At 70.8% G+C, this 55,190-nt stretch carries 55 protein-coding genes and 2 tRNA genes (2 of these 57 cut by a window edge); 28 read left to right on the top strand and 29 right to left on the bottom strand.

The features are described 5' to 3' along the window. The 3 genes in view from OHA72_RS00320 to OHA72_RS00330 are tightly spaced (at most 16 nt apart) and all read right to left on the bottom strand, a layout consistent with a single transcriptional unit that may run on beyond the window. Window positions 1-248, bottom strand: the 5' portion of a protein-coding gene (locus OHA72_RS00320) for a cystathionine gamma-lyase (RefSeq protein WP_327005850.1). Its footprint begins 862 nt before the window's first position; only the first 248 of its 1,110 coding nucleotides appear in the window; its start codon is at window positions 246-248; the stop codon falls past the left edge of the window. Between the two features lie 9 nt (window positions 249-257). Then, window positions 258-1,295, bottom strand: a complete 1,038-nt coding sequence (locus tag OHA72_RS00325) for an NAD(P)H-dependent glycerol-3-phosphate dehydrogenase (protein ID WP_327005851.1) — start codon at window positions 1,293-1,295, stop codon at window positions 258-260. Window positions 1,296-1,311: 16 nt separating this feature from the next. After that, complete coding sequence (locus OHA72_RS00330; protein WP_327005852.1) at window positions 1,312-2,019, bottom strand: lysophospholipid acyltransferase family protein; 708 nt, start codon at window positions 2,017-2,019, stop codon at window positions 1,312-1,314. 73 nt (window positions 2,020-2,092) lie between these two features. On the opposite strand from OHA72_RS00330, the gene cofC reads away from it, so the two are divergent. From cofC to OHA72_RS00355, 5 genes are all read left to right on the top strand, one after another. Beyond that, window positions 2,093-2,713: a 2-phospho-L-lactate guanylyltransferase gene (gene cofC / locus OHA72_RS00335; RefSeq protein ID WP_327005853.1), complete on the top strand. Its 621-nt coding sequence runs from the start codon at window positions 2,093-2,095 to the stop codon at window positions 2,711-2,713. 67 nt (window positions 2,714-2,780) lie between these two features. Continuing rightward, on the top strand, window positions 2,781-2,978 hold the full coding sequence (locus tag OHA72_RS00340; RefSeq protein ID WP_327005854.1) for a cold-shock protein: 198 nt from the start codon (window positions 2,781-2,783) through the stop codon (window positions 2,976-2,978). Window positions 2,979-3,251: 273 nt separating this feature from the next. Continuing rightward, window positions 3,252-5,414 (top strand): RNA degradosome polyphosphate kinase, encoded by a 2,163-nt coding sequence (locus OHA72_RS00345; protein WP_327011954.1) that lies wholly within the window; start codon window positions 3,252-3,254, stop codon window positions 5,412-5,414. Further along, window positions 5,411-6,784, top strand: coding sequence for a CYTH and CHAD domain-containing protein (locus OHA72_RS00350; RefSeq protein WP_327005855.1), 1,374 nt, complete (start codon window positions 5,411-5,413; stop codon window positions 6,782-6,784). Before OHA72_RS00345 ends, OHA72_RS00350 begins: the two co-directional genes overlap by 4 nt. After that, complete coding sequence (locus OHA72_RS00355) at window positions 6,772-7,641, top strand: NUDIX hydrolase (RefSeq protein WP_327005856.1); 870 nt, start codon at window positions 6,772-6,774, stop codon at window positions 7,639-7,641. The genes OHA72_RS00350 and OHA72_RS00355 overlap by 13 nt, the downstream gene beginning before the upstream one ends. Window positions 7,642-7,718: 77 nt before the next feature. Here the strand turns inward: OHA72_RS00355 and OHA72_RS00360 are convergent, their stop codons facing one another. The 3 genes from OHA72_RS00360 to leuC all read right to left on the bottom strand — a co-directional run bounded on the left by OHA72_RS00360 (window position 7,719) and on the right by leuC (window position 10,537). After that, window positions 7,719-8,360: an HU family DNA-binding protein gene (locus tag OHA72_RS00360; protein WP_327005857.1), complete on the bottom strand. Its 642-nt coding sequence runs from the start codon at window positions 8,358-8,360 to the stop codon at window positions 7,719-7,721. 140 nt (window positions 8,361-8,500) lie between these two features. Further along, complete coding sequence (leuD, locus tag OHA72_RS00365; protein WP_327005858.1) at window positions 8,501-9,088, bottom strand: 3-isopropylmalate dehydratase small subunit; 588 nt, start codon at window positions 9,086-9,088, stop codon at window positions 8,501-8,503. 33 nt (window positions 9,089-9,121) lie between these two features. Then, window positions 9,122-10,537, bottom strand: a complete 1,416-nt coding sequence (gene leuC / locus OHA72_RS00370; protein WP_327005859.1) for a 3-isopropylmalate dehydratase large subunit — start codon at window positions 10,535-10,537, stop codon at window positions 9,122-9,124. A 49-nt stretch (window positions 10,538-10,586) separates the two neighbouring features. Between leuC and OHA72_RS00375 the strand changes: the two genes are divergently transcribed. From OHA72_RS00375 to OHA72_RS00395, 5 genes are all read left to right on the top strand, one after another. Beyond that, window positions 10,587-11,273 carry an IclR family transcriptional regulator gene (locus tag OHA72_RS00375; RefSeq protein ID WP_033357786.1) on the top strand — a complete coding sequence of 229 codons (687 nt, stop codon included), beginning with the start codon at window positions 10,587-10,589 and terminating at the stop codon, window positions 11,271-11,273. A gap of 39 nt (window positions 11,274-11,312) precedes the next feature. Continuing rightward, window positions 11,313-11,612, top strand: a complete 300-nt coding sequence (locus OHA72_RS00380; RefSeq protein WP_327005860.1) for a hypothetical protein — start codon at window positions 11,313-11,315, stop codon at window positions 11,610-11,612. 153 nt (window positions 11,613-11,765) lie between these two features. Continuing rightward, window positions 11,766-12,680: an ABC transporter ATP-binding protein gene (locus OHA72_RS00385; protein WP_327005861.1), complete on the top strand. Its 915-nt coding sequence runs from the start codon at window positions 11,766-11,768 to the stop codon at window positions 12,678-12,680. After that, on the top strand, window positions 12,677-13,498 hold the full coding sequence (locus tag OHA72_RS00390) for an ABC-2 transporter permease family protein (RefSeq protein WP_327005862.1): 822 nt from the start codon (window positions 12,677-12,679) through the stop codon (window positions 13,496-13,498). The genes OHA72_RS00385 and OHA72_RS00390 overlap by 4 nt, the downstream gene beginning before the upstream one ends. A gap of 158 nt (window positions 13,499-13,656) precedes the next feature. Then, a complete protein-coding gene (locus OHA72_RS00395; protein WP_327005863.1) occupies window positions 13,657-15,315 on the top strand; it encodes a hypothetical protein in 1,659 nt (552 codons plus the stop codon). 48 nt (window positions 15,316-15,363) lie between these two features. On the opposite strand, the gene OHA72_RS00400 is transcribed toward OHA72_RS00395, so the two are convergent. Together OHA72_RS00400 and OHA72_RS00405 are read right to left on the bottom strand one after the other, a co-directional pair. Continuing rightward, on the bottom strand, window positions 15,364-15,741 hold the full coding sequence (locus OHA72_RS00400; protein ID WP_327005864.1) for a YccF domain-containing protein: 378 nt from the start codon (window positions 15,739-15,741) through the stop codon (window positions 15,364-15,366). A gap of 7 nt (window positions 15,742-15,748) precedes the next feature. Beyond that, a complete protein-coding gene (locus tag OHA72_RS00405) occupies window positions 15,749-16,699 on the bottom strand; it encodes an FAD-dependent oxidoreductase (RefSeq protein WP_327005865.1) in 951 nt (316 codons plus the stop codon). Window positions 16,700-16,769: 70 nt separating this feature from the next. On the opposite strand from OHA72_RS00405, the gene OHA72_RS00410 reads away from it, so the two are divergent. The 3 genes from OHA72_RS00410 to OHA72_RS00420 all read left to right on the top strand — a co-directional run bounded on the left by OHA72_RS00410 (window position 16,770) and on the right by OHA72_RS00420 (window position 19,141). After that, window positions 16,770-17,642, top strand: coding sequence for a LysR family transcriptional regulator (locus OHA72_RS00410; protein ID WP_327005866.1), 873 nt, complete (start codon window positions 16,770-16,772; stop codon window positions 17,640-17,642). Between the two features lie 124 nt (window positions 17,643-17,766). Continuing rightward, entirely contained in the window at window positions 17,767-18,516 is a 750-nt protein-coding gene (locus tag OHA72_RS00415; RefSeq protein ID WP_327005867.1) for a lytic polysaccharide monooxygenase, read from the top strand. A 67-nt stretch (window positions 18,517-18,583) separates the two neighbouring features. After that, the gene (locus OHA72_RS00420; protein WP_327005868.1) at window positions 18,584-19,141 is read left to right on the top strand and encodes a DUF305 domain-containing protein; all 558 of its coding nucleotides are present in this window, start codon (window positions 18,584-18,586) and stop codon (window positions 19,139-19,141) included. Between the two features lie 5 nt (window positions 19,142-19,146). Here the strand turns inward: OHA72_RS00420 and OHA72_RS00425 are convergent, their stop codons facing one another. Further along, window positions 19,147-19,686, bottom strand: a complete 540-nt coding sequence (locus OHA72_RS00425) for a hypothetical protein (protein ID WP_327005869.1) — start codon at window positions 19,684-19,686, stop codon at window positions 19,147-19,149. 114 nt (window positions 19,687-19,800) lie between these two features. Here OHA72_RS00425 and OHA72_RS00430 point away from each other — a divergent pair, with 114 nt between their 5' ends. The 4 genes from OHA72_RS00430 to OHA72_RS00445 all read left to right on the top strand — a co-directional run bounded on the left by OHA72_RS00430 (window position 19,801) and on the right by OHA72_RS00445 (window position 22,099). Beyond that, window positions 19,801-21,024, top strand: coding sequence for an FAD-binding protein (locus OHA72_RS00430; protein ID WP_327005870.1), 1,224 nt, complete (start codon window positions 19,801-19,803; stop codon window positions 21,022-21,024). Between the two features lie 10 nt (window positions 21,025-21,034). Next, window positions 21,035-21,823: a fumarylacetoacetate hydrolase family protein gene (locus OHA72_RS00435; RefSeq protein WP_327005871.1), complete on the top strand. Its 789-nt coding sequence runs from the start codon at window positions 21,035-21,037 to the stop codon at window positions 21,821-21,823. A gap of 74 nt (window positions 21,824-21,897) precedes the next feature. After that, window positions 21,898-21,969 (top strand) — tRNA-Gln (locus OHA72_RS00440). A 57-nt stretch (window positions 21,970-22,026) separates the two neighbouring features. Further along, a tRNA-Glu gene (locus OHA72_RS00445) sits at window positions 22,027-22,099 on the top strand. A gap of 90 nt (window positions 22,100-22,189) precedes the next feature. Here the strand turns inward: OHA72_RS00445 and OHA72_RS00450 are convergent. The 7 genes from OHA72_RS00450 to OHA72_RS00480 form a co-directional block, all read right to left on the bottom strand. Then, window positions 22,190-22,651: a tyrosine-type recombinase/integrase gene (locus OHA72_RS00450; RefSeq protein WP_327005872.1), complete on the bottom strand. Its 462-nt coding sequence runs from the start codon at window positions 22,649-22,651 to the stop codon at window positions 22,190-22,192. Then, a complete protein-coding gene (locus OHA72_RS00455; protein ID WP_327005873.1) occupies window positions 22,648-23,397 on the bottom strand; it encodes a site-specific integrase in 750 nt (249 codons plus the stop codon). Before OHA72_RS00455 ends, OHA72_RS00450 begins: the two co-directional genes overlap by 4 nt. A 251-nt stretch (window positions 23,398-23,648) precedes the next feature. Then, window positions 23,649-23,972 carry a helix-turn-helix domain-containing protein gene (locus OHA72_RS00460; protein WP_327005874.1) on the bottom strand — a complete coding sequence of 108 codons (324 nt, stop codon included), beginning with the start codon at window positions 23,970-23,972 and terminating at the stop codon, window positions 23,649-23,651. Window positions 23,973-24,413: 441 nt separating this feature from the next. Beyond that, window positions 24,414-24,830 carry a hypothetical protein gene (locus OHA72_RS00465; RefSeq protein WP_327005875.1) on the bottom strand — a complete coding sequence of 139 codons (417 nt, stop codon included), beginning with the start codon at window positions 24,828-24,830 and terminating at the stop codon, window positions 24,414-24,416. After that, window positions 24,827-26,164: a DUF3631 domain-containing protein gene (locus tag OHA72_RS00470; RefSeq protein ID WP_327005876.1), complete on the bottom strand. Its 1,338-nt coding sequence runs from the start codon at window positions 26,162-26,164 to the stop codon at window positions 24,827-24,829. The genes OHA72_RS00465 and OHA72_RS00470 overlap by 4 nt, the downstream gene beginning before the upstream one ends. After that, window positions 26,161-26,880, bottom strand: coding sequence for a bifunctional DNA primase/polymerase (locus OHA72_RS00475; RefSeq protein WP_327005877.1), 720 nt, complete (start codon window positions 26,878-26,880; stop codon window positions 26,161-26,163). The genes OHA72_RS00470 and OHA72_RS00475 overlap by 4 nt, the downstream gene beginning before the upstream one ends. 330 nt (window positions 26,881-27,210) lie before the next feature. Further along, complete coding sequence (locus OHA72_RS00480) at window positions 27,211-27,564, bottom strand: hypothetical protein (RefSeq protein ID WP_327005878.1); 354 nt, start codon at window positions 27,562-27,564, stop codon at window positions 27,211-27,213. Between the two features lie 151 nt (window positions 27,565-27,715). Between OHA72_RS00480 and OHA72_RS00485 the strand changes: the two genes are divergently transcribed. The 3 genes from OHA72_RS00485 (at window position 27,716) to OHA72_RS00495 (ending at window position 31,205) form a co-directional block, all read left to right on the top strand. Further along, window positions 27,716-27,913 (top strand): hypothetical protein, encoded by a 198-nt coding sequence (locus tag OHA72_RS00485; RefSeq protein WP_327005879.1) that lies wholly within the window; start codon window positions 27,716-27,718, stop codon window positions 27,911-27,913. 335 nt (window positions 27,914-28,248) lie between these two features. Beyond that, the gene (locus OHA72_RS00490; RefSeq protein WP_327005880.1) at window positions 28,249-29,370 is read left to right on the top strand and encodes an NsdA family TPR-like regulatory protein; all 1,122 of its coding nucleotides are present in this window, start codon (window positions 28,249-28,251) and stop codon (window positions 29,368-29,370) included. Window positions 29,371-30,584: 1,214 nt separating this feature from the next. Further along, window positions 30,585-31,205 (top strand): hypothetical protein, encoded by a 621-nt coding sequence (locus OHA72_RS00495; RefSeq protein WP_327005881.1) that lies wholly within the window; start codon window positions 30,585-30,587, stop codon window positions 31,203-31,205. A gap of 1,253 nt (window positions 31,206-32,458) precedes the next feature. Here OHA72_RS00495 and OHA72_RS00500 read toward each other — a convergent pair. Then, window positions 32,459-33,142: a hypothetical protein gene (locus OHA72_RS00500; protein WP_327005882.1), complete on the bottom strand. Its 684-nt coding sequence runs from the start codon at window positions 33,140-33,142 to the stop codon at window positions 32,459-32,461. A gap of 50 nt (window positions 33,143-33,192) precedes the next feature. Between OHA72_RS00500 and OHA72_RS00505 the strand changes: the two genes are divergently transcribed. Further along, window positions 33,193-35,163, top strand: a complete 1,971-nt coding sequence (locus tag OHA72_RS00505; protein ID WP_327005883.1) for a glycogen debranching N-terminal domain-containing protein — start codon at window positions 33,193-33,195, stop codon at window positions 35,161-35,163. Here OHA72_RS00505 and OHA72_RS00510 read toward each other — a convergent pair. After that, the gene (locus OHA72_RS00510; RefSeq protein ID WP_327005884.1) at window positions 35,138-36,490 is read right to left on the bottom strand and encodes a PQQ-dependent sugar dehydrogenase; all 1,353 of its coding nucleotides are present in this window, start codon (window positions 36,488-36,490) and stop codon (window positions 35,138-35,140) included. The two genes, OHA72_RS00505 and OHA72_RS00510, sit on opposite strands and share 26 nt — an antisense overlap. A gap of 30 nt (window positions 36,491-36,520) precedes the next feature. Between OHA72_RS00510 and OHA72_RS00515 the strand changes: the two genes are divergently transcribed. Beyond that, the gene (locus OHA72_RS00515; protein WP_327005885.1) at window positions 36,521-37,288 is read left to right on the top strand and encodes a 3-methyladenine DNA glycosylase; all 768 of its coding nucleotides are present in this window, start codon (window positions 36,521-36,523) and stop codon (window positions 37,286-37,288) included. Here the strand turns inward: OHA72_RS00515 and OHA72_RS00520 are convergent. Genes OHA72_RS00520 through OHA72_RS00535 form a run of 4 tightly spaced genes read right to left on the bottom strand, consistent with a single transcriptional unit; the run spans window position 37,270 to window position 40,239 of the window. Then, window positions 37,270-37,533 carry a hypothetical protein gene (locus OHA72_RS00520; RefSeq protein ID WP_327005886.1) on the bottom strand — a complete coding sequence of 88 codons (264 nt, stop codon included), beginning with the start codon at window positions 37,531-37,533 and terminating at the stop codon, window positions 37,270-37,272. The genes OHA72_RS00515 and OHA72_RS00520 overlap by 19 nt on opposite strands. Beyond that, window positions 37,530-39,071: a radical SAM protein gene (locus OHA72_RS00525; protein WP_327005887.1), complete on the bottom strand. Its 1,542-nt coding sequence runs from the start codon at window positions 39,069-39,071 to the stop codon at window positions 37,530-37,532. Before OHA72_RS00525 ends, OHA72_RS00520 begins: the two co-directional genes overlap by 4 nt. 8 nt (window positions 39,072-39,079) lie before the next feature. After that, window positions 39,080-39,475 (bottom strand): hypothetical protein, encoded by a 396-nt coding sequence (locus OHA72_RS00530; RefSeq protein WP_327005888.1) that lies wholly within the window; start codon window positions 39,473-39,475, stop codon window positions 39,080-39,082. Then, window positions 39,472-40,239, bottom strand: a complete 768-nt coding sequence (locus tag OHA72_RS00535; RefSeq protein WP_327005889.1) for a prolipoprotein diacylglyceryl transferase — start codon at window positions 40,237-40,239, stop codon at window positions 39,472-39,474. Before OHA72_RS00535 ends, OHA72_RS00530 begins: the two co-directional genes overlap by 4 nt. 91 nt (window positions 40,240-40,330) lie before the next feature. Here OHA72_RS00535 and OHA72_RS00540 point away from each other — a divergent pair, with 91 nt between their 5' ends. From OHA72_RS00540 to OHA72_RS00550, 3 genes are all read left to right on the top strand, one after another. Beyond that, the gene (locus OHA72_RS00540) at window positions 40,331-41,344 is read left to right on the top strand and encodes an endonuclease/exonuclease/phosphatase family protein (protein ID WP_327005890.1); all 1,014 of its coding nucleotides are present in this window, start codon (window positions 40,331-40,333) and stop codon (window positions 41,342-41,344) included. 52 nt (window positions 41,345-41,396) lie between these two features. Next, window positions 41,397-42,413 (top strand): endonuclease/exonuclease/phosphatase family protein, encoded by a 1,017-nt coding sequence (locus OHA72_RS00545; RefSeq protein WP_327005891.1) that lies wholly within the window; start codon window positions 41,397-41,399, stop codon window positions 42,411-42,413. Between the two features lie 139 nt (window positions 42,414-42,552). Beyond that, the gene (locus OHA72_RS00550; protein ID WP_327005892.1) at window positions 42,553-43,044 is read left to right on the top strand and encodes a hypothetical protein; all 492 of its coding nucleotides are present in this window, start codon (window positions 42,553-42,555) and stop codon (window positions 43,042-43,044) included. A 39-nt stretch (window positions 43,045-43,083) separates the two neighbouring features. Here OHA72_RS00550 and cimA read toward each other — a convergent pair whose 3' ends face one another. After that, entirely contained in the window at window positions 43,084-44,685 is a 1,602-nt protein-coding gene (cimA, locus tag OHA72_RS00555) for a citramalate synthase (RefSeq protein WP_327005893.1), read from the bottom strand. Window positions 44,686-45,033: 348 nt separating this feature from the next. Here cimA and OHA72_RS00560 point away from each other — a divergent pair, with 348 nt between their 5' ends. After that, complete coding sequence (locus OHA72_RS00560) at window positions 45,034-45,564, top strand: alkylhydroperoxidase, AhpD family (RefSeq protein WP_327005894.1); 531 nt, start codon at window positions 45,034-45,036, stop codon at window positions 45,562-45,564. Window positions 45,565-46,668: 1,104 nt separating this feature from the next. Here OHA72_RS00560 and OHA72_RS00565 read toward each other — a convergent pair. The 3 genes from OHA72_RS00565 to serA form a co-directional block, all read right to left on the bottom strand. Continuing rightward, the gene (locus OHA72_RS00565; protein WP_327005895.1) at window positions 46,669-47,766 is read right to left on the bottom strand and encodes a branched-chain amino acid aminotransferase; all 1,098 of its coding nucleotides are present in this window, start codon (window positions 47,764-47,766) and stop codon (window positions 46,669-46,671) included. Between the two features lie 66 nt (window positions 47,767-47,832). Next, window positions 47,833-48,861, bottom strand: a complete 1,029-nt coding sequence (locus OHA72_RS00570) for a 3-isopropylmalate dehydrogenase (RefSeq protein WP_327005896.1) — start codon at window positions 48,859-48,861, stop codon at window positions 47,833-47,835. A 131-nt stretch (window positions 48,862-48,992) separates the two neighbouring features. Further along, window positions 48,993-50,603 carry a phosphoglycerate dehydrogenase gene (gene serA / locus OHA72_RS00575; RefSeq protein WP_327005897.1) on the bottom strand — a complete coding sequence of 537 codons (1,611 nt, stop codon included), beginning with the start codon at window positions 50,601-50,603 and terminating at the stop codon, window positions 48,993-48,995. A 287-nt stretch (window positions 50,604-50,890) separates the two neighbouring features. Between serA and OHA72_RS00580 the strand changes: the two genes are divergently transcribed. Then, window positions 50,891-51,244 (top strand): hypothetical protein, encoded by a 354-nt coding sequence (locus OHA72_RS00580; RefSeq protein WP_327005898.1) that lies wholly within the window; start codon window positions 50,891-50,893, stop codon window positions 51,242-51,244. Between the two features lie 138 nt (window positions 51,245-51,382). Next, the gene (locus OHA72_RS00585; RefSeq protein WP_327005899.1) at window positions 51,383-51,760 is read left to right on the top strand and encodes a TipAS antibiotic-recognition domain-containing protein; all 378 of its coding nucleotides are present in this window, start codon (window positions 51,383-51,385) and stop codon (window positions 51,758-51,760) included. A 38-nt stretch (window positions 51,761-51,798) separates the two neighbouring features. On the opposite strand, the gene ilvC is transcribed toward OHA72_RS00585, so the two are convergent. The 3 genes in view from ilvC to OHA72_RS00600 are tightly spaced (at most 20 nt apart) and all read right to left on the bottom strand, a layout consistent with a single transcriptional unit that may run on beyond the window. After that, complete coding sequence (ilvC, locus tag OHA72_RS00590) at window positions 51,799-52,812, bottom strand: ketol-acid reductoisomerase (RefSeq protein ID WP_327005900.1); 1,014 nt, start codon at window positions 52,810-52,812, stop codon at window positions 51,799-51,801. A gap of 20 nt (window positions 52,813-52,832) precedes the next feature. Beyond that, a complete protein-coding gene (gene ilvN, locus OHA72_RS00595; RefSeq protein WP_327005901.1) occupies window positions 52,833-53,351 on the bottom strand; it encodes an acetolactate synthase small subunit in 519 nt (172 codons plus the stop codon). 1 nt (window position 53,352) lies between these two features. Further along, window positions 53,353-55,190 carry the 3' portion of an acetolactate synthase large subunit gene (locus OHA72_RS00600; RefSeq protein WP_327005902.1) on the bottom strand. It continues 28 nt past the right edge of the window, so the window shows 1,838 of its 1,866 coding nt (coding positions 29-1,866); its start codon lies off the right edge, out of view — the gene reads right to left on this strand; the stop codon is at window positions 53,353-53,355.

The raw sequence follows: 55,190 nt of genomic DNA on the forward strand, positions 1-55,190 counted from the left end.
ACCGCGCTGACGGCGGCCATGCCGGAGGCGAACGTCACACACTCGCCGCCTTCCAGGCCGCCGATCGCCGCTTCCAGGGCGCGCCAGGTCGGGTTGTCGGTGCGACCGTAACCGTCGACACCGGGCTGCGGCCCGAGGACCGGATCGAGATGGTACGGCGCGCCGAAGGCCGGACCCGGCAGGAACGAGCGGCCCGGCACAGGCGAAGGCAGCCCGGCGTGCACGACCCGCGTGCCGTCACCAGTCATGCGGAAACCCTACTGATGCTCCCCCGTCGACGGCACGCCGGGCCGCTCGGGCTTCGTCTCGCGCGCCATCAGCGCGGCGAGCGCCTTGAGCGGGTCGACGCCCTCGTGGCAGACCAGCTCGACCTGCTCGGTGATCGGCATCTCCACCCCGACGCTGTGCGCCAGGTCGCGGATCGACAGGCAGCTCTTGACGCCCTCGGCGGTCTGCCGGGTCGCGGCCTGCGCCTGCTCCAGGGTCTCGCCGCGGCCGAGGTGCTCGCCGAACGTGCGGTTGCGCGACAGCGGCGAGGAGCAGGTCGCGACGAGGTCGCCGAGGCCCGCCAGCCCGGCGAACGTCATCAGGTTGGCGCCGAGCGCACCGCCGAGGCGGGTGGTCTCCGCGAGGCCACGGGTGATCAGCGTCGCCCGGGTGTTGTCGCCGAAGCCCAGCGCCGAGGCCATGCCGTAGGCGAGTGCGATCGCGTTCTTGACCGCGCCGCCGAGCTCGCATCCGATGACGTCGTCGTTGGTGTACGGCCGCAGGTACCGCGTGCTGATCGCGCGCTGCACGAGCTCGGCCCGGCGGATGTCGGTGCACGCCACGACCGTCGCCGCCGGCTGCTCGGCCGCGATCTCCGGGGCGAGGTTGGGGCCGGTGACGACGGTGATGCGGTCGGGCTCGACCCCGGCGGAGTCGACGATCACCTCGCTCATCCGCTTCAGCGTGCCCAGCTCGATGCCCTTCATCAGGCTGACGAGCGTGGCGTCGGAGCCGATCGTCGCGGCCCAGGCGCCCAGGTTGTCGCGCAGCGTCTGCGACGGCACGGCGAGCACGACCAGGTCGGCGCCGTCGATCGCCTCGGCGGCGTCACCGGTCGCGGTGACCGCCGGGGGCAACCACGTGTTGGGCAGATAGTCCGGGTTCACATGCCGCTCGCGGATCGCCTCGGCCACGTCGGAGCGGCGGGCCCAGACCGTCACCTCGGGCGTGCCCGCGTCGGCGAGCAACTTCGCGAAGACCGTGCCCCACGAACCGGCCCCGAGCACGGCGGCGCGTCGAATGCTCATGTGCTCTCCGTATCACTCATGCCAGGGTCTTGCGCGGTGTCCACAACGGTGGCGGGGTCCCGCCCCGGATCTCCACGAGCATGTCGCGGAGGTGCAGCATGATGTGGTCGGTGATCTCGTTGAGCGTCTGGGCGCTCGGCTGCGCGCCGTCCCAGGCGGACAGGTCGATCGGCTCGCCCGCCACGATCGTCACGTCGGCGCGCGGCAGCAGCCGCAGCTTGCTGGTGCGCGGGTCGTAGATCCGCTCGGGGCCCCACATGACGATCGGGATCATGGGCGCGCGGGTGTCCAGCCAGAGGCGCGCGGCGCCGGTCTTGCCCCGCATCGGCCACAGGTCGGGCTCGCGGGTGGTGGTGCCCTCGGGGTAGATGACCACGGCCTCGCCGTCGCGCACGCCGGCCCGTGCGGCCTCCAGCGCCTTCACCGCGTCGGTGGTCCCGCGGCGGACCGGGATCTGGTGGTTGGCCCTCAGCAGGTAGCCGAGCACCGGCACACCGAACAGGCTGGCCTTGGCCAGGAACGACGGCCACCGCCCGGCGTCGTAGATGTAGTGCGCGACCGCAAGGGGGTCGGCGTGGGAGATGTGGTTGACCACGATGATCACCCCGCCCGTGGCCGGGATGTGCTCCATGCCCGTCCAGGTGCGGCGGGTCAGCACCCGCATCGCGGGCTTCACGGTCGCGACGGCGAAACGCCGCCAAAAGCCGAGCCTCCGGCGCGTCATCTCACCCTCCCCTCACGGTTCTGCTGCGAATCATGCCACTGCCGGGCGCCCGGGCGCCGTGTCAGGATGGGTCATGCTCAGCACCTGGGTGGCCGTGGTGCCGGTCAAGCCGCTCAGCACGGCGAAGACGCGGCTGCGCGGCGCCGTCCCGCAGCCGTCGCATCGCGGGCTGGTGCTGGCCATGGCCCGTGACACGGTCGCGGCGGTGCTCGCCTGCCCGGCCGTGGCCAGGGTCGTCGCGGTCTGCGACGACCCGCTGGTCCGGGCGGGGCTCATCGCCGCGGGCGCCACCTGCCTGCCCGACACCCCGGCCGCCGGCCTCAACGCGGCCCTGACCTTCGGCGCCCGCGCCGCCGGCGGCGCCCCGGTGGTCGCGCTGACCGCCGACCTGCCGGCGATGCGCCCCGCCGACCTGGCGTTCGCCCTCGCCGAGGCGGCCGGCCTGGCCCGCCGCGCGTTCGTGCCGGACCTGGAGGGCAGCGGCACGGTGCTGCTCGCCGCCCCCGCCGGGGTGCCGCTCGACCCGCACTTCGGGCCCGGCTCCGCGGCGGCGCACCTGCGCTCCGGCGCGGTCCTGCTCGACGGCGACTGGCCGAGCCTGCGCCGCGACGTGGACACCGCCGCCGATCTCGACGCCGCCGCCGGCCTCGGGCTCGGCACGCACACCGGCGAGATCCTGTGCACCCTTGCGTAACAGACATGTCGCACCGGCGCAGTCACGCGAAACACGTCCAGGCATCGACGCGCGGTAGCGTGGACTGATGCAGGGGACAGTGGCGACGTTCGACGAGGACACCCGCACCGGGACGGTGCTGCTCGACGACGGTGCGCAACTGCAGTTCCCGGCCGCCGCGTTCGACGCCTCGGGGCTGCGGCACCTCCGGCTCGGCCAGCGGATCCGCATCGATCATGACGCCGACGGCAACGTCGTGAAGGTCACACTGCCGACCTTGCCGTAGCCGCCATGCAGCGGGAAGTTCATGTTCAGACCGGCACAAACGGGCCATGATGATCCGGTGGACGAAACGCCTACCGGTCGCAGCCGCCCCCGCAACGCCGCACAACGCCCCGACCCGCAGAGCGCGCCGCCCAAGGCCGCCCCGCGCAAGGCGGCACCGCGGCGGGCCGCACCGGCAGCGGGCGGGACGCCACGTGTCCGGCGGGCGACGAAGGCCGCGGCACCTGCAACCGGTGAAGAGACAGCGAGCCAGGCCGAGCCCGAGGAGGTCACCATGAGCGAGACGGTGACGGAGCAGACCACGCTGGTCCCCACCCAGAAGACCCCCGCAGCGGAGCCGTCCGCCGAGCACGACGCGCTGGTCGTACCCAGTGAGAAGCCGCTGCCCGAGGACCGTTACCTCAACCGTGAGCTGTCCTGGCTCGACTTCAACGCACGGGTCCTGACCCTCGCGGAGGACCCGGCGACGCCGCTGCTGGAGCGGGCGAAGTTCCTCGCCATCTTCGCCAGCAACCTCGACGAGTTCTACATGGTCCGGGTCGCGGGCCTGAAGCGGCGGCTGCAGACCGGCATCCCGGTGCGCCGCCCCGGGTTCCTGCCGCCGACGGAGCAGCTGGAGCAGATCGCGGAGCGCACCACCGCGCTCGTCGCGCGCCAGTCGCGGGTGTTCGCCGAGGAGATCGCCCCGGCGATGGCCGAGGAGCACATCCACATCGTGCGCTGGAGCGAGCTCGACCCGGCCGAGCGGGAGCGGATGCGCACCGCGTTCCGGGAGCAGATCTTCCCGGTGCTGACGCCCCTCGCGGTCGACCCGGCGCACCCGTTCCCCTACATCTCCGGCCTGTCGCTCAACCTGGCGGTCGTGGTCCGCGAGCGCGACGGCGGCCCGGAGCTGTTCGCCCGGATCAAGGTGCCCAACAACGTGCCGCGCTTCTACGCGCTGGACCGCACCACCCGCGACGGCGTGCGCACGGTGCGGTTCCTGCCCGTGGAGGAGCTGATCGCCGCGCACCTGGGACAGCTGTTCTCCGGGATGCAGGTGGTCGAGCACCACCTGTTCCGGGTGACCCGCAACGCCGAGGTCGAGCTCGACGAGGACCGCGACGAGGACCTGCTGCAGGCCCTGGAGCGGGAGCTGGCCCGGCGCCGCTTCGGCCCGCCGGTGCGCCTGGAGGTCGCCGCCTCGATCTCCGATCACGTGCTGGAGCTGCTGGTCCGCGAGCTGGACATGGACTCGCACGACGTGCTGCGGGTGCCGGGCCTGCTGGACCTCACCGCCCTGTGGGAGATCTACAACGGCGTGGACCGCCCGGCGCTGAAGGACCCGCCGTTCGTGCCCGCGACCCACCCGCACTTCGCCGAGGGTGAGACCCCACGCAGCGTGTTCGCGCGGCTGCGGGACCACGACATCCTGGTGCACCACCCGTACCACTCCTTCTCGACCAGCGTGCAGCGCTTCGTCGAGCAGGCCGCGGCCGATCCCAACGTGCTGGCCATCAAGCTCACGCTCTACCGGACCAGCGGCGACTCGCCGATCGTGGACGCCCTGGTCGACGCGGCCGAGGCCGGCAAGCAGGTCGTCGTGCTGGTCGAGGTGAAGGCGCGCTTCGACGAGAAGGCCAACATCGGCTGGGCCAGGACGCTGGAGCGGGCCGGCTGCCACGTCGTCTACGGCCTGGTCGGGCTCAAGACCCACACGAAGACCGCGCTGGTCGTGCGCCAGGAGGGCAACCACATCCGGCGGTACTGCCATGTCGGCACCGGCAACTACCACCCGAAGACCGCCCGGCTGTACGAGGACTACGGCCTGCTGACCGCGGACCCGGAGGTCGGCGCGGACCTCACCGACCTGTTCAACGTGCTCACCGGGTACAGCCGCCAGACCTCCTACCGGCGGCTGCTGGTCGCACCGCACGGGGTGCGGCGCGGCATCATCGACCGGATCGACCGAGAGATCACGCTCGGCGAGCGCGGCCTGATCCAGCTGAAGGTGAACTCGCTGGTCGACGAGGAGATCATCGACTCGCTCTACCGGGCCGGCCAGGCCGGGGTGAGCGTCGACCTGATCGTGCGCGGCATCTGCGCGCTGCGCCCCGGCGTGCCGGGCCTGTCGGACAACATCCGGGTCCGTTCGGTGCTGGGACGGTTCCTGGAGCACTCGCGGGTGTTCCGGTTCGGCCGCGACGCCGAGGCGGAGTACTGGATCGGCTCGGCGGACCTCATGCACCGCAACCTCGACCGGCGGGTCGAGGCCCTGGTCAAGGTCACCGACCCGGCCGCGGCCGGCGAGCTCGACCGGATGCTGAAGCTCATGATGAGCGACGAGACCGGTGCCTTCGAGCTGTCCGGCGACGGCACCTGGCACCGGCGGCAGGGCCGCAACCCGCAGGAGGCCCTCCTGCGCCGCATGGTCGACCGGGCGGAGCCGAACGCGTGAGATTCCTCGTCGGGGACGGCTTCACACTGCCAGACCTGGCTGGACCGGGTGGCGTGGTCACGCTCGACGCCACCCTCCACGACACCCCGGACGGCGCACTCGCGCACGCCGGGGTGTCGCTGCGCCAGCACCACGACGGCACCTGGTCGCTGCTGCTGCCGGGGCGCGGGCACGAGCTGTGCCGCCCGGCCGCCGGCGCCGGGGTCGTCCCACCGGACCTGCGCGACGCCGTGACCGCGTTCGCCCGGGGCTCGGACCTCGCCGCGGTCCGGGCGGTCCGCCAGGCCGTCCACGTGCTTTCCGCGGCGGGTGGTGTACAGGCCGAGGTCCGCGTCCTGTCAGCGCGCGGGACCGGTCGACGTCCTCGCAGCGTGGAGGTGTCGCTGGTGGACGGCGCGCCCGGGGACCTCACCCGTATCGCGGACCAGCTCAGCGCCGCGGGCGCCGCTGCCACCGACCTCTCGGGCATTGCGGACGGCGGCGCCGACGACGGCAGTGCCGGCGCGGTGGTCGCCGGGACGCTGCGGGCCGGGGTCGCGCGGATCCTGCGGCACGACGCCTTCGCCCGGCTGCGCGAGACGATGCCCAACGGCGACACCCCGGTGCACCAGATGCGGGTCGGCACCCGGCGGCTGCGCAGCGACCTGCAGACGTTCCAGGCGCTGCTCGACCCCGCCTGGAGCCGGCCGCTGCGGGCGGAGCTGGGCCGGCTGGCCGGCGCGCTCGGCGGCGCCAGGGACGTCGAGGTACTGCGGGCCCGGCTGCACGTCACCGCCGCCGCCGATCCCCTGGTGCCGGTGGACGCCGACGCCGTCGGCCGCATCGACGCCGCGCTCGCCGGCCGGCAGGACACGGCGCTGTCGGCCCTCGACGAGGCGCTGCGGTCCCCGCGGTACGTGCCGCTCCTCGACGCGCTGGTGCGCCCGCCCCGGCTCGCCGGGCGCCACGCGTCCCCGGCCGCCCGCGTGCTGCCGGGGCTGGTGCGCAAGCCGTGGCGGCAGCTCGTGGCCGGTGCGGAGGCGCTGCGGCCGGACCTGCCCGACGACGACTGGCACGAGGTCCGGAAGCTGGCCAAGCGCGCCCGGTACGCCGCCGACGCCGTCGCCTGGATCGTCGGACCGGAGGCGGCCGTGCTGGCGAAGCGGATCGCGAAGGCGCAGAAGGTCCTCGGCGAGCACCAGGACGCCGCGACCGCCGCCGACACGTGGCTGTTCGTCGCGAGATTCCTCGACCGTGGCGACCACCGTCTGGCCGTCACCGCGGGCAGACTGTTCGAGCGGGAGCGGGCGGCGGTCACCCGGGCGCGGGCAGCGTTCCCGGCGGTGTGGGCCGTGGTCGGCGAGGAGAACACCACAGCATGGCTGAAGTGAACACGGTCGTCCGTGCGGCGGGCGGGGTGGTGTGGCGCCCGGCGGCGGACGGTGTCGAGATCGTGCTGGTGCACCGCCCGCGGTACGACGACTGGTCCCTGCCCAAGGGCAAGGTCGACCCCGGCGAGCACGAGCTGGCGGCGGCGGTGCGGGAGGTGCACGAGGAGACCCTCGTGCACGGCGTCCCGCAGGCGCGGCTGCCCTCGATCCGGTACCTGACCGGCGCCCCGGGCGTGGAGAAGACCGTCGAGTTCTGGTCGATGCGGGCCCTGGTGTGGCAGCAGCGGCCGGCCGACGACGAGATCGAGGAGGCGCGCTGGGTGCCGGCGGCGCAGGCGCCCGCGTTGCTGAGCTATGCGCACGACCGGGGCGTGGTGAAGGCGTTCCTGGACCTGCCGCCGGTGACCTCGGTGGTGGCGCTGGTGCGCCACGCCCGCGCCGGCAAGCGCAAGGAATGGGCCGGCCCGGACGAGGCGCGGCCGCTGGACGCCGCCGGCGAACGCGACGCGGAGGCGCTCAGCGGCCTCCTGCGGCTCCTGCGGCCCGAGTGGGTGGTGTCGGCCACCCCCCTGCGATGCCGGCAGACGGTGGAGCCGCTGGGGCTGCCGTTCGACCTGGACGCCGCCTTCGACGAGGGGCAGCCGCCCGCCGTCGCCGCGGACGCCCTGCGCGGCCTGGCGTCGCGGGGCGGCACGAGCGTCGTGTGCAGCCAGGGCAAGCTGATGCCGCCGCTGCTGGTCGCATTGACCGGCCGCACCAATGTGGACTTCCACACCCGCAAGGGCAGCGGGTGGATCCTCGCCTTCAGCGGCGACCGGCTCCTCGGCTGGGATCCGCTGCGCCCGCTGACCGTCTGAGCCAAACGGAAGGGGCGGCGCCGCGAGTCATCGCGGCGCCGCCCCTTTTCCGTTGCCTTACCGGCCTTGCGGCCGGGTCACTTGGCGGTGGCGGCCTTCTTGGCGGGCGCCTTCTTGGCGGCCGTCGCGGTGGACGCCGTCGTGGTCTTGCGCGCGGTCGTCGACACGGCCGCCTTCGTGGCCTTGGTGGTGGCCTTCTTGGCGGGGGCGGCCTTGGTCGCGGCGGCCTTGGCCGGAGCGGCCTTCGCCGTCGTCTTCGCGGCGGTCGCCTTGGTGGCGGCCTTGGCCGGAGCGGCCTTCGCCGTGGTGGCCTTGGCGGTCGTGGCCTTGGCCGTGGTGGCCTTGGCCGTGGTCGCCTTCGCCGTGGTGGCCTTGGCCGTCGTCGCCTTCGCGGCGGTGGTCTTGGTGGCGGCGGCCTTCTTGGCCGGCGCGACCTTCGGCACCTTGCCGGCGGCGACCATCTCGCGGAAGCTGGCGCCGGCCCGGAACGCGGGCACCGACGTCTTCTTCACCTTGACGGCCTCACCGGTGCGGGGGTTGCGCGCGGTTCTCGCACCGCGGACGCGCTTCTCGAAGACCCCGAAACCAGTGATGGCGACCTTGTCGCCCTTGGTCACGGCGGTCTGGATCTCGGCCAGCACCGCGTCCAGCGCCGCGTTTGCCGACTTCTTGTCGCCCAGGCGAGCGCTGAGCGCCTCGATGAGCTCGGCCTTGTTCACGTTGTTTCCTCCCGTACCAGAAATGAAGTCCCTGTGGGCAAGGTATCCCAACGCACACAGGATACAAACATATGACGGAAAAGAAATCGTTGTGGAGCAACGGATCCGGCTGGAGGCCCATCGAGACGGCCAGCTAGTGCCTAGTGAACGACGGGTGTCCACTCCGGACGGCCTTGTTCGAAGGCCGTGATGGACTCCTCGTGGCGCAGCGTCAGACCGATGTCGTCCAGGCCCTCCAGCAGGCGCCAACGGCTGAAATCGTCGATCGGGAAGGCCCATTCGCGGCCCCCCGCACGCAACTGGCGATCCTGCAGATCGACCGTTACCGACAACTGCGGATCCGCTTCGATCGCGGCCCAGAGTTCCTCGACGACTTTGAGGTCCAACTCGATGGGCAGGAGCCCGGCCTTGAGCGCGTTTCCCCGGAAGATGTCGCCGAAACGTGGGGCGACGACCGCCTTGAAGCCGTAGTTCTGCAACGCCCACACGGCGTGCTCACGCGACGATCCGGTGCCGAAGTCGGGTCCGGCGACGAGGACCGAGGCACCCGCGTAGGCGGGATTGTTGAGCACGAATGCGGGATCCGAGCGCCACGCGTTGAACAACCCGTCCTCGAACCCGGTGCGGGTGACGCGCTTGAGATACACGGCGGGGATGATCTGGTCGGTGTCCACGTTGGACCGGCGCAGCGGGACGGCCGTGCCGGTGTGGACGGTGAACTTCTCCATGTCAGATTCTGCCTGTCTTCGCTTCGGCTTCGGCTAGTTCAGGTCCGCGGGGGCCGCGAGGCGGCCGACGACGGCGGTGGCGGCGGCGACCTGCGGCGACACCAGGTGGGTGCGTCCGCCACGGCCCTGCCGGCCCTCGAAGTTGCGGTTGGACGTGGACGCGGAGCGCTCGCCCGGCTTCAGCGTGTCCGGGTTCATGCCCAGGCACATCGAACAGCCCGCGAAACGCCACTCGGCGCCGGCCGCGGTGAAGACCTCGTTGAGCCCCTCCTCCTCGGCGGCGGCGCGGACCGACGCGGATCCGGGCACGACGAGCATGCGCACGGAGTCGGCGACCTTGCGCCCGCGCAGCACGTCGGCGGCGGCCCGCAGGTCCTCCAGCCGGCCGTTCGTGCACGAACCGAGGAAGACCACGTCGACGGCGACGTCCCGCAGCGGCGTGCCCGGCGTCAGCGCCATGTATTCCAGCGCCTTCTGCGCGGCGACGCGGTCGGCGTCCTCGGCGAAGTCGGCCGGGTCCGGCACGCTCGCGCCCAGCGGCGCGCCCTGGCCGGGGTTGGTGCCCCAGGTGACGAACGGGGTGAGGTGGGTGACGTCGAGCGTGACCTCGGTGTCGAACTTCGCGCCCTCGTCGGTGCGCAGCGAGCTCCAGTACGCCTTCGCGCGGTCCCAGGCCTCACCCTTCGGCGCGTACTCGCGGCCCTCGACGTAGGCGAACGTGGTCTCGTCCGGCGCGATCATGCCGGCCTTGGCGCCCCACTCGATCGACATGTTGGAGACCGTCATCCGGCCCTCCATCGACAGCTTCTCGATGGCGGGTCCGCGGTATTCCACGACGTGGCCGCGGCCGCCGCCGGTGCCGACCTGGGTGATGAGCGCCAGCACCAGGTCCTTGGCCGTGACGCCCGGGGCGAGCTCGCCGACGACGTTGACCGCCATCGTCTTGAGATGCGGCTGCGGCAGCGTCTGGGTCGCCAGGACGTGCTCGACCTCACTGGTGCCGATGCCGAACGCGAGCGCGCCGAACGCGCCGTGCGTGGAGGTGTGCGAGTCGCCGCACACGATCGTCATGCCCGGCTGGGTCAGGCCCAGCTGCGGTCCCATGACGTGGACCACACCCTGCTGCGAGTCGCCGAGCGAGTGGCGGCGCACGCCGAACTCGTCGCAGTTGCGGCGCAGCGTCTCGATCTGGGTGCGTGACACCGGGTCGCTGATCGTCAGCAGGTTGTCGGTCGGCGTGTTGTGGTCCTCGGTCGCGATCGTCAGCTCGGGACGGCGCACCGGCCGGCCGCTCAGGCGCAGCCCGTCGAACGCCTGCGGGCTGGTCACCTCGTGCACCAGGTGCAGGTCGATGTAGAGCAGGTCCGGCTCGCCGTCGGCGGCACGGACGACGTGCGCGTCCCACACCTTCTCTGCGAGCGTCCGCGGCTGTTGTGCTTCTCCCACCATCTGGACATCCTAAAGTTTGGGAGGTATGTTTCGGTCTGTGGGACACAGTATGAGCGGTGTTGGCGTGCTCGACAAGGCGGTGGTCATCCTGGCCGCCTGTGTCGACGGCGCCAGCCTGGCCGAACTGGTGGACCGGACCAAGCTTCCCCGGGCAACGGCGCACCGGCTCGCACAGGCCCTGGAAATCCACCGATTGCTCGTTCGTGACGCGCAAGGACGCTGGCGGCCGGGCCCGCGCCTGGGCGAACTCGCCAACGCGGCACCCGACGTTCTCCTGACCGCGGCCGAGCCGATGCTCACCGCGCTGCGCGACGCCACCGGCGAGAGCGCGCAGCTCTACCTCCGCCGCGCCGACGAGCGGCTCTGCGTGGCCGCCGCCGAGCGCGCCAGCGGCCTGCGCGACACGGTCCCGATCGGCTCGGTGCTGCCGATGACCGCCGGCTCCGCCGCCCAGGTGCTTCTCGCGTGGGAGCCCCCGGAGGCCGTCATGCCGCTGCTGCCCCGCTGCAAGTTCACCGGCCGCACCCTCGCCGAGGTCCGCCGCCGCGGCTGGGCCCAGAGCGTCGCGGAGCGCGAGGCCGGCGTGGCCAGCGTCTCCGCACCCATCCGCGACCGCACCGGCCGCGTCATCGCCGCCATCAGCGTCTCGGGCCCCATCGAGCGCCTCGGCCGCCGCCCCGGCGACCGCCATGCCATGGCCGTGGTCCGCGCTGGACAACGCCTCTCGGGCCTGTAGCGTGCGGCACATCGAGCACGCCTGACTGGAGGAACGCCAGTGCCTGAATCCACCCCTGCCACGCCCGACCCGATCGACGAAGGCGTCTCCGAGGCCCCCGAAACCCCCGAGGGCGAGGCGTCCGGCGTGGGCCAGGCCCCGTCGGGCGCCCCGGACAAGCCCACGAGGGGTCCCGGCTCCCCCAGCCCCGACGGCCCCCAGCGCCCGGTGCCACCCACGGCGCCGACCGTGCCGGCCGATCCCGCGCCGACCGGCGGCGGTCGTGGCGGCTGCATGAGCATGATCCTCGGCATCTTCATGCTCATCGCCGCCCTCCTGGGCATCGCCTTCCAGCTGTAGCCGCCCCGCGGGCTGGGACCCGGGCCACCCCCGCCGTCCCAGCCCGGTGCTGAAGCTGAGTGCGGGCACAGGTCTTCTTAGGCTCGCCACAGCAAGGGTTGGATAGCTTGCCGCTGATCGGTGCCAGGGCGCCGGGAGCGGAGGGAAACCGAGATGATCGAGGCTGTCGGCCTCACCAAGCGGTACGGCGACCGCGTCGCCGTGGACCAGTTGTCGTTCACGGTGCGGCCGGGACAGGTGACGGGGTTCCTGGGGCCGAACGGCGCCGGAAAGTCCACGACCATGCGGATGATCCTCGGGCTGGACGCGCCCACCAGCGGGCGGGTGACGGTGAACGGGCGGCCGTTCTCGCGGCTGGACAACCCGATGCTCGAGGTCGGGGCGCTGCTGGACGCGAAGGCGATCCACGGCGGGCGCAGCGCGTACCACCACCTGCTGTGCCTCGCGCAGACCAACAACCTGCCGCGGCGCCGGGTCGACGAGGTGCTCGACGTCGTCGGGCTGAGCGCGGTCGCGCGGAAGCGGTCGAAGGGGTTCTCCCTCGGCATGGGGCAGCGGCTCGGCATCGCCACGGCCCTGCTCGGCGACCCGAAGATCCTCATGTTCGACGAGCCGGTCAACGGCCTCGACCCCGAGGGCATCCTGTGGATCCGCAACCTGATGAAGTCCCTCGCGGCCGAGGGGCGCACGGTGTTCGTGTCGAGCCACCTCATGTCGGAGATGGAACACACCGCCGATCACCTCCTGGTCATCGGGCGGGGACGGATGATCGCCGACTGCACGGTGCGGGAGTTCATCGAGGGCAACTCGGTGCTGGCGACCCGGGTCCGCACACCCGATGCCGACGCGTTGGCGGCGTTGGTACGGGCATCAGGCGGCACCGTGGCCACCGAACCGGACGGCGCGTTGCTGGTGACGGAGCTGCCGATGCGTCGCATCGGGGACCTCGCCCACGACAACGGGCTGCGCCTGCACGAGCTGGCGCCGCTGCAGGCGTCGCTGGAGCAGGCGTTCATGGAGCTCACCAAGGACAGCGTCGAATACCACGGCACTCTGGAGAACCGATGACCACGCTCACGGCCGGACGTCCGGTCACCCGCCGGGCCGGCTTCGACGGCCTGCTGCGCTCGGAGTGGACGAAGCTGCGGAGCGTGCGCTCCACGACCTGGTCCCTTGCGGCGATGGCGGCGATCTCGGTCGGGCTGATGTCGTTCATCGCCTGGGTCATCATGCGCCAGTGGGGCACGTTCTCGCCGGAGGATCAGGCGATCATGGCGGCGGAGCCGATGCAGATCATCATCGACCAGCCGGTCTTCATCTCGCAGCTCATCGTCGCGGTGCTCGGGGTCATGGTGGTCTCCGCCGAGTACACGACCGGCATGATCCGCTCGACGTTGCAGGCGCAGCCGCGGCGGCTGCAGGTGCTGGGCGCGAAGGTCGTGGTGTTCGCGGTGCTGATGTTCGTGGTGGGGGAACTGCTGAGCTTCGCCGCGTTCTTCGCCGGTCGCTGGGTCATGTCCGAGCACATCCCGGTCGAGCTCGGCGACCCCGGCATCGCCCGGTCGGTGTTCGGCGCGGGCCTGTTCCTGACGGTGCTGGGCCTGTTCTCGCTGGCGTTCGGCGCGATCGTGCGGCACACCGCGGGCGCCATCACCGGCGTGCTCGGCCTGATCCTCATCGTGTCGAACCTGACGATCCTGCTGCCCGGCAGCTGGGGCGACCACGTGCACGCGTGGATGCCCACGAACGCGGGGCAGCTGGTGTTCAAGCCGTCGCTGCCGCCGGACTCGCTGCTCACGCAGTGGCAGGGGCTCGGGGTCTTCGCCGGCTGGACGGTGCTGCTGCTCGCCGTGGCCGGGTACCTGTTCAAGACCAGGGACGCCTGAAACCGGTCCTGCCCCGCTAGGATGCCGCCAGCATCCACGGGGGAGGACCGTCAATCATGTCCGAAAACATCCAGCCGGCAGACGACTCCGGCACACAGGAGTCAGAACCGGCGTCATTACCGGAACCCGCCGCACCGTCCATCGAGGACGATCCACCGGTGGCGGAGCCCGCGGTGGTGGGTGACGTGATCGAGTCGCCGCCACGGTCGCGGCGCCCGCTCGCCGCCGTGCTGACCGCCGTCGCGGTGGTCGTGGTGGTCCTGCTCGGCGGCGGCGCGTTCGCCCTGGCCCGGATGTGGAACGGCCCGGTCGGCACGCTGCCGGAGGACCTGGTCCCCGGCTCGGTCGCCGCGTTCGCCCGCATCGACCTCGCCCCTGGCATCGGGCAGCGGGTCAAGGTCGAGGCCCTGCTGCGCAAGGCCGGCGGCGGCTCGAAGTCGTTCGACGACACGAAGCGCGACATCTTCGCCGACCTCGGCGCGCCGATCCGCTACGACGACGTCGCCTCCTGGTTCGACGACCGGGCCGGCGTCGCCCTGTGGGCCGACCCGGACCGCGACGGCAAGGCCGTCACGCTCGCCGTGCTGTCCTCCCGCGACGACAAGAAGGCCCGCACGGCGCTCGACGCGGCCCAGCGCAGGGCCGGCACCGACAGCATCGGCTTCGTCGCCGGCGACGGCAGCGTCCTGCTCGCGTTCGGCGGCAAGGATCTCCAGCGGGTCGCCACCGCGGCGGCCGCCGCCGCGAAGAAGGCCCCGCTGTCGAAGGAGCCCGCGTTCACCTCCGCGGTGGCGAAGCTCCCCGCCGGGCAGCCCGGCCTCGCCTGGGCCGACCTGGCCCGCGCCACCGTGCTGCAGCAGGCTGTCGTCGCCACCGCGCTGGAGGAGGAGGACCTGGGCGACGAGGCCGGCCCGATCCCGTTGCCCGACGTCAAGGGCACGCTCGTCGTCGGGGTCCAGGCCGCCGACGACGGCATCGAGATCCGGGCCCGGGTGTCGGGCGCGGCGGGCCTGCCGCTGACCGGCGCCGCCACCGGCACGGACGCCCTCGCGCAGCTGGGTGCGCTCGCCGCCGACGCGACCGCGGCCGGAGTCGCCGCGGGACCCCTCGGCGATCTGACGGTCCTCGGCGGATCCGAGTTCCTGCTGACCTCGTCGCTGTTCCCGCTGGTGTTCCTCGGCGGCGCCGTCACCCCCGGTGACGTCGAGCTGGACGCGCCACCGCCGGGCTTCGACCCCGACACCGCGATCGAGCTGCCGCCGGACGTGGACCCGACGGACCCGGAGTCACTGCACAAGTACCTTGAGGAGCACCCGGAGGTGCTCGCCGGGGGCACCGTCAGGCGGATCCTGCCGCCCGGCGCGGCCACGGCGGGGACCGAGGCGTTGCGGAAGGGTTCCGAGGCGCTCACCAAGGCACTGACCGGGGCGGCGTCGGTGTCGTTCACCGTGGCCGGGCCGGCCGGACCGGACGACGCCCCCGGCGGCCCCCTCCTGATCGACCTGCGGCTCGCCGACGCCGCGACGGCCAAGCAGCTGCAGACCGACCTGGCCGGGTTGCTGAAGGCCGGCGGGACCGTCTGCGAGGTGCGCGAGGAGCACGTGATCCTGCGGACGAAGACGTACGCGGCCGGCAAGGGCACGCTCGCCGACAGCCCGCGCTTCAAGGCCGCGACCACCGGCGGCGTCCCCGGGGCCACGGCGGCGTTCTACCTCGACGGTGAGCGCGGCGACGCCGCCCCGGCGAAGGCCGTCGGCGTGACCGTCGGCCGCGACGGCACCGACACCGTGGTGATGGCCAGGATCCTGATCGGCTGACCCACCGGGGACCTGGGTGACGCCACCCAGGTCCCCGGCCGGGGCGTGCTACAGGTCGACGACCTCGCGGCCCAGCGGCCAGAACGCGGCCGGCACGAGCTTGAAGTTGGCGATGCCGAACGGGATCCCGATGATCGAGACGCACAGCGCGATGCCGGCGACGATGTGGCTCAGCGCCAGCCACCAGCCGGCGAGCACCACCCAGAGGATGTTGGCCACGCCGGTCGCCACGCCGGCGTCGGGCTTGGCCTGCACCGTGCGCCCGAACGGCCACAGTGAATAGACGGCGAGCCGCCACGACGCCACGGCGAACGGGATCGTGATGACCAGCACGAAACAGATCACCGCGGCGAAGGCGTAGCCCACGAACAACAGGAACCCGCCCCCGAAGATCAGCCACAGCACGTTCAGGATGAAGCGAATCATGCTTCGATCATGCGCCTGCCGCGCCACCGGTCAGGGTGAGGACCTCCTCGGCGCAGCCCCAGGCGAGGGTGACGCCGGCGCCGCCGTGGCCGTAGTCGTGCACGACGCGGGCGCCGCCGGGCAGCGCGACGGGGTCGAGCTCGACCCGCGCGCCGCCGTGCCTGGCGGGTCGCAGCCCGGCCGACTGCCACAGCACAGGGGCTCCGGCCAGCTCCGGGACCAGTTCGGCGCAGCGGGAGAGGATGGCCGCCGTGGTGGCCGGGTCGACCGTGGTGTCCCAGTCGCCGGGCTGGAAGGTGCCGCCGAGGACCACGTCGCGACTGCGGGGATGGATGTACGTCATACCCGCAGGGTGGTCCTCGTCACGCACCGAGGTGACGAGCCCCGGGTTGGCGACGCCGACGACCTGGCCGCGCGCGGGATGCACGGCCGGGTCGTCCGCCAGGTCCCGCGCCGCGAGGCCGCTCGCGTTGACCACGACGTCCGCGCCGCCGGCGGCCTCTGGCGCGTCGGCCAGCCGCGCGAGCCGGTGCCGCACCAGCCGCCCGCCCGCGGTCCCGAACCGGTCCAGCAGCCACGGCAGGTACACCTCCATCTCCACCGACGGCACGGTGAACCGCCACTCGTCGCGCCCCTCGGCGAAGTCCGGCACCGCGGCCGCCCACCACGGCGTGCCGTGCGTCCCCCGCAGGATCATGCGGGTCGGCCGGGGGACCACCCCCGGCACCCCCGCGGCCGCCTGTGCCGTCAGCTCGTCGTAGGTGCGCCGGGCCCAGGACAGGACGCGCGGGTCGGCGGCGGTGCGGGTGGGGTACCAGACGGCGGCGGCGAGCCGTGAGACCGTGCCGGCGGGCTCGTCGGCGGTCACGACCGTCACCGCGTGCCCGTGCTCCTGCAGCAGGACCGCGCAGGTGAGTCCACTGATCCCCGCGCCGACGACGGTCACGTTCGCGCTCATACGGCTCACCGAACCAGGCCCGGCAGGCGGCGTCAAAGACCGGTTGGCTGCGTCATGATAAGCCTGACTTATGGAACTGCGGCGGCTGCGGTACTTCATGGTCCTCGCCGAGGAGCTGCACTTCACGAGGGCGGCGGCCCGGCTGCGCATCGCCCAGCCGGCGCTCAGCCAGCAGGTGAAGGCGCTCGAGCGGGAGGTCGGCGCCCGGCTCGTCGAGCGGGGACGTGGCGGCTGCGTCCTCACCCCGGTCGGCGTGGTCGTCGCGGCGGAGGCCGCCGCGCTGCTCGCCCAGGCCGCCGGCGCCGAGCAGCGGATCGCGGCGGCGGTGCTCGGGCAGGGCGGGCGGCTGCGGCTGGCGTACACGCGGTCGGCCCGCGGCGGGCGGGTCGACGACCTCGTCGAACGCTTCCGCGCCGCGCACCCGCTCGTGGAGGTGGTGCCGGAGACCGGCTGGACGGCGCCCAACGTGGCCGGGCTGCTCGCGGGGCGCTACGACGCGGCGTTCGTGCGGCCGCCGGTCGACGACGAGGGCATCCGGTGGCTGCTGGTCGACACGGAGGAGCTGCTGCTCGCGCTGCCCGCCGGCCACCGGCTGGCGGCCCGCCGGCGGGTGCCCCGGGAGCTGCTGAAGGGCGAGCCGGCGGTGATGTGGCCGCGGGGCAACGGCCCCGGCATGTTCGACCGGATCGTGGCGCAGGTGTGGCCGGGCGGCGGCTTCGAACCGGTGCGGCACGAGCCCGACGACGAGCAGCTGCTGCGGGCGGTCGCGGCCGGCGGCGTGGTGGCGGCGGTGCCGGAGGGGCGGGCGAGGGCGCTGCGGATGCCGGGGGTGGTGCTGCGCCGGTTCACCGGGGCGCCGCCGACGGTCGACATCGGGCTGGCCTGGGCGGCGCGCAACACGAACCCCGTGGTGCGCAGCCTGCTGGCGCTGGTCACTCCTTAATGGGGGCTGGACCCTACCTTAAGTGAGAGCGCTCTATCGACCGATTTCCATAAAGGTTATTTACTGTTAACAATCCTTCCTTTACATTGGCGGCATCACCCCCACTGCACGAAGGGAGCGATCGATGCGAAGAACGATCGCGCTGGTACCGCTGGCGCTCGCCGCCATCGCAACATCACTACTCGTCTCCGCACAGCCGGCCGCAGCGCACGGGTACATCTCCTCACCAGCCAGCCGCCAGGCGATGTGCGCCCAGGGGCGCGTCGCCAACTGCGGCGAGATCGTCTACGAGCCGCAGAGCGTCGAGGGCCCCAAGGGCCTGATGAGCTGCAGCGGCGGCAACAGCCGGTTCGCGCAGCTCGACGACCCGAACAAGGGCTGGCCGGCGACGGCCGTCGGCAACTCCGTCACGTTCAACTGGGTGCTCACCGCCCGGCACAGCACCAGCACGTGGGAGTACTTCGTCGGCAGCACCCGCATCGCCGTCATCGACGACGGCGGCCGCCAGCCCGGCGCCACGGTCTCGCACACGGTGAGCCTCGGCGGGCGTACCGGCCGGATCCTGGTCCTCGCGCGGTGGAACATCGCCGACACGGGCAACGCCTTCTACTCCTGCGTCGACCTGCAGGTCGGCGGCGGCAACCCGACGCCGACGCCGACGCAGCCCTCCCCGACGCCGACCACCAACCCGACACCCACGCCGACCCCGACCGCCACCACGCCTCCGGCCGGCGGCACGTGGAAGGCCGGCACCGCGTACAAGGTCGGCGACCGCGTCACGTACGGCGGCGTCACGTACCAGTGCCGCCAGGCACACACCGCCATCGCCGGTTGGGAACCGCCCAACGTCCCGGCGCTCTGGCTGCGGGTCTAGTTCGGCTTCGAGGGTGCCCGGCACGGCCGGGCACCTTCGTCCACTTTCGTCCTGCGGAGGAGTCCGGGTGCGATCCCTGCTGGTGCTCGTCTCGGTGTTGCTCCTCGCCGGCTGCGCCGCCGCCCCGGCGCAGCCGGCCCCACAGGCCGCCGCCACGGGCAAGGTCTACAACGACACCGACGTCATGTTCGCCCAGATGATGGTCGCCCACCACGCCCAGGCGATCGAGATGGTCCGCCTGGCGGCCACGAAGAGCGTCCGCGAGGACGTGCGCACCCTCGCCGCCGCCATCGACGTCACCGAGGCGGACGAGGCGAAGACCATGCAGGTCTGGCTGGAGTCCTGGAACCAGCCGCCGACCGCGCCCGCCGACGCGCACGCCGGCCACGGCGGTGCCCACGGCACGAACGCCGACGACATCGCCGCCCTGGCCACCTACGACGGCGCGCAGTTCGAGCAGCGCTTCCTCAACATGCTCGTCGCCCACCAGCACAACGCCGTCGAGATCGCCCGCATGGAGACCGGCTCCGGCGTCAACCCCGGCGCCCTGGACCTCGCCAGGCGCATCACCGACTCCCGCACCGCCGAGATCCAGCAGATGCTGCGGTACCTCGAAACCCCCTGACGCCTTTACTCGCAACCGATGCCGTCGTCATCGGTGTCGAGACCGTAGACGTCGGTGCCCGTGACCCTGACCGGCCCCTGCACGTATGACGGGCCGTTGCCGCTGCCGCCCTTGCAGTCCACGTCCACCGGGTCGTTCGGCACGCACGGGGAGTAGTTCGGGTTGCAGTTGCCCGCCGGGGGCCTGGTGGTCGGCTGCTTCGTCGGCGGCCTGGTCGCCGGTGGCCTGGTGGTCGGCGTCTTCGTGGTCGGCGCTTTCGTGGTCGGCGCCGGTGTTGCCGCCGCCGTCGTGACCGGCGGCGCTGTGGTCGTCGTCGGTGTCGCGGCGGCCGGCTCCGTCACCGTCGGGGTGGTGACGGCGGTGGTCTGGGGCATCGTGAGCGCGCCGGTGCGGGCCACGTCACGGGTGCCGTCCGGGTCCTTGCCACCGGCCGCGGCCACGACGATGCCGCAGAACACGAAGACGCCGAGGACCACGGCGCCGAGCACGATGAACCAGCCTCGGCCGGAACGCGGATTCGGCTGGTTGAACGGCGGATACGTCACCCGGCGAAGTCTGCTCGGGCACCCCCGCCGACACCAGTAGCCGAACGGTTGCGTTCGGTGATACCGCCGGCGACGCCGGACCGCGGACGGCGCGGCGCGAATAGACTCGGCCGCATGACCATCACCAACTGGGCGGGCAACATCGTCTTCGGTGCGGCCCGGGTGCATCGACCGTCCACCGTGGACCAGGTGCGGGAGGTGGTGGCCGGGGCGCAGCGGGTGCGGGTCCTCGGGTCCGGGCACTCGTTCAACGAGATCGCCGACACGCCCGCCGACCTCGTCAGCGTCGCGGGGCTGCCCGTGGTGCCGCGGATCGACGCGGCGGCGGGGACCGTGACCGTGGCGGGCGGGGTGCGGTATGGAGAGCTGGCCGCGTTCCTGGACGCCGAGGGGTATGCGTTGCACAACCTCGGGTCGCTGCCGCACATCTCGATCGCGGGGGCCGTCGCCACCGGCACCCACGGATCCGGCGCGGCGCTGGGCAGCCTTGCCACCGCCGTGGCGGGGATCGAGCTCGTGACGGCCGCCGGGGATCTTGTGCGGCTCAACCGGGGCGACGCGGACTTCGCGGGCTCCGTGGTGTCACTGGGGGCGCTCGGGGTGGTGGTGGGCGTGACGCTGGACGTCCGCCCGGCGTATACCGTCCGCCAGTTCGTCTTCGAGCACCTGCCGCGGGCGGTCCTGGACGCGCGGTGGGAGGAGATCGCGGCCGCCGGCTACTCGGTCAGCCTCTTCACGGGCTGGTCGGGCGACACGGTCGACCAGCTGTGGCTCAAGCTCACCGACGGCCAGGAGCCCGACGGGTTCGGGGCGGCACCGGCGCAGCGCACCATGCACCCGATCGCCGCGATGTCCCCGCAGAGCTGCACCGAGCAGGGCGGCGTGCCCGGGCCGTGGCACCGGCGGCTGCCGCACTTCAAGCTGGAGTTCACGCCCAGCAGCGGCGAGGAGCTGCAGACCGAGTTCTTCGTGGCGCGCGGCGACGCGGTCGAGGCGTTCGCGGCGATCGAGCGGCTGCGGCACCTGGTCACGCCGGTCCTGCAGATCTCAGAGATCAGGGTCGTGGCCGCCGACGAGCTGTGGCTGAGCCCGGTGTACCGGCGCGACAGCGTCGCCCTGCACTTCACCTGGATCAAGGACGCCGCACGCGTCGAGCCGGTCGTGGCGGCGCTCGAGGAGGCGCTGGCGCCCCTGGCGGCGCGGCCGCACTGGGGGAAGGTGTTCCACCAGGCGGCGCGGCCCGAGCGGCTCGCCGACTTCCTCGCGCTGCGTGACCGGCTCGACCCGGACCGCAAGTTCGGCAACGCGTTCGTGGAGCGGCACCTGGCGGCGGAGTAGATTCCACGGCGTGCGTATCGCTCGTTTCGCCCACAGCAGTGGCATGTCGTTCGGAGTCGTCGAGGGCGAGCCCTCGGCCGGACTCACCGGACTCACCGTCGCCGAGATCGACGGTCACCCGTTCGGGGAGCTGCGCTTCACCGGCCAGCGCTGGGCCGTCGCCGACGTGCGGCTGCTCTCCCCGATGCTGCCCAGCAAGGTGGTGTGCGTCGGGCGCAACTATGCCGACCACGCCGCGGAGCTCGGCAACGAGGTGCCGAAGGAGCCGCTGCTCTTCCTCAAGCCGTCCACGTCGATCATCGGCCCCAACGACGCGATCCGGATCCCGCCGCAGTCGCAGCAGGTCGAGCACGAGGCCGAGCTCGCCGTCGTGATCGGCGTCACCGGCGCCCGCCGCGTCGACCGCGCCGGCGCCGCCGCGGCCATCTTCGGCTACACCGCCGCCAACGACGTCACCGCCCGCGACCTGCAGCGCAAGGACGTCCAGTTCACCCGGGGCAAGAGCTTCGACTCCTTCTGCCCCATCGGCCCCTGGATCGTCACCGGCCTGGACGTCAGCGACGTCGAGGTCCGCTGCGAGGTCAACGACGAGGTCCGCCAGCTCGGCCGCACCAAGGACATGGTCTTCGACGTCCCCACTCTCGTGTCATACGTCTCACACGTCATGACCCTCCTCCCCGGCGACGTGATCCTCACCGGCACCCCCGCCGGCGTCTCCCAGCTCACCGCCGGCAACACCGTCACCGTCACGATCGAGGGCGTCGGCACGCTCAGCAACAGGGTCCTGACCTTGGAATAGGCGTGTTTGCGACAACCGATTTGGCCTGATGGGTTCGCTCCGGTAAAGTTTCCAACCGGCGCTCACAGTGCCAATGGGGTATGGGGTAATTGGCAGCCCAACTGATTCTGGTTCAGTTAGTCTAGGTTCGAGTCCTGGTACCCCAGCACCGCAGCAAGATCGCGGTGCTGTATCGTTCCACCGCACGACACAGCAAGACCTGGGGCCCCGTCGTCTAGCGGCCCAGGACGCCGCCCTCTCAAGGCGGTAGCGTGGGTTCGAATCCCATCGGGGCTACAGCGCACAAACAGGCTGGTCAGAGGCTAGAAGCCACTGACCAGCCATCTTGTTTGTGGGGCCTCTCAGCCGGTCGCAGTCAGCGGATCGTCAGCCGGGGCCGTCGAAGACCCCCGTCACGCGGCCGTGGTACTCGCTCGGCGCGTGGGTGTAGAGGTTCAGCGTGGTCGAGGTGCTCTCGTGCCCCATGACCGCCCTGACGATGTTCACGGGCACGTTGTCCGACACCAGCCACGTCGCGTACGAGTGCCTCAGGTCGTGGAAGTGCAATCCGCCGGCCGCATGCGCCACGACGTGTTCGACCGCCTCCCGCTCCGTCTCGAACGCCTTGCTGTGCTCGATGCCCACCGCGTCGGGCCATGATGCGAGCCACTCCCCGGGGCGAGGCTCCGTGACCCGGCCGAGCAGCCCAGCGCGCACGAGCGCGGGCCGCCAGACCTGCCGCCGGAAGGTCGACCGCAACAACGGTTGCCCGGATCGGCTGGTGAAAAGGAGCGCGGTCGGCCTCGGCGGCGCGTCGAGCGCGGCGCGCAGCTGCGTTAGCTCGGTCACGAGGAATCCCGGCAGCGGGATGCTGCGCACGCCCGCCCGCGATTTCGGGTACGGCTTGATGCTGCGCACTCCCCGGACTCGATGACGACCTGGACCACGCGCAGCCGGGCCGCGTCGAGGTCGACCGCGCCCCACGCCAGCCCGGCAGCCTCGCCCCAGCGCAACCCGGTGCCCGCCGCCAGGGCCACGAGCGCGCGGTAATTCGGGGCCGTGGCAGGCAACAGGCGCTCGAAGAAGTCGGCGCGGCTGAGCGCCTGCGCCGGGCGGCGCGGCTTGTGCGTGCTGGGGAGGTTCACGCCTTTGCACGGGTTGATCCCGATCAGGCGGGCGTAGATCGCGGAGTCCATCACCATCGACAGCACGCCGAAGCACTTCGCGACCGACGCGGGGGCCAGCTTGCGGCTGAGCGCGTTCACCCACTCCTGCACCGCGCGGTGGTCGATGTTCGCCAGCGGCCAGCTGCTGCCCCACTGCGGCAGCACGTGGATCCGCATCACGGACAGCGTCCGTTCGTGGGTGCGCACCTCGACGTGACGACCCGCGATCCAGTGCTCCGCGTGCTTGGCGAACAGGAGCTTGCCGACCTGGGGGTCGAGGTACGTGCCGTGGTTCTTGGCGCTCTCGACCTCGGCGAGGAACGCCTTTGCCTCCTTCTGGGTCTTGAACGTCTTGGCCTTCTGGTTGTTGGCAGGGTCGCGCCAGTTGGCGCGGAACTTGCCGGACGGGGTCGGGGATACGTGTCCCATGGGGTTGACTACTCCTCAGGTGTCGTGACTGTGCGTGTTCTGGGCGCAAGGCATCGCGGCGCGTCGCTAGCAGCAACCCGGGGGGTCGGATTCGGCGTCCTGGCGCGCTTTCGACTGTTTGCGCTGATGGGCTGCTAGGTGCTAAGCGCCTGATGAGGTATGGAATCTGGTGCTAGCGGGGGTGCTAGCTCTAGCAGGGGTAGCTGCTAGAGCTAGCACCGATCGCCGGGTGTCCGGTCAGGGGCATTCGGTTACGCACCGTTACTGGCACTCCTGCGGCCGGCGGCGCGGTCGAGGGCCGCCAGCTCGTGCTCGACGTCGGCAACGCTGGCGGTGGGCAGGTTGTCGAGCCACGTCTCGAAGCGACGCACCGGGATGACCCATCGGCCGCCGAGCTTCATGGCGGGGATGTCGCCCTTGCGTACGAGGGCGTACGTGCTACCGGTGGAGAGCGAGAGCAGCTCGGCGACCTCGGCGACGGTGTAGACCGCGCGGGTGACGGTCGCGGGGGTGGCACGCTCGGGGGCATCGGTGGCGTTACTGCGCGGAGTGAAGGGCAGGACGTTGCTGGACATGGGGTGGATCTCCCTCGTGGGTAGCGGTAGCGGCGGCCGGTGGGCCGGAGGTGCTGTGGAGGCTGGTTTTCGGGGTGCGGGCGGCGTTGCCGCTACCCGCGACCTCGGGGTATTGGTGCTGGTCAGACCGGTAGCGGCTCGGGTAGCGCCGCCGCTACCGGTCGCGCGGGTGCCGCTACCGGTCGCGGGTCGGGTCGCGCTGCCGCGACCGGTGATCGGCGGGCCGCGACGGTCACGCTGAGTTGAGTTCCCTCTCGCCCGGCCGTGGTGGTAACGCCACGCGTGTCTCTCTGCCAGGGCCGTTGCGGCGGGTATCTCACCTGTCCGGCGCTTGCCGTTACCGGCGGCCTGAGCCACATCGGCGCTGCTGGGGTGCCGGATCGGCGGGTAACGGCAGGGGTAACGCGGGCGTTACCGGCACCTCTGCCGTTACCCGTGCCGTTACCTCGGTTCGAGGATGCAGTCGTCACACAGGGCGTAGGCGAGCAGGACCGGGCAGAACGCGGCGACGCTGCCGGTGAGCAGCGACGCGGAGCAGTGGCACCGGTCGCAGGTGGTGTCGTCGGCGACGGGGTCGAGCGCGGGCAGGCAGTCGAGGCAGACGAGCAGCCCGGGGTGCCACGCGGCGGCGTGCAGCAGCTGCGGCGCGGCGCCGATGTGGGGGCAGCAGCGGGCGGTGCGGTTGAGGATGGCCGCGCGGATCGCGGTGGCCTGGGAAGCGAGCCACTCGGCGGGCGGGTTGGTGTCGATGATCGCGCGACCTTGGTCAGCTGCGCTGGTGAGGATGTGGCTGGCGTGCGCCGCTGCGGCGCCGAACTGGCCGGCCAGGGCGACGGGGTGCAGGGTGTGCGCGTTCATGCTGCGGCTCCTTCGCCAGCGCGCGGCCGGACGTGGCCGCTGTAGTCGGTGACTGCGGTTACGTCGGTTACATGCCTGGTCAGCCCGGTAACCGCAGCGAGAGGCGTAACCGCTGCATCGGTTACATGGCCGTTCGGCGTAACCGCTGTAACCGATGGCCGTCCGGCGCGGTTACCGCCCTGACCTGCGGCGTAACCGCTGTCACCGCTGTCACCGGACACGGCGGGTAGGTACCGGTCCCACGCGTCGGCCAGGCCGACGTTGCCGGTCGTCGGATAGGTGGTGTAGCCCTTCGACGGACGCCCGTCCGCGTCACGGATCGGCGTCGGGCCGACGCCGTAGCGGCCGAGCTCGCGCGCCAGGCGCCGAGCGTCGAGCGCCTTGCCGCCGAGGTCCGCCCACGGCGCCTCCTCCATTCCGGTCAGCGCGTCGAGCAGTTCCACGGTCGGCATCCGGTCCCGCCCGCCGTACAGCGGCCGGAGATCGGCCAGGAGCCGGGTGCCGAACGTCGGCGCACTGGCGGTGGCCAGGACGAAGTACTCACACGCGCCGCGTCCGGTGTCCGGCCACTGCCCGCCCGCCGCGTCGGCGACCGCCAGGAGTGCCTCCCACACTTCGGCCGGCCGATCGACCACCCCGGGCGGCATCGTCGGCTCGGCGTCGGCCAGGTCCTGGGCGACGTCGGCGATCCACAGCCCGAGCCGCTGCCGGAGCGGCGCCGCGTCGCGCTCGGCGAACTTCTCCCGGAACGGCTGGACCGTCTCGCCGGACGCGCGGCGCCGCATGTGGATGGTCACCGACCGCGTGGTGATGGTCGGCGGCATGTTGGCCGCCAGACCGGCCAGGGCGACCGGCGAGAACACCGGGAACCGTTGCACCGCCATGGCTTTGGCGTCCCCGACGCACCGGGCGACGGTCGCACCGCGCTTGTATCCGGAGTTGAGCAGCGCGCGGAGATCCTCGTAGTTGCCGCCGTTCTTCGGATTGAAGATCGCATCCACCTCATCGAAGAGGATCGTGTGCGGCTTCTCGTTGATGAACCGGAAAAGCGCCGCCGTTGACGCCGAGATGGTCATCTCCGGGTTGCGGCAGAGCAGGTTTAGCAGCTCCAACACCCGCGTCTTGCCGGACCCGGGCTCGGCGGAGTCGAGCACCAGGCGCGGCGTGACGTAGAAGCATCCGGCGGCGTGGGTGTGTGCCGCCCACAACGTCACCGCGGTGAGGGCATGCTCGGTGGGGAACGCGACGTAGCGGGCGATGAACGCGGCTACCTCGTCCAGCACGAGCGCGCCGGACGTGTCCGGGTGTCCGGCACCCGTGAGCGGCGCGTTCATGCCGCACCTCGACGGCTACGCGGAGAGCGTTGACCGGCGGCCAGACCCGACCGGATCGTGCGGGCCGCTTCGTTCTCGCTGAGTCCGGACCGGGCCGCCGCGTGCAGCAACGCTGTCGACACGCTGTCGACAGACAGCACACCGGCGCCGACGAGCTGCCCGAGGCTGAACGCAGCCCGGTTGAGCGCGTTGTTCCGCCCCGAGTCCGGCGGCATGGCGGCGATCGCGTCGCACTCGCGCCGTAGGGCCGCCTCGGCGTACGGGTCGGTGCGGTTGGCGTGCCACTCCCGCGCGGGGGTGGCACGCAGAGCCTGCGGTGCGAGTGCCTCCAGCAGCCCGACCGGCCCCGGTGGGACGAGTGTCGGGAGCGACCAGAACGGCTCGTTGAGCCACGTGTACTGCTCCCTCGACATGTGCACGGACGGCGGCAACACGACGTAGCCCGCCGTGCCGCGCCAGTCGCAGCCCGGCATGAACTTGGTGCGGTTGCCGCGTCCGGTTGGCGCCACGAACACGTGCGTCCCGCCGGACCCGGTGCGCGCGGCCGGCCAAATCCCGGCCGTGCCGCCGAGGAACTTGCCGAGCAGCGGTCCGGCATCCGGCACGTCGATGTCCCAGACGTCGAACCGGTGCCCGGTCGCGGCGCCGACGTTCGCGGTCGGCCACCAGCGCCACCACCGCGCCACGACGGCCGGATCGGCACTGGCGCCGTGCACACCGTTCGGCGTGCGGGGTGCTTGCCCGGCCGGTCGCAGTCCGAACGGCCGCACGCGCACCGGCCGTCGCGGACCTCGTACAGGGGAAGGATGGGAACGCCCGCCAGGGCGTACGTCTCAGCTGCGTTGCGGAGCAGCGCATGCAGGTCAGCACGTAGTGCCATATCTGTTCTTGCTCCTCACAGATCGGTCTGAATGACCCGTCCGGCCAGCAGGAACCCGCCGCGCAGCTGCGCGGCTCCTTACCAGGGCGGGATCGAGCGGAGGTGACCGGCGCGCGGCCTTGGTTCCTAGCCCAGAGGGCCGCGCGCCGGAAGCTCGGTCAGGGCGTCAGGCCACGTAGTACGCGAACTCGCCGTCCTCGTTGACGGGCGCGGACGTCGGCAACTGCCGGAACATCTGCTCGGCGACGTGGCCGTGAGTGGCCTCAACGACGCCGCCCATGCAGTTGCACCCGACGTTGAACCCGTCGCAGGTCTCGCACACGATCCACAGCGACACCCGATGCATCGCGACGCACCGCTCCGAGCTGCACCACCGCGTCATGCAGTAGATGCAGACGCTCGCGTTGTTCAGCCGCATCGGCTTCTGCGCGGCATGAGCCGCCGAGAAGGGGCCGAACGGTACGAGCACTCGATCGGTGCTGTCCTGAACCGGCGGGGCGGAGATAGGCTTGACCAGCATCTTCGTGTCCTTCCAAGGGGAGACTGATGCGCTGGCCTCGGTAGGGTTGCCGCCCTGCCGGGGCCGTTCTGCTTGAGCTAGACGCTATACGGCTAGCCGGTAGCCGTCTACCCGTCTTTACGGTATCCGTCTAGCCGGTACGCTTGTCGACATGACCGACCTCGATCGCCTGCGGGCCGCCGCCGATAGCGTCCGCGCAGCCACCGAAGCCCTCGACACCGCACGCGCGGCCCGCGACAAGCTGATCCGCGACGTCCGCCAGTCCACGACCCACACCGTCCCGGAGATCGCGGACGCTGCCGGGGTCTCCCAAGCGACCGTGAAGACCGTCATTCGCGGCCTGCGCTGAGCACTGGATGTCATAGGACAAGAAGACCCGACAACCAGACCGATCGACAGGTGTCACCGTGGTGACACCTGATCGTCACCAGTTGATGTCACCGAGTAGAAGCGGATACTTGATCGCATGGCCGACAAACAAGGCGACGCCGCTGACGTGCCCGGATGGTCCCGCCGGATCCGCGCAGAGCGGGCCGCCCGAGGATGGTCGCAGAACCAGGCCGTGGAGGCGCTACGCGCCCACGCTGGTGAAAACGCCCGGCTGGCCGAGAAATCGAGTCTCTTGCGCAACTGGAAGGTTGGGAGGCAGGCGATGCAGAGCCAGATGCCTTCTACAAGCCTTTGGTGGCCGAGACATTCGGGACGGTAACCGCCGCGTTCTTCCCCGCGCCACGTCCGGAGCCGGTCTTGCTCGGCAACACAGGCATGGACACCCTGGAAATCATCTCTAGGCTGCGGGTCTCTGATGTCTCACCTGCGGTGCTCGAAGCCATGCACGTTGCGGTGGAGCAGCTGAACAATGATTACTCGCACATGGAGCCGGCCGTTCTGGTCGAGGAGGGCCAGAGGTGGCTCAACCGGCTGATCGCGCTCCACGACGGCAGGTTGTCCCTTGAGCAGCGTCGCGAGGTGCTCTCGTTGGCGGGCCAGGTCGCGCGCCTCGTCGGCTGCGTCGAGTACGACATGGGCCGCAAGGCCGCCGCCGAAGCCACCCGCCGCGCGGCTCTCACCCTCGGCCTGGAGTCCGGCGACAGCGACGTCGTGGGATGGGCGCACGAGATGCGCAGCTGGTACTCCCTGACAGAGGGGAACTATCGGGCCGCCATCGCAGCTGCGCGAGCAGGGCTGGAAGCGGTCGGCCCGGGGCACAGCGTCACCGTGCAACTCTGGGCGCACCAGGCAAAGGCGTGGGCACGCATCGGTGACCGCCGCCAGGTCGAGGTCGCGCTTGATCACGGCCGCGCCGTGTTGGAAGCCCTGCCGTATCCAGAGAACCCCGGCAACCACTTCGTGATCGACCCGTCAAAGTGGGATTTCTACACGATGGATTGCTACCGCCACGTGGGGGAGGATCGCCTCGCGGCGACGTACGCGAGTGAGGTCATCCGCTCCTCAACGACGCCGGACGGCGCCATCACGAAGCCAATGAGGGTTGCGGAGGCCCACATCACGCTCGGGGTGATCGCCGCGCGTGAGGGCGACCTTGAAGCGGCGCTGGCCGGAGGCCGGGCGGCGCTCGCTAGTGACCGACAGTCCCTGCCGTCGCTGGTGATGCATTCCCGCGAACTTGTGGCGGAGTTTGCAGCGCCGATATGCGGACGATCCGCGAGTCGCCGAGTATGTGGAGCAGCCGAGGTCCATCGCTTCCTAGATCGGCGCACGAGTGCAGCAACGGTGTCCACGCAAAAGCGTAGGAGCAAGCTGGACGATCGTCGGGTGTGGCGGCGGCGTGGCAAAACGCTATAGCGCATTCAGAGCAGTTTCATAGAGCAACCCAGCCCGCCAGCCAGGAAAGGGATTCACGTACCCGATGTTACGTAACATTGCAAGCAGCATCGATGGATGCGTCTCCCTTAATTTCGGTTCGATCGCTTACTAAGATCACCTAAAGGGCTACTTACATGTCGATCGGAGGGCAGAAGCGATCGACCTGGCGTGATATGTTGCATCGACGGTTCACGATTAAACCGTCACATCGAGTTCGCATTGAACGGGTGCGGTACCCACTCAGTGCAACCTTTGTAGCCGTACAACGGGGAGGTCGCATGCAAAGAACAGCGCTTCATTCACTCGCCAATTCTGGTGGCGCTAAGCTATGGACGAGACGGCTTACGGTTGCACTGTCAGTAGTTGCGCTACTCCTAGTCGGCAATCAAATCCCAGCATTCGCTGGACCTCGCACATCGGAATGCCTGGGCACGGTATCGAAAAACCTAACCGAGCGTAAAGCCAACATCGAAGATGTGCTCTACAGGCTACGCAAGCAAGGTTACACAATTGACCAAATCTCAGCAATCCTATCGGAGAAATGTAACATTCACCGTAGAAGTAAGCCTATCCGGCAGGTAAGCATTCTCGATAGCCAAAACTCGGATATCAATGTGGAGGCGCCTACGATCTTTGAGGATCCCTCACATAACACTTGGATTGCTTACACCTTCTGGCAGTGGAACACGATCTCACCCATTGCTTCCGAGGTACCCTGGCTCTGCCCTTTGCCATGCAATATTGGGGGCAACGAAGGTATCGGACTGAGTCTCAACAGGCCAGTCAATTCGATCTCCAGCAGCTACCAGGCAGTTATGCGCGCATGGGGTGAAACAGACTACTTTCCAATGCTAAACACGACCACTCCAAGCACCCTGAATAACACCGGAGTTAGCTTTATTGGGCAAGACAAATTCTGCATGAGCAACCAGGGCAGCAACTGCGGGGGCGAGCCCGGGGGCCAGGACTACAATTTCAAGTATGGCTCTATCATTTACTACATCAACAACCCAGGCTGCGGAACGCTTCAGGCCTACGTGCAGTACTCGCACACCTGGTCGAGCACCTCCGTAAATGGCATCGGCGTCTACAGTAACGGTCTAAGCTTCTCGTGGTCGACTAGTTCTGATCACTGGGAATCGTCTCCGGGCAACGGCGGGGAAGCGGTAACACCCTGCTAGTAATTTGAGGTGATGGTGTCTACCTGGTCAACTCAGGCCAAACGGTGGTTGTTGCCGCGACGCGTCGCGGCAACAACCACCGTTGTGGGTCTAGCCGCACTTGCGCTCGTCGGCTCGTTTGTCGCCGTTCGGCGCATGCAGTCCCATGATATATCAATCAAGGCGTCCGCAATTCTTGCGGCCGACAACATCGAAACAAGCCCAGGTCAAGACCTCGTAAAGAGGTTTGAAAGCATGCGGGGGATTCCTCTTAGCGTCCGCGATGGGTTCACCGTATTCATGTTTGGGTCATGGAAAATCGAAGGAAGAATCGATCCAGGCTGCCAGACGCAGCTGGCCGTACACTCCCCGAGCGGTTGGCATTTGGTCGACTGGACCAGCGATCAGAAGCTCGTGAACGGAACGATCAACAGCTGGGGAGCAATTCAAGAGGAGCGTTCATACCTGCGCGAATATCGAAATACCTTGACGTTGGCAACCGTGGCAACCGGAAACTACGCGCTAGCCTGGCAACCGCCGGAATCGGCGCACGACACCAGCACCCTGAAAGCGAAAATATTGTATGCGTGCGGAAATTCTGACAACCATCCGAGCGAGTTCGACGTAACTGTCGACCAACCTCAACGCCGCTAGAACATGCCTCGCCAATATGGCTACGGTTGTTGCCGGGCGGCAGGCATCCCCTGCTCCGCTAACGGCTCGCGGGTCTGGGTGGAATCTCCTAGCTTACGGCGCGGGTTGGGCGGTCAGTGTCTGTCGCGGCGCTGACCACTCGCAGTGGTTTGTGAGCCTGCGCATGGAGGCAGGACAGTCAGCAGGTAGTCAGCAGGACCGCTGCCACTGCTTGCCACCGGATCGCAACCGACGACACAAACTGCCACGTGGTGGCGGCAGGCAAGACGTGGCCCAGCGGTGCAACGGTCCGTGGCGCCGCGCTCTCAAGGCGGTAGCGCCGGTTCGAATCCGGTCGGGGCTACAGTCCAATGGGTCCACCCTGTTCACAGGGTGGACCTGTTCCCGTTGGTAGACTTCCGCGTTCTTCGCGCACGGCTTCGCCGCGCTCCCGGCGGGGGTTCCCACCCCGTACCCCCATGCTCGCTTCGCATCGCACGCTCGCTCGCTCGCGCCACGGCGCTGGCGCGGGCATCGGGGGGCTCGCTTCGCTTTGCCTGGCTTGGTGGTCGGGGCTGTCGAGTGGGCGCCTTTGCGTGGTCTGGGTCGCCGTCGTGAGAGATTCCGGCAATCGTCCCAACGTCCCAACGTCCCAACGTCCCAACGTCCCAACGCGTCGGCGCTGGTGGGCTTCTGCGTTCTCGCGGTTGGCTTTGCCTTGCTCTCTGGTGGGGGTCCGCGCAGTCGCTGCGGTCGCTGTGCCTCGTTCGGTGTGTGGTCTTCTGACGCGGTCATCGGCTTTGATTGCTTCTTGTGGTTGTGCGGTGTTTGGGGCTTTGACGGGTCGGGGTTGGTGTCGTGATCGAAGTCGTGGGCCGTCCGGGCGGCCGGGGCGCGGCGTTGATCGCGGCGGGGTGGTGGGGTGGCGGCCGGCGCGCGGGAGTTTCCTGCCGGCGGCTGCGGGTTGGTGGCGGCGGACGATCTTGCGAGCGTGATCGAAGTCGTGGGCTGGGCGTCCCGGGCGGACGGGGCGCGGCGTTGATCGCGGCCGGGTGGTGGGGGTGGCGGCCGGTGCATGGGAGTTTCCTGCCGGAGGCCGCGGGTCGACCCGAGCGGACGGTCTTGCGGGTGTGATCAAAGGACGGCAGTGGGCGCGCCGGCGACCACAGGCGTCCTTCGATCAAGTGGCGGGGGTGGAGATCGCTGCCTGGAGCGTGGTATTCCCCGGTCCGGGCGATAGTCACGGCTTCGCGCGATTCGGAGACGCCGTTGGGTCAGCCGATGACGTTGACGGCGCGGGCTACGACGAGCAGGACGGTGATGAGGGAGACGGCGGACTCGGCGAGCATGCCGGCCTTGGCCCAGGTGGACATGGGCAGGGTGTCGGTGGGGCTGAAGGCGGTGGCGTTGGTGAACGCCAGGTAGAAGTAGTCGAAGAAGGTCGGCTCCCAGTCGCGTGGGGCGAGGTCTCCGGCGGTCATCTGGGTGAAGAGGAAGTCGGGGTGGGGGTTTCGGCCGTCGGCGCGGGCCGCTGGGCCGCCGCGGTCGCCCTCCCAGAACCACAGGGCGAACACGATGACGTTGGTCAGCCAGATCGCGGCGCCCCACAGCAGCAGGTGGGCCGGTGAGGTGTCGCCGTGGCCGAAGAGGGCGCGGACCAGCAGGGCGGCGGACCAGGCGGTGGCGACGCCGAGGAGTGCGGCCAGGCCGATGCTCAGGGGGCGCAGGAGGCGTGTCTCGCGGTTGATTCGCAGGGGGTTGACCGCGACCACGCTGATGAGCAGGGCCGCCTCCAGGCCGGGTAGCAGCCAGCGGGGACGGGGTGCGAGGTCGGCGGGCAGGAGCAGGTGGACGGCGACGGCGACGGCGATGGCCAGGGCGGCGGGCCAGCGCTGCTCGGCCTCGGTGCGGCGCAGCCAGCCGGGCGGTTGCGGCGGCGACGGCTGGTTGTCACTCACGATCGTTAACGCTAACCCTTCGCGCCCGGGATGTCGTAACGTCCGAGCACATGGCACAGCACCAGTTGCACGGGCGCGTCACGTGTGTTGCGAGCCCCGCGACGTGGCTCTCCGGACCGGACGGGCGGCTCGGCGGAGGCGCGGACGGGCTCTACGTCGAGGACCGGCGGGCCGTGGCGCGCCTGGAGGTCACGGTCGGCGGCGCGGTGGCGGCGCCGCTGGAGATGCGTCGCACGGGTGCCGCGTCGGCGGTGTTCGCAGGGGTACAGGACGGCCTCACCGTCACCCGCAGCCGGCTGGCCGAGCCCTTGGGCGGCACCGAGACCGTCACCGTGTCCAACGACGGCGGCGAGGCGCGCAGCGTGGTGCTGGCGGTGGACGCGGCGACGGACTTCGCCACCACCGGTGCGGTTCGCGACGGCCTGACGGGGTCCACAGTGGACTTCAGCGCCGGGGACGGCGGCGCCTGGTGGGCGCGGTCGGCGGACGGCATGGCGGTCCGCCTCGACGCGACCCCGGCGCCCGAGGGGTTGTTGCGCTGGGCGGTGACGCTGGAGGCCGGCGAGGCGTGGAGCGTCGAGCTGCGCTTCAGCCGTACCGACGTGCCGCCGATCCAACGCGCCAAGCGGTTCAGCACACTGCGCGTCGCGGCCGCCGACCCGCGGCTCGACGCGCTGGTGCGCACCGGCGTCCAGGACCTCGACGCGTTGCGCCGCACCGATGGCGCCGACGTCTACTACAGCGCCGGCAGTCCCTGGTATCTCACGCTGTTCGGCCGCGACGCGCTGTGGGCCGCGCGGCTCGGCCTGCCGCTGGGGGTCGAGGTCGCCGCCGGCACGGTGCGGGCGCTCGCGGCCCGGCAGGGCACGGCGTACCACGGCGACACCGAGGAGGAGCCCGGCCGGATCCTGCACGAGGTCCGGCCCGCCGACGCCGCGCACCGGTTGCCGCCGGTCTACTACGGCACGGTCGACGCGACCGCCCTGTTCGTGAGCACCCTGGCCGAGGCGCACCGCTGGGGCATGCGGCCGGACGCCGTGGAGGCGCTGCTGCCGAACGTGGAGGCGGCGCTGGCGTGGCTGGCGGGGCACGAGGGGTTCGTCGCCTACCGGTCCACCGGCAAGGGGCTGACCAACCAGGGCTGGAAGGACTCCGGCGACGGCGTGCAGTTCGCCGACGGCCGCGTCGCCACCGGGACCTTGGCGTTGTGTGAGGTCCAGGGGTACGCCTATCAGGCGGCGCTGCACGGTGCCGACCTGCTGGACGCGTTCGGCCGGCCCGGCGGGCAGCGGTGGCGGGACTGGGCGGCGGACCTCGCCGGGCGGTTCCGCGACGCGTTCTGGTGCCCCGGCGGCTATCCGGCGGTCGCGGTGACCGGCGACGGGGAGCGGGTCGACGGCGTGGCGTCCAACATGGGGCACCTGCTCGGCACCGGGCTGCTGTCCGCGGCCGAGAGCGCCGCCGTCGCCGGCTGGCTGGCGCGGCTGCGCTCGCCGTTCGGGGTGCGGACCCTTGCGGCGTCCTCGGGCGGCTACGACCCCGGCTCCTACCACGCGGGCTCGGTGTGGCCGCACGACACCGCGATCGCGCTGCTCGGCCTGGCCCGTGACGGGCACCGGCAGGAGGCGGCGGCGCTCATCGGCGCGCTGCTGTCCGCCGCGCAACGCTTCGACTACCGGCTGCCGGAGCTGTACGGCGGCGACGACGACGCGACGCCTTACCCGCCGGCGTGCCGCCCGCAGGCGTGGGCCGCCGCCGTGGGCCCGGCGATCCTCACCGCGCTGCTGGGCCTGGACGTGGACGTGCCCGCCGGGCGGATCACGTTCGACCCGCTGCGGCCGTCGCCCGTGGGGGCGTTCCGGGTGCGGGGGCTGAAGGTCGCCGGCGGCGAGCTCGACGTCACCGTCGACGCGGACGGCGCCGTCACGGTCCACAATGGACCGGTCGGGGTCGCGTTCCTCCTCGCGGGCGGAGGCCCGGCGAGGATCGGCCGGCCTACTTCGGCGGTGTCAGCCGGATGATGGAGCCGCCGAGGTCGTCGCTGACGAGGATCGAGCCGTCGGCGTCCAGCGCCGCGTCGACCGGCCGCAGCCACGGCTTGGCGGCCTTCAGGTCGACGAGCCCGGACAGCAGGTCGACCGGGTCGCCCGGGCCGTCGGCCGTCCACGGCACGAAGACCACCTTGTAGCCGACCGGCTTGGTGCTGTTCCACGAGCCGTGCATCGGGATGACGGCCCCGCCGAGCGCCGGGGAGAACGTCAGCCCCAGCGGCGCGGTGTGCGCCGGCAGCCCGAGGTCGATCGGGTCGGCCTTGGCGCAGTCGGCCTTCTGCCCGTCGCGGTTGAGCTCGTAGTCGCGGTGGAAACCCAGGTTGTGCGTGCCGTTGTCGCTGTTGGGGTTGCAGAACGGCCAGCCGTAGAAGCCGCCGTCACGCACCTTGATGAGCTCCTCCACCGGATACTGGTCGACGAACTGGCTCATCCGCTTGCCCTTGTCGGACTTGCCGTCGCCGTCGACGTCGCGGTCGTCGGGGACGAGGGTGTTGTCGCGGTTGTTCACCACCACCCACAGCTCGTCGGTGCCGGGGCGGAACGCGAGGCCCTCCGCGTTGCGGATGCCGGTCGCCAGCAGGTGCCGGCCGGCGTTCTTTCCGGCCGCGTCGTAGGTGTAGACCGCCGCGCGCCGCGGGTCGCTGACGGTGTCCTCGACGCAGGCGTTGCAGGTCGAGGCGATCGACACGTACAGCTTGCCGTCCTTCACCGCGATGTTCTTCAGCACGTGCGCGTAGTTGCCGCGCAGCTCCGGGGTGCTGGTGTCCGGCAGCCCGTCGACGACGACCTGCCCGTCGTGTGCCTTGAGGTCCCCGGGCTTGTACGCGTAGCGCGTGACCTTGTCGGCCTCCGCCACGAACAGCCAGGTGGCCCCGGCGATCTCGGCGAACACCAGGTCGTGGGGGCGGTTGAGCCCGGTCGCGAAGTCGGTCGCCTTCCCGGCCCGCACGACGCGCACCTTGCCCTGGCTCGGCTGCGACACCAGCAGGTCGCCGCTCGGCGTGAACGTCATGAACCGGGCCTTCTCGACCCGCGCGTAGACCGCGGCGGTCCACCCGGCCGGCAGCGTCACGGTCCGCGACACGTCGAACGGCGCGGCGTTCAGCCCGGCGCCGGCGGTGACCTTCACGCTCGCCGGCTTGCCGAGCACCAGCGCCGTCGCGGGCTGCGAGCCGGCCCCGCCGCCGCTGTTGGACGCCGCCGGGCGGGCCTCTTCGACCGCCTCGCCACCACCGCAACCGGTGAGCGCGAGGGAGCAGGCTGTGGCGGCAGCGACGAGTGCACCGAGCTTGCGCATGCGTGTGACGGTACAACTTAAACTTGGCGGATGCTCACAGACCAGGCATCGTCGCAGGCCCGCCGGGCCGCGCACGAGGCACGGGTCGACGGGTGGACCCGGCCGCACCTGGAGCGCCGTCGTCGCGGCGAGAAGCACCCGGTGCTGGACTTCCTGTTCACCTACTACTCGTTCCGCCCCGCGCAGCTGCGGCAGTGGCGCCCGGGCGGCGAGCCGCACCGGCGGCCGGAGACCGTCGCCTGGGTCCGGGACCTCCTCGCCGCGACCGCGGCGCGCCCGGCGCACCTGGGCTGCTTCGGCCTGCACGAGTGGGCGATGGTGTATCGGCAGACCCAGGAGGAGCTGCGGCACAACGCGTGGCCGCTGCGCCTCGGCCCGCACGGCACCGACGCGGTCGTCGAGGCGAGCCGCATCCGGTGCAGCCACTTCGACGCGTTCCGCTTCTACACCGCCCCGGCCCGCTCGCTCAACCTGCTGCAGCCGACCCGGGAGACCCAGGTGGTCAACGAGCAGCCCGGGTGCCTGCACGCCAACATGGATCTCTACAAGTGGTCCTACAAGCTGAGCCCGCTCACCCCGGCCGAGCTGATCGCCGACTGCTTCGAGCTGGCCGTCGACATCCGCACCCTCGACATGCAGGCCAGCCCGTACGATCTGGCCGCGCTGGGCTACCCGCCGGTGCCGATCGAGACGCCCGACGGCCGGGCCGAGTACACCCGCCGCCAGCGTGAGCTGTCCGAGCGTGCGGCGCCGCTGCGGGCCGCGCTCATCGCCGTGACTCAGCTCAGCCAGGTGTAGACGTTCCAGCCGATGCCCGCCACGGCGGCCAGGGCGAGCGCGCCGAGGTAGGTCAGCACCAGGCGGGTGTCGCGCAGGACGCACTTGGAGCGGGTCAGGCCCTGCCTGCGGGCCCTGACGTAGCCGGCGAAGCCGAGCACGGCGAAGCCCAGCAGCGCGACCGGGCCCAGCAGCCACGCCAGGGCGGCGATCGTGGCGTACACGCACAGGCGCAGCGGGTCGTAGGGCTGCGGGGTGGAGGTCATAGCGCTCTGGGCAGGCGCTGGGCGGACAGCGCGGGCCACGCCTGCACCGCGCAGAACGGGGCGCACTGGTGCTTCGGGTCGCCGTCGCGGGTGTCGAGGGTCGCCACGTGCACACAGCACTGCAGGAGGCGCTCCTCGATCATCGTGGCCATGTCCATGAACGGCTTGACCGTGATGCGTTTGACACGCTCGCCGAGCATCTTGCGCAGCCGGTTGCGGCCGCCGGGCAGCGACGAGGAGACCAGCGTCGTCAGGGTCGAGATGCCCAGGTCGCAGTTCTCGCAGATGTCGCGCCACAGGTCGCCGACATCGGGGTGGGACAGCGAGGACTGCTCCGACAGCAGGCCGAGCAGCGAGTCCTTCACGGCGGTGCGCAGCGCCGCGGGCAGCTGCACGTCGGCGATGCGGTTGGCGACCAGGTCGGGCTCCAGGTCCAGGAACGTCAGCAGCCGGTCGTGGCCGATGAGCTTCGTCATCGACTGCCACTGCCCGGCGTCGTCGCGCAGCAGGTACCCCACGGAGCAGCAGTGCGGGTGCGAGCACGGCAGCGCGGTCAGGTCGCGCCAGGTGACCTGGTCGGCGGTCTGCGGACCGAGGCGGGCCAGGACGCCGGTGTGGGTGAGCCGGTCCATGGGATCGATCGCACCCGAACGACCGGAGCCGAACTGCGGCTGCAGCGACACGCCGCCGACGTACGGGGTGTCCAGCGCCCGCTTCACCACGGCGCCGATCTCGTCGTCGTTGACGCCCAGCGCGCAGGTCATCGTGAGGGTGGTGAAGATGCCCCGGGAGGAGAGCCGCTCGATCGCCTGATCCTTGAGCCGGCGCAGGTCGGCGCCGCGGTGGTGCCGGGCGGCGCGCTCGGAGACGCCGTCGTACTGCAGGTAGACCTCGACCCGCTCGCGGTGCTCGGTCAGCAGGTCCAGCAGCGCGTCGTCGCGGGCGATCTTCACCCCGTTGGAGTTGATCAGGACCCGCACGACGTTGCGGGCCGACACCTCCCGCAGCAGCTCCGGCAGGTGCGGGTACAGGGTGGGCTCGCCGCCGGACAGCATGAGCACGTCGATGCGGCCGTTCTCGCGGGACAGCTTGGTGTCGACGCTGCGGAGGATCTCCGCGAGGGGCACGACGCCCTCGATCGCCGGGGAGGAGTCGGTGAAGCACGTCGGGCAGCGCAGGTTGCAGCTGTCGGTGAGGTCGGCGAGCAGGATGCAGGTGTGCTGGGTCTGCATCTCCGGCAGCCCGGCGAGGTACGCCGACGGCACCGGCGCGAAGTTCCCGGCGAGGTCCGGCACGTGCGTCTTCGTCGGGGCGGTCCACTGCTCCAGGTACCGCAGGATCTCCGGCGACTCGTCGTACATCGTGCGGACCAGGCCGTGGCTCGGGCAGCCGCGCTCCAGCCAGATCCGGCCGTCGCGCTCGGCGAGCCAGCCCGACAGCCGCTGCACCGTCTCCAGTGGACGGTCGGGGTGCTCGTCGTGGCAGTGCGGGCAGAAGGCGTTGACGTACCGGTGGATCCGGTCGCCGCGCAGCTGCATCCCGGCGCTCATACGGTGCCCGAGTTGGCGTTGACGAGCGCGATGCAGACGCCGATGCCGGCGACCGGGAAGACGATGACGCTGACCGCCCAGCCGATGAGGATGCCGAGGCCGAGACCCCGGTCGCGGCGGGCGATCCAGACGATGCCGACCACCAGGCAGGCGACGAACAGCACCAGCTGCAGCAGCATCTCCAGGTAGACGCCCAGCAACGCGTTCTCGCTGTTGTCGGACGCGGCGAACAGGATCGTCACGAGCACGCCGATGCCGATCGCGAGGACCTGGCCGCCGGCGGCGATGCCCAGCCCCGCGGCGACCTTGCGGCCGCGGATCGGGCGGTCCTGCCCGTTCGGCGGCAGCGGCGGGGGCGGCACCGTCCAGCCCGAGTTGGGTGGCAACGTCATGCCGTCACCGCTTCCTTCCGTCTCACCAGATCACTCACCAGGCCCGCCACGATGAGCGGCAGGCACACCAGCAGGAACAGCTGCGGCCGGGTCAGGCCGAGCCACACCACCTCGTTGCCCCGCACGAACTCCACCACGAAACGGAACGCGGCGTAAGCGGCCAGATAGATTTTGAACAGCGCGCCGGGTGCGGTGACCTTCTTGCGCAGGGCCAGCAGGGCGCCGAACGCGGCGAGGTGGAACAGGATCTCGTAGCCGAAGGACGGGTGCAGCGGCACGCCGGCGACGGTGTGCATCGCCTCGGCCTGCGCCGCGTCCAGGGTCACGCCCCACGGCAGGTCCGTCGGCGTACCGGGCGGCTCGGCGAGCAGGCAGCCGACGCGGCCGACCGCCATCCCTGCCGCCACCGCGGGCGCGAAGAGGTCGCCGGTGCGCCACGGGTAGCCGCACGCCTTCTTCGCCACGATCGCGCCCAGGTAGGCGCCGACGAGCCCGGACAGGATGCTGCGGTTGCCGTAGGCCCACTGCTCCAGCAGCGTCGCGTTGTCGCGCGGGTCGAGGTGCTGCGCCCAGGTGCCCAGCCGGGCGAAGAGGGCACCGCCGACGAGGGCGCCGGCCAGCACGTACCAGAGCCGGTCGTCCTGCGCCCGGCGGCGGCGGACCTCCCACAGGAACACGAGGGCGGCGACCCCGATGCCGAGCGCGACGCACACGTCGTGGGTCAGGATCGCCACCGGGCCGAACGTCGCGATGACCGGGTGCACAACTGCGCAGCCTAGTGGGCGGCCAGCCGGTTCTGTGAAGATTCACAGCAGGGGACGGGCCGGCCGGCCCGTTCCCCCTACCCTTGGCGGGATGGTCAGCACCGAGGAATCCCGGCCGCTCGCGTTGCCCGCCGCGACGCCCGGGCGGCACCGGTGGCTGACCGTGCTGCTGTGGCTGCTCATCGCGCCGTTCGCGGTGTGGGCGGCGGCGCGGGTGCTGGGCCTGGAGCGCGGCTACCCGACCATCCAGCTGATCGCCTTCACCCCGTATGTCGCGCTGGTCTCGTTGGTACCCCTGGCGCTCGCGCTGCTGACGAAGCGGGTCTGGCCGGCGGTCGCGGCGGCCGTGGTGACGGTCGCGTTCGCCGCGTGCGTCCTGCCGCGCTGGATCTCCGACAGCGACGCCGGCGTCCCGGCCGGGCCGACGCTGCGGGTGATGAGCGTCAACATGCTCTACGGTCAGGCCGACCCCGGCCACATCGTGCGCCTCGTGCGGTCCGGCGCCGTCGACCTGCTCGCGGTGCAGGAGTACACCGAGGCGGGGCGCGCCGCACTGCGCGCGGCCGGGCTGGAGGAGACCCTGCCCGACTCGGTCACCTATCCGCGGGACGACGCGGGCGGCTCGGCCGTCTACAGCCGCTTCCCGCTCACCGGCAAGGGCTACCGGCAGCTCGCCGGCGGCTTCATGCAGGCGCACGCCGGGGTGCAGGTGCCGGGCGCAGCGGAGGTGTACGTCGAGTCGGCGCACCCGTGCGCCCCGATGGGCCGGGTGTCGGACGCCTGCTGGCTGGCGGACCTCGCGGCGCAGCCGGCGGCGACCCCGGGCGGGCCGGTCAACCTGCTCATGGGCGACTTCAACGCGACCCTCGACCATGATGCGTTCCGCCGGGTGGTGGCGAAGGGCTACCACGACGCCGCCGACGCCGCCGGTGCCGGGCTGTCCGTGTCGTGGCCCGACGACAACCGGTGGTACTTCATGGGTGTGACGCTCGACCATGTCCTTGTCGACGAGCGCGTCGGGGTGCGGAAGGTCGTGGTCCACCGCGTCGCGGGATCCGACCACAGGGCCGTGTTCGCGGAGCTGGTGCTTCCGAAGGTGTTGTGAAGATTCACGGCGGAGGGCGGGCCGGCTGGCGCGCCTCCCCTACCCTGACGGGATGGTCAGCACCGAGGACACCCTGCCGCTCACGGCACCGGCCGCGACGCCCAGGCGGCGCCGGTGGCTGACCGTGCTGCTGTGGCTGCTCATCGCGCCGTTCGCGGTGTGGGCGGCCGCGCGGGTGCTGGGCCTGGAGCGCGGCTTCCCGACCGTCCAGCTCATCGCCTTCACGCCGTACGTCGCGCTGGCCTCGCTGGCGCCGCTGGCGCTCGCGCTGCTGACGAAGCGGGTCTGGCCGGCGGTCGCGGCGGCCGTGGTGACGGTCGCGTTCGCCGCGTGCGTCCTGCCGCGCTGGATCTCCGACAGCGACGCCGGCGTCCCGGAGGGGCCGACGCTACGGGTGCTGAGCGTCAACATGCTCATGGGCCGCGCCGACCCCGACCGCATCGTGAGCCTCGTGCGTGACGGCGCCGTCGACCTGCTCGCGGTGCAGGAGTACACCGACGAGGGACGGGCCGCGCTGCGCAAGGCGGGGCTCGACGAGACGCTGGCCAACGTCGTGTCCTACCCGCGTCCCGGAGTGAGCGGCTCGGCCGTCTACAGCCGCTTCCCGCTCACCGACAAGGGGTACCGGCGGTTCACCTCCGACTTCGGGCAGGCGCGGGCCGGCGTCACGGTCCCGGGCGCCCTGGAGGTGTACGTCGAGTCGGTGCACCCGTGCGCCCCGTCGGACCGCCAGCGCAACTCCTGCTGGGTGGCCGATCTCGCGGCGCAGCCGGCGGCGACCCCGGCCGGACCGGTCAACCTGCTCATCGGCGACTTCAACGCGACCCTCGACCACGAGGCGTTCCGCCAGGTGCTCGCGAAGGGCTACCACGACGCCGCCGACGTCGCGGGCGCCGGGCTCACCACGTCGTGGCCCTACGACGACCGGTGGTTCATCCCAGGCGTGACCCTCGACCACGTCCTGACCGATGAGCGCGTCGGCGTGCGGAAAGTCGTGGTCCACCGCATCGCCGGGACCGATCACAAGGCCGTCTTCGCCGAGCTGGTGCTCCCAAAGGCCGACGCCTGACCCGTCCGATCATGCCGAATCCGCACCCGATAGATCATTGGCGCGTACCTCCGGCTATACGCGGTTCGTTGGCCGGGAGTACCTTCACGTACGGATCGGGCGGAACGCCCCGACAGAAGAACCACGTTGGAGCAGATGGGTGACACGAACCTTCCGCGGCATCGCGCTCGCCGTCATCGCGCCGGTTGTCCTTGCAACTGTCCTGGCTGGTTGCTCGGACAAGAAGAACGACGCGGGTGACACACCGACGGCAGACCGCCCGACGGTGGAGGTGACCGCCCAGCCGCAGGACGCACAGACGGCACAGGTCACGGCCGAGCAGGTCTTCGACAACCTGTCCGACGGCGACTGGGCCGGGGCCTGGGAGCTCTGGACCGACACCGCGCAGTCCGCCATCGCCAAGGACGCCTACGTCGACCTGGTGTCGACCTGCACCGGGATGCAGGGCGACTACGTCGTGACCGGAGTGACACCGGTCGACGACTCGACGGCGACCGTCAAATGGACCCGGACACCGTCCGGCGGCAGCGCGACGAGCGGCATCAACACCATCAAATATCAGAACGGCCAGTGGAAGTTCGAGCCGGACCAGGCGTCGCTGGCCGCCTTCAAACAGAACAAGTGCCCGTGACGGGCGGGGCCTTCACGGCCCCGCCCTCGCACGCTTCTGTCAGACCCGCACCTGGCGGGACAGTCCGAAGCTGAGCGCGTCGACCAGCGCGGTCCAGCTGGCCTCCACCACGTTCTCGTGGACGCCGACGGTCGTCCAGTCCTCCCCCGTGGAATGGGTCTCCACCAGCACCCGCGTGACGGCACCCGTACCGTGGCTGCCTTCGAGGATGCGGACCTTGTAGTCGGCCAGCTCGAAGCGCGACAGCTCCGGGTAGTGCTTCGTCAACGCCACCCGCAGCGCCTCGTCGAGGGCGTTGACCGGGCCGTTGCCCTCCGCCGTGGCGATGATCCGCTCGCCCTTGACGCGGACCTTGACGGTCGCCTCGGACACCACGGCGCCGTCCTCCCGGTGCTCGACCAGGACGCGGTACGACTCGAGCGCGAACGGCTTCGGCAGCGCGCCGTCCTGCAGTTCGGCCCTGACGAGGAGCTCGAACGACGCGTCGGCGGCCTCGAACGACCAGCCCCGCGCCTCGAGCTCCTTGACCCGGGTGGTGACCCGTGACAGGGCCTCGGGATGGCCGGCCAGGTCCACGCCGAGCTCGCGTGCCTTGAGCTCGATGCTGGCCCGGCCGGCCATCTCCGTTACCAGGATCCGCATGTCATTGCCCACGACGACCGGGTCGATGTGGTTGTAGAGCACGGGATCCACTTTGATCGCGCTCGCGTGCAGGCCCGCCTTGTGAGCGAACGCTGACGACCCGACATAGGCCTGGTGGGTGTCGGGTGCGATGTTGGCGATCTCTGCGATGGCGTGCGAGACGCGCACCATCTGCTCGACGCACCCGTCCGGTAGGACCGGCATGCCGAGCTTCAGCTGGAGGTTCGCGACGACGGCGAAGAGGTCGGCGTTGCCGGGCCGCTCGCCGTAGCCGTTTGCGGTGCACTGGAAGTGCGGGACGCCCGCCTCGACGGCGGCGATCGTGTTCGCCACGGCGCAGGACGTGTCGTTCTGGCAGTGGATGCCGAGCCGGGCCACTGCCTCGTCCTCGGTGACGCCGAGGACGACGGCGAGCCTGCCCTTGACCTCGCCGATCGTCCTGGTGATCAGCGACGGCAGCATGCCGCCGTTGGTGTCGCACATCACGGCCTTCTCGGCGCCCGCGGCGAGCGCGGTGGCGGCGACGCTCGCGGTGTAGGCCGGGTCGAACGCATACCCGTCGAAGAAGTGCTCCAGGTCCAGGAACACCCGCCGGCCCTCGGACACCAGGTACGCCACGGTGTCGTGGACCATCGCCAGGTTCTCCTCGGCCGTGGTGCGCAACGCCCGCTCGACGTGCCGCAGGTCCGACTTGGCGACCAGGGTCACGGCCGGGGTCTGCGCGTCGAGCAGCGCCCGCACCTGCTGGTCGTCCTGCACGCGGACGCCGGCCTTACGGGTCGCGCCGAACGCGACGAACACCGCATGCTTCAGGTCCAGCTCCGTGCGCGCCCGCCGGAAGAACTCGGTGTCCTTCGGCATCGCACCCGGCCAGCCGCCCTCGATGAAGCCGACGCCGAACTCGTCGAGCAGGCGGGCGACCGCCAGCTTGTCGACGACTGAGTAGCTGATCGCCTCGCGCTGGGCCCCGTCGCGCAGCGTGGTGTCGTACACCTGCATGGTCTTCTCCTGGCTTTGGGATTTGTGGCTTCTGGCGGGTGGGCCAACAAAAAGACCCCTCGCGAATGCGAGAGGTCTGCGCGGCCAGCTAGGGGATGCTGGTCGCGCTAGGGGCCAATAATGAGCCGAGTCACGTTGGGTAGCTTGCCACGCCTGCGCCGCCTGTGGCACGTGATTCCGAATTCTGAGAACGCAGGTGATCTGCTTCACGATTCACCCTGTTCGTCACGTACCTGTAACGCGCGTCGGTCAAGGTTGGAACCAGTCAAGCGAGAGCAACCAGGAGGTCCCCGTGCTCACCGTTGGTGAACACACGTCGGCCGTGCCGCCGGGCAGGTCGTCGGTCTGATGTCGATCGAGGCACTGAAGGCCGCGCTGCCGTCGTATGCGAAGGACGTCGAACTCAACCTCGACGCCGCGCTCGCCGGCACCCTGCTCACCGAGCAGCAGCTGTGGGGCACCGCGCTCTCCTGCGCGATGACCACCCGCAGTGCCTTCGTGTTCCGTTCGATCCTCACCGAGGCCGGGAATCACCTGAAGCCCGAGGCTGTTGCAGCAGCCAAGGCGGTCGCCTCCCGCATGGCGATCCACAACGTCTATTTCCGCGCCAAGCACCTCATCGGTGACGAGGCGTACCAACACCTGCCGGCGCGCCTGCGCCGCCAGGTGACCACCTGGCCCGGCGTCGGCACCGTCGACGTCGAGCTGTGGTCCACAGCAGTATCCGCGATCACCGGGTGCGGGGTGTGCCTGGAATCGCACGAAAGATCACTTCGTGGTGCAGGGGTGTCCCGCGAAGTGGTCGACGAGGGTCTACGCGTCGCCGCGGTAGTTCACGCGTTGGCCGTGACCCTCGATGCAGAGGCAGCTTCCGTCTAGGAGCTTTCCTCTTGTACGGGTGTCGGAGTGGCGGCTCCGGCACCCGTACGCTGCTGTTACCAGCTTCGGGCGGCTGGCGCCGCCGACGGCCGGGGGATTCTCACCCCGGACCCCCAATGCTCGCGCTCCGCGCTCGCACGCCCTGCGCTTCGCGCGGGCGACTCACGCGCGGGCGCGCGGCAAACTCAGGCCGGGGTTGCGGTGTGTGGTCGTGCCAGGTCTTTCGTCTGCGATCGCGCCCACTGTCGTGGTGCACGATTCGGCGCGGCCGGCATCATCAGCGACGGGCCGGTGTGGCACTGCGGCGGTCGCTGATCGCGGGGTGGGCTGTTTGGGTGTTGTCGTTGGCCTGTTCGGGTGGGGTTTTCGGTGGTTGGCGGCTGGTTTGGTGGATTCATGTGCTGGTGGGGCGGGGTGGGTGTCGCTCGGTCGTGCAAGTTGCGCACAGCGTGTCTGCGCGGGGATGGGATCGGCGGTTACCGTTTCCGGCAGCGGCCGCCGAGCGTGGGGCGCGGGCGGTTGGACCTGGATCCTTGGGGGCGAGCTGACGATGGTCGACGACGGTGTTCCGCCTGGGTCCGGCGCTGATGCGGGGAGTGAGCCGCCGCTCGAGCCGCCGTTCGGGTGCGCTGATCCGATGCTGTGGCGGGTTGCCCGGGCGCTGCATGACGCCCATAAGCCGCGGACGGACAACTTCTGCGAGTGCAAGGCGTTCTGGCCGTGCCCCGACGCGCAGCTCGCGGAGGAGGCTTTGTTACTTGCGTATGAACGGCCGACCCCACGGGGCATCAGGCCCAGCTACGGCCGGACCTCGAACCTCGGCCGCTGGTCCGCCTGATCCGGTCCCCGCGAGTCGCTGACCTCGGAGGCTTCGGCCGGCCGGGACGTGTCGAAGTCTCCAGGGTCGACTGAGTCCCCCGCCCGGCCGCCTGCCCACTCCAGCCCGCCCCGGTCGCGACCGGAGGTCGCGTCGCTTGTCACGACCGCAGGTCGTGGCGGCGCAACTGCACGCGGAGGTGGCAGGGAGGCCGTTCACGGCCGACCGGTGGCTGACGGGAGCGGCGGTCGTGCCCACGACGGACCGGAGCCCGCATGGATGGGGACCTACAGGACGCGGTGGACCCAGCCGTGCGGGTCGGGGGCGGTGCCCCGCTGGATGCCGACGAGGCGCTCGCGGAGGTCCATCGTGACCTTGCCCGCGGCGCCGTCGGCGATGCTGAACTCGCCGGAGCGGTCGCGGACCACGCCGATCGGGGTGATCACGGCGGCGGTGCCGCAGGCGAAGGCCTCGCGGAGCCGGCCGCTGCGGGCGTCGGCCTGCCACTGCTCGTAGGAATACAGCTCCTCGCGGACCGTGAGGCCCTGGTCGGCGGCGAGGCGCACGACCGACTCGCGGGTGATGCCGGGCAGGATCGTGCCGGTCAGCGGCGGCGTGAGCAGGGTGCCGTCGTCGAAGACGAAGAAGACGTTCATGCCGCCGAGCTCGTCGACGTAGCGCTGCTCGACGGCGTCGAGGAAGACGACCTGGTCGCAGCCGTGCTCGATGGCCTCGGCCTGGGCGACGAGGCTGGCGGCGTAGTTGCCGCCGCACTTGGCGGCGCCGGTGCCGCCGGGGGCGGCGCGGGTGTAGTCGCGGGAGACCCAGACGCTGACCGGTTTGACGCCGCCCTTGAAGTAGCTGCCGACCGGGGAGGCGATGATCAGGAAGAGGTATTCCGAGGAGGGCTTGACGCCGAGGAAGACCTCGCTCGCGTATTGGAACGGGCGCAGGTAGAGGCTGCCCTCGGGGTCGGAGGGGACCCACTCGCGGTCGACGCGGATGAGCTCGCTCAGCGCGTCCAGGAACAACTGCGGCGGCACCTGGGCCATGGCCATGCGGGCCGCGGACTGCCGGAAGCGGGCCGCGTTGGCGTCGGGACGGAACAAGGTGACGCCGCCGTCGGCCGCACGGTATGCCTTCAGCCCCTCGAAGATCTCCTGGGCGTAGTGCAGCACGGCGGTCGCCGGGTCCATCGGGATCGGCGCGCGGGCCTCGACGCGGGCGTCATACCAGCCCTTGCCCTCGGCATAGCGGACGGTGACCATGTGGTCGGTGAAGATCCGTCCGAAGCCTGGGTTGGCGAGCAGCGCGGACCGCTCCGCAGCGCTCACCGGCGCTGGGTTGGGACGGACCTCGAAGTCGAGCGTTTCACCGCCGTTCATGGCGTTCCTCCAGTTGCGCGTCGTGTCTGCAACTTACCCCGAACGGTCGTTCAAGCGCACCGAGGGTCAGGCGACCGCTGCGGCCAGCCGGTCGCCGATCGCCTCCGTGGACAGCGCCGACCCCGGCGTGCGGGTGGCGACCTCGGCGCCGACCGCCTCGGTGACCTTCGCGGCCGCCTCGGGGTTGCCGAGGTGGTCCAGCAGCAGCGCCGTGGACAGCACCGCGGCGGACGGGTCGGCGATGCCCTTGCCGGCGATGTCCGGGGCGGAGCCGTGCACCGGCTCGAAGATCGACGGGTGGACGCGCTCGGGGTTGATCGAGCCGCTGGCCGCCAGGCCGATGCCGCCGGTGACCGCGGCCGCGATGTCGGTGAGGATGTCGCCGAACAGGTTGTCGGTGACCACGACGTCGTAGCGCTGCGGGTTGCTCACCAGGAACATGGCCGCGGCGTCGACGTGCTGGTATTCGGTCTCGATGTCCGGGAACTCGGCCTTGACCTCGTTGAAGGTGCGGGCCCACAGGCCGCCGGCATGGGTGAGCACGTTGGTCTTGTGGACCAGGGTCACCTTGCGCCGCTCGCGCTTCGCGGCGCGGGCGAACGCGTCGCGGATGACCCGCTCGACGCCGTGGCGGGTGTTGAGGCTCTCCTCGGTCGCGACCTCGGCGGGCGTGCCCGGGTGCAGGTTGCCGCCGGCGCCGACATAGAGACCCTCGGTGCCCTCGCGGACGACGACGAGGTCGATCTCGCCGGGCTTCACGCCGGCCAGGGGGCTGGTCGTGCCGGGCCACAGCCGCGACGGGCGCAGGTTCACATACTGGTCGAAGACGAACCGCATCTTCAGCAGCAGGCCGCGCTCAAGCACGCCGGGCGGGACACTCGGGTCGCCGACGGCGCCGAGCAGGATCGCGTCGTGGCCGCGCAGCTCCTCGATCACGCTGTCGGGCAGCACCTCGCCGGTGCGGTGGTAGCGGGTGGCGCCAAGGTCATAGTCGGTCGTCTCGACGCCCGGCAGGATGACCCTCAGCACCTTGAGTGCCTGTGCCACCACTTCGGTCCCGATGCCGTCCCCGGCTACGACCGCGATCTTCGCCACCACTGTGCCCCTTTCCTCGGACCAGCCCACGGTACGCGCTCGTCCTACTGAGTGGACGCTCATCCCAAGCACTGGAAATAAGACGGGGGCAGGGAGAGCCGCCACTCTCCCCGCCCCCTAGGAGGAACGTCTTACTCGCCCGACAGGTCGACCGTGCTCGCCGCGGTGGCGCCGATGGCCTGCTGGGCCTCGTTGAGCAGGTCCGCATGCACGGACGTGTCGACGGTCAGCGTCATCAGCGCCTCGCCGCCGGCTTCACGCCGGGCGACCTGCATCGCCGCGATGTTGACCCCCGCAGTGCCCAGTATCGACCCCACCAGTCCGACGACGCCGGGGCGGTCGGCATATCGGAAGAACAGCAGCACGCCCTCCGCGGCGAGCTCGAGGCTGAAGCCGTCGATCTCGGTCAGCTTCAGTGCCTCTCGCGGTCCCGCGACATACGTGCCGGACACGGAGGCTACCCTGCCGTCGGGCAGCGCACCGCGCACGGTCACCAGGTTGGTCTGATCGGCGGACTCGGTGAACACCGCGAGTGCCACCTCGACCCCCCGATCGGCCGCCAGATGCGGAGCGTTCACATAGGTGACCTGCTCTGCGACGACGCTGCTGAACAGGCCTTTCGTCGCGGCGAGCTTGAGCACCGACACGTCGTGGTGGGCGACCTCGCCGTGCACCTCGACCGTGACGGCCGAGGCGATCCCGCCGGCGACGGCGGTGAAGACGCGGCCGAGCTTCTCCGCCAGGGGCAGCAGCGGGCGCACCTCCTCGGCGACGATGCCGCCGACCTGCACGTTGACCGCGTCGGGGACGAACTCGCCGTCGAGGGCGAGCTTGACGCTGCGGGCCACGGCCAGGCCGGCCTTGTCCTGCGCCTCGACCGTCGAGGCGCCCAGGTGCGGGGTCGCGACCACGTTGTCGAACGCGAACAGCGGCGACGCGACGCACGGCTCCTTGCTGAACACGTCGATGCCGGCGCCGGCGACCCGTCCGTCGGCGATGGCGTCGGCGAGGGCCTGCTCGTCGACCAGGCCGCCGCGGGCCGCGTTGATGATCCGCACGCCCGGCTTGACGATGCCCAGCTCACGGGCGCCGATGAGGCCGACGGTCTCCGGGGTCTTCGGCAGGTGGATCGAGATGAAGTCGCTCTCGCGCAGCAGCTCGTCCAGGCCGAGCAGGCGCACGCCGAGCGCGGCCGCCCGGGCCGGCTGGATGTAGGGGTCGTAGGCGACGAGCCGGACCCCGAACGCCGCCATCCGCTGTGCGAACAGCACGCCGATGCGGCCCAGGCCGACGACGCCGACGACCTTGCCGGACAGCTCCACGCCGGTGTACTTGGACCGCTTCCACTCGCCGGCCTTGAGCGCGGCGGAGGCGGCGGCGGTGTTGCGGGCCACGGCGAGCAGCAGCGCGACGGCCTGCTCGGCGGCGGACACGATGTTGGACGTGGGCGCGTTGACGACCATGACGCCGCGGGCGGTCGCGGCGGGGACGTCGACGTTGTCGAGGCCGACGCCGGCGCGGGCGACGACCTTCAGCCGGGGCGCGGCGGCGACGGCCTCGGCGTCGACCTGGGTGGCGCTGCGGACGATGATCGCGCTGGCGTCGGCGAGCGACGTGAGCAGTGCCTGCCGGTCGGTGCCGTCGATGTGACGGACCTCGTAGTCGTCGGCGAGGACCTCAAGGGCGGAAGGAGCAAGCTCCTCGGCGATCAGCACCACCGGGCGGTCAGGAGGGAGGGTCATGCGGTCCTCGACTCTCGGGCTTCGGCTGGCGTCGATGCGCGGGCGCGCGGCACTGCGCGCCACGCGCAGGTCGGCGACGGGGCCGGGCGGACGGCCTCTTCCGCCGATGGTAGGCCCGCCGCCGCAACCGCCCGTCCCCGCTCGGACGTGAGCGCGATCACAGCAGCCCGTTCGAGTGACCGGCTGTCAAAGACCCGACCTGGTCGTTTCTGAACCCTTTGCGCCCGCCCGTCCGTGTCGGCTGGCATCAGCACCTCCCTCCCACCGACGGCATTGGAGACACCACGATGAGCGAGTACTACGACGGCGGCGGCGCCGACCACGCGACCTACGAGGGTCACGACGCCTACCAGGGCGACCAGCACGACGGCCAGTACGACGGTCAGTACGCGGAGGTCCAGGAGCACGTGCACCACGTGATCGAGCTGATCGGCGAGAAGATCGACGGCATCGAGCACGACGTCTACGAGGCCAAGGACGGCGAGGCGTACGAGGAGCCCAAGGAGCACGACGCCCAGCAGGCCTACGCGTCGGACGAGTACCACGCCGACGACCACAAGGCCGAGGACTACAAGGGCGACGACTACAAGGGTGACGAGCACAAGGGCTACGAGCAGTACTCGCCCTACGCGCGCTCCTGATCGCAGCGGTCAGGGAACCGGGACGGCCCCGGCGTGGACACTTCCACGCCGGGGCCGTACTCGTTGCCGGAAAAGTGCGCTTGACTCTCCCGTAGCTGGAGACCTGAGGCTGGTGCTACCGACGAACAAGGAGGCACCATGGAGAACCCGTACGCCGCAGAGGCGCAGCAGCGGTGGGGGCAGACCGAGGCGTACCGGCAGTCCGCCGAGCGGACCGCGAAGTACACGCCGCAGGACTGGGAACGCATCAAGGCGGAGGCCGCGCAGAACACGGCGGCGTTCACCCGGGCGTTCGTCGACGGCGAGCCGGCGCAGGGTGAGCGGGCGATGGACCTCGCCGAGGCGCACCGGGAGCACATCAGCCGGTGGTTCTACGACTGCTCGAGCGAGATCCACCGCGGCCTCGGCGACATGTACGTCGACGACCCGCGGTTCACGGCGAACTACGACACGGACCACCCGGGCCTGGCGCAGTTCATCCGGGACGCGATCCACGCGAACGCGGCCCGGGCATAACGCGGGAGGGGGGCCCGTGCGGCCCCCCTCCCGATGCATCAGGCCGTCTCGGTGATGGGCCGGTCGACCCAGCTCATCATCGAGCGCAGCTTCTTGCCGGTCTCCTCGATCGGGTGCGCCGCACCCTGCTCGCGCCACTTGATGAAGTTGGGGCGGCCGGCGTCGTCCTCGGCGATCCACTCGTTGGCGAACTCGCCGGACTGGATCTCGGCGAGGATCCGCTTCATCTCCTCCTTGGTCCGGGCGTCGACGACGCGCGGGCCGCGGGAGTAGTCGCCGTACTCGGCGGTGTCGGACACGCTGTAGCGCATCCGGGCGATGCCGCCCTCGTACATGAGGTCCACGATCAGCTTGAGCTCGTGGAGGCACTCGAAGTAGGCGATCTCCGGGGCGTAGCCGGCCTCGGTGAGCACCTCGAAACCGGTCTGGACGAGCGCGGAGGCGCCGCCGCAGAGGACCGCCTGCTCGCCGAACAGGTCGGTCTCGGTCTCCTCCTTGAACGTGGTCTTGATCGCGCCGGCGCGCGTGCCGCCGATGCCCGCCGCGTAGGCGAGGGCGAGGGCGAACGCGTTGCCGGTCGCGTCCTGCTCGACCGCGACGAGACACGGCACGCCCTTGCCGTCCACGAACTGGCGGCGGACCAGGTGGCCCGGGCCCTTCGGGGCGACCATGGCGACGTCGACGTCGGCCGGGGGCGTGATGAACCCGTACCGGATGTTGAGGCCGTGGCCGAAGAACAGCGCCTTGCCGGCGGTGAGGTTCGGCTCGACCGACTCGGCGTAGAGGGAACGCTGCGCGGTGTCGGGCGCCAGGATCATGATGACGTCCGCCTCGGCGGAGGCCTCGGCCGGCGAGAGGACCCGCAGGCCCTGCTCCTCGGCCTTCGCGCGGCTCTTGGAACCCTCCGGCAGGCCGACGCGGACGTCGACACCGGAGTCACGCAGGGACAGCGCGTGGGCGTGGCCCTGGCTGCCGTAACCGAGGACCGCAACCTTGCGGCCCTGGATCAACGACAGGTCGGCGTCGTCGTCGTAGAACACCTCGGCGGACATTGTCTTTCCTTTCGTGTTGTTCAGGACGCGGCGCGGAGCGCAGGGCCCGTGGTGATGGAGCGGGAGCCACGGCCGATGGCCACGACGCCGGACTGGACCATTTCCTTGATACCGAACGGCTCCAGGTCGCGGAGCAGTGCGTCCAGTTTCTCCGACGTGCCGGTGGCCTCGATCGTGAGGGCGTCCGGCGAGACGTCGACGACGCGGGCCCGGAACAGGTTCACCGTCTCCAGGACCTGCGAGCGGACGGGCCGCTCGGCACGCACCTTCACCAGCAGCAGCTCGCGCTGGACGCTGGCGTTGGTGTCGAGCTCGACGATCTTCAGGACCTGCACCAGCTTGTTGAGCTGCTTGGTGACCTGCTCGAGCGGGCTGTCCTCCGCGTTGACCACGATCGTCATCCGGGAGACCTCGGGGTGCTCCGTCTCACCGACCGCGAGGGAGTCGATGTTGAAGCCGCGGCGGGCGAACAGGCCGGCGACCCTCGCGAGGATGCCCGGCTTGTTCTCCACCAGGACTGACAGGGTGTGTGTGGTCATCTCAGACGTCGTCCTTATCGAACTTGGGCGCGACCCCGCGGGCGAACATGATCTCGTCGTTGCTGGTGCCGGCGGCGACCATCGGCCACACCATGGCATCCTTGCCGACCACGAAGTCGATGACGACCGGCTGGTCGGTGACCTTCATCGCGGCCTCGATCGTGGCGTCGACATCCTGCTTGGTCTCGCAGCGCAGGCCGACGCAGCCGAGCGCGTCGGCGAGCTTCACGAAGTCGGGGATGCGGTGCTTGTGGGTGCCCAGCTCGGTGTTGGAGTAGCGCTGGTCGTAGAAGAGCGTCTGCCACTGCCGGACCATGCCCAGGTTGCCGTTGTTGATGACGGCCACCTTGATCGGGATGCCCTCCAGGGCGCAGGTGGCGAGCTCCTGGTTGGTCATCTGGAAGCAGCCGTCGCCGTCGATCGCCCAGACCACCTTGTCGGGCCGGCCGACCTTGGCGCCCATCGCGGCGGGGACCGCGTAGCCCATGGTGCCCAGACCGCCGGAGTTGAGCCAGGTGGCGGGGTGCTCGTACTGCACGAACTGCGCCGCCCACATCTGGTGCTGGCCGACCCCGGCGGTGTAGATCGCGTCGGGTCCGACGAGTTTGCCGATGCGCTCGATGACGTACTGCGGGGCGAGGGTCCCGTCGGACGGCTCCTCGTATCCGAGGGGGTACCGGCCGCGGATGTCGTCCAGCGTCGCCCACCAGCCGGTGAGCGAGGCCTTGTGCCCGGCGGCGTACTCGGCGGAGACGGCGCCGATGAGTTCCTCGATGACGTGCTTGGCGTCGCCGACGATCGGCACGTCCGCGACCCGGTTCTTGCCGATCTCGGCCGGGTCGATGTCGGCATGGATGATCTGCGCGTTCGGCGCGAAGGTGCTCAGGTCGCCGGTGACCCGGTCGTCGAAGCGGGCGCCGAGGGTGATCAGCAGGTCCGCCTTCTGCAGCGAGTAGACGGCGCCGACGGTGCCGTGCATGCCGGGCATGCCCATGTGCTGCGGGTGCGAGTCGGGGAACGCGCCGCGGGCCATCAGCGTCGTGACGACGGGCGCGCCGGTCAGCTCGGCCAGCTTGCGCAGCACCTCGGACGCGTGGGCCTTGATGACGCCGCCGCCGACATACAGCACGGGCCGCTTCGCGGCGGCGATGAGCCGGGCCGCCTCGCGGATCTGCTTGCCGTGCGGGTGCAGCGTCGGGTGATAGCCGGGCAGGTCCAGGGTCGGCGGCCACTTGAACGTCGTCTGCTTCTGCAGCACGTCCTTGGGGATGTCGACGAGGACCGGGCCGGGGCGGCCGGTCGAGGCCAGGTGGAACGCCTCGGCGAGGACCCGCGGCAGCTCCTCACCCGACTTGACCAGGTAGTTGTGCTTGGTGATCGGCAGCGTGATGCCGGCGATGTCGGCTTCCTGGAACGCGTCGGTGCCGATGGAGGCCGACGCGACCTGGCCGGTGATCGCGACCATGGCGACAGAGTCCATGTACGCGTCGGCGATCGGCGTGACCAGGTTGGTCGCGCCCGGTCCGGACGTCGCCATGCAGACGCCGACCTTGCCGGTGGCCTGCGCGTAGCCGGTGGCGGCGTGCCCGGCGCCCTGCTCGTGGCGGACCAGGATGTGCCGGACGGTCTCGGAGTCGAACAGCGGGTCATACGCGGGGAGGATCGCGCCGCCGGGGATGCCGAAGACGACGTCCGCGCCGAGCGCCTCGAGCGAACGCACCAGCACCTGCGCACCGGTCAGAAGCTCCGGCTTCTTCTCTACGGTGGCCTTGTCCGACTTGTCGGCTTTTTCGGCCGGCACCGACCCCGTCGCGGATGCGGCCGGGTGCGCTCGGTGGG

This window comes from Dactylosporangium sp. NBC_01737 (assembly GCF_035963215.1).
Lineage (GTDB): Bacteria > Actinomycetota > Actinomycetes > Mycobacteriales > Micromonosporaceae > Dactylosporangium.

Bases quoted from the DNA above. Each gene is read 5' to 3' on its own strand.
- OHA72_RS00325 (WP_327005851.1), bottom strand. From the start codon at position 1,295: ATGAGCATTCGACGCGCCGCCGTGCTCGGGGCCGGTTCGTGGGGCACG.
- OHA72_RS00330 (WP_327005852.1), bottom strand. From the start codon at position 2,019: ATGACGCGCCGGAGGCTCGGCTTTTGGCGGCGTTTCGCCGTCGCGACC.
- cofC (WP_327005853.1), top strand. From the start codon at position 2,093: ATGCTCAGCACCTGGGTGGCCGTGGTGCCGGTCAAGCCGCTCAGCACG.
- OHA72_RS00340 (WP_327005854.1), top strand. From the start codon at position 2,781: ATGCAGGGGACAGTGGCGACGTTCGACGAGGACACCCGCACCGGGACG.
- OHA72_RS00345 (WP_327011954.1), top strand. From the start codon at position 3,252: ATGAGCGAGACGGTGACGGAGCAGACCACGCTGGTCCCCACCCAGAAG.
- OHA72_RS00355 (WP_327005856.1), top strand. From the start codon at position 6,772: ATGGCTGAAGTGAACACGGTCGTCCGTGCGGCGGGCGGGGTGGTGTGG.
- leuD (WP_327005858.1), bottom strand. From the start codon at position 9,088: ATGGAGAAGTTCACCGTCCACACCGGCACGGCCGTCCCGCTGCGCCGG.
- leuC (WP_327005859.1), bottom strand. From the start codon at position 10,537: ATGGTGGGAGAAGCACAACAGCCGCGGACGCTCGCAGAGAAGGTGTGG.
- OHA72_RS00375 (WP_033357786.1), top strand. From the start codon at position 10,587: ATGAGCGGTGTTGGCGTGCTCGACAAGGCGGTGGTCATCCTGGCCGCC.
- OHA72_RS00385 (WP_327005861.1), top strand. From the start codon at position 11,766: ATGATCGAGGCTGTCGGCCTCACCAAGCGGTACGGCGACCGCGTCGCC.
- OHA72_RS00390 (WP_327005862.1), top strand. From the start codon at position 12,677: ATGACCACGCTCACGGCCGGACGTCCGGTCACCCGCCGGGCCGGCTTC.
- OHA72_RS00400 (WP_327005864.1), bottom strand. From the start codon at position 15,741: ATGATTCGCTTCATCCTGAACGTGCTGTGGCTGATCTTCGGGGGCGGG.
- OHA72_RS00405 (WP_327005865.1), bottom strand. From the start codon at position 16,699: ATGAGCGCGAACGTGACCGTCGTCGGCGCGGGGATCAGTGGACTCACC.
- OHA72_RS00410 (WP_327005866.1), top strand. From the start codon at position 16,770: ATGGAACTGCGGCGGCTGCGGTACTTCATGGTCCTCGCCGAGGAGCTG.
- OHA72_RS00415 (WP_327005867.1), top strand. From the start codon at position 17,767: ATGCGAAGAACGATCGCGCTGGTACCGCTGGCGCTCGCCGCCATCGCA.
- OHA72_RS00430 (WP_327005870.1), top strand. From the start codon at position 19,801: ATGACCATCACCAACTGGGCGGGCAACATCGTCTTCGGTGCGGCCCGG.
- OHA72_RS00455 (WP_327005873.1), bottom strand. From the start codon at position 23,397: ATGGGACACGTATCCCCGACCCCGTCCGGCAAGTTCCGCGCCAACTGG.
- OHA72_RS00460 (WP_327005874.1), bottom strand. From the start codon at position 23,972: ATGTCCAGCAACGTCCTGCCCTTCACTCCGCGCAGTAACGCCACCGAT.
- OHA72_RS00465 (WP_327005875.1), bottom strand. From the start codon at position 24,830: ATGAACGCGCACACCCTGCACCCCGTCGCCCTGGCCGGCCAGTTCGGC.
- OHA72_RS00470 (WP_327005876.1), bottom strand. From the start codon at position 26,164: ATGAACGCGCCGCTCACGGGTGCCGGACACCCGGACACGTCCGGCGCG.
- OHA72_RS00480 (WP_327005878.1), bottom strand. From the start codon at position 27,564: ATGCTGGTCAAGCCTATCTCCGCCCCGCCGGTTCAGGACAGCACCGAT.
- OHA72_RS00485 (WP_327005879.1), top strand. From the start codon at position 27,716: ATGACCGACCTCGATCGCCTGCGGGCCGCCGCCGATAGCGTCCGCGCA.
- OHA72_RS00495 (WP_327005881.1), top strand. From the start codon at position 30,585: ATGGTGTCTACCTGGTCAACTCAGGCCAAACGGTGGTTGTTGCCGCGA.
- OHA72_RS00505 (WP_327005883.1), top strand. From the start codon at position 33,193: ATGGCACAGCACCAGTTGCACGGGCGCGTCACGTGTGTTGCGAGCCCC.
- OHA72_RS00510 (WP_327005884.1), bottom strand. From the start codon at position 36,490: ATGCGCAAGCTCGGTGCACTCGTCGCTGCCGCCACAGCCTGCTCCCTC.
- OHA72_RS00515 (WP_327005885.1), top strand. From the start codon at position 36,521: ATGCTCACAGACCAGGCATCGTCGCAGGCCCGCCGGGCCGCGCACGAG.
- OHA72_RS00520 (WP_327005886.1), bottom strand. From the start codon at position 37,533: ATGACCTCCACCCCGCAGCCCTACGACCCGCTGCGCCTGTGCGTGTAC.
- OHA72_RS00525 (WP_327005887.1), bottom strand. From the start codon at position 39,071: ATGCAGCTGCGCGGCGACCGGATCCACCGGTACGTCAACGCCTTCTGC.
- OHA72_RS00530 (WP_327005888.1), bottom strand. From the start codon at position 39,475: ATGACGTTGCCACCCAACTCGGGCTGGACGGTGCCGCCCCCGCCGCTG.
- OHA72_RS00540 (WP_327005890.1), top strand. From the start codon at position 40,331: ATGGTCAGCACCGAGGAATCCCGGCCGCTCGCGTTGCCCGCCGCGACG.
- OHA72_RS00545 (WP_327005891.1), top strand. From the start codon at position 41,397: ATGGTCAGCACCGAGGACACCCTGCCGCTCACGGCACCGGCCGCGACG.
- cimA (WP_327005893.1), bottom strand. From the start codon at position 44,685: ATGCAGGTGTACGACACCACGCTGCGCGACGGGGCCCAGCGCGAGGCG.
- OHA72_RS00560 (WP_327005894.1), top strand. From the start codon at position 45,034: ATGTCGATCGAGGCACTGAAGGCCGCGCTGCCGTCGTATGCGAAGGAC.
- OHA72_RS00565 (WP_327005895.1), bottom strand. From the start codon at position 47,766: ATGAACGGCGGTGAAACGCTCGACTTCGAGGTCCGTCCCAACCCAGCG.
- serA (WP_327005897.1), bottom strand. From the start codon at position 50,603: ATGACCCTCCCTCCTGACCGCCCGGTGGTGCTGATCGCCGAGGAGCTT.
- OHA72_RS00580 (WP_327005898.1), top strand. From the start codon at position 50,891: ATGAGCGAGTACTACGACGGCGGCGGCGCCGACCACGCGACCTACGAG.
- OHA72_RS00585 (WP_327005899.1), top strand. From the start codon at position 51,383: ATGGAGAACCCGTACGCCGCAGAGGCGCAGCAGCGGTGGGGGCAGACC.
- ilvC (WP_327005900.1), bottom strand. From the start codon at position 52,812: ATGTCCGCCGAGGTGTTCTACGACGACGACGCCGACCTGTCGTTGATC.
- ilvN (WP_327005901.1), bottom strand. From the start codon at position 53,351: ATGACCACACACACCCTGTCAGTCCTGGTGGAGAACAAGCCGGGCATC.